Raw genomic sequence first — 55878 nt, 5'->3', positions numbered from 1 at the left:
CGTGCCCACACTCTGCGTCGTTTGACCAGCAGCGACACGAGCAGTCCGCCCATCATGAAGATCGCCGCGACCAGCACCCACTGCTGAGCCGGGTCGTGGGAGACCTGCAGGTTGACGAAGTCGGTGGCCTTGTCGAATCGCACCTCGGTGCCGTCGGCGAGCGTCACGCTCTCCCCCGGACGCAGGTTGACACGATCCTGCTTCACGAGGCGTCCCTGATTGATCAGTTCCTTGTTGAGCGAGAACAGCGACTGCGGGTTGCCGGTGTCGAGACCGGAGTCGCCCTTGTAGATGTCGATGGCGACAGCCGGGTCCGTCAGGGCGGGGAAGATCGATGTGAGCAGCGTGCCGTGGAAGGACGCCGTCGGCGCGAACAGTCCCTCGATCGCGATCTGGTTCTTCCGGCGCTCGTCGGCGTCGGGGTACATGCCACCGGGCGGGTCGAAGCGCATGGCGCCGCTGCTGAGGAAGGTCGTCGCGTCGTCGGGCGCCCACTGCATCGTTTCGGTGCGGGTCTCGCCGTTCGGCCAGGTGACCGTGAAGGTCGGGGCGTAACCGTGACCCTGTAGGTACACGCGGTCGCTGCCGACCCGCAGCGGATGGTTGACCTTCAATTGCGCGTCGCGCCAGGTGTTCGTGACGAGGTCGTCGCCGTACTGGTACTCGATGTCGGAGGTGAACATCTCGGCCTGGCCGTTGTCGAGATAGTCGGCGACGAAGGTGTTCACCCGCACGCACATGGGGTTCAGACCGGTGCCGTCGAGCGTGCTGCCGGCGCGGAACGAGTCGAAGGAGGCGGGCGAGGTGGTGCAGAACTCCTCACCGTTCGCGACCAGGATGCGCTGCCCCTCGTAACCGAAGAGCTTGCCGGCGGCGACGGCGACGAGCAGCCCGACGAGGGAGATGTGGAAGACCAGGTTGCCGGCCTCGCGCAGATAACCCTTCTCGGCGGACAGGGTCACCTCGCCGTCACGCCCGCGGGCACCGCCCTCGCGGCGCACGACCTTCCAACCGCGCAGCTCTTTCTGGATCCGGTCGAGGGCGTCGGCGGGGGCCTCGGCCACCATCGTCTGTGTGTGGTGCGGCAGGCGCTGCAGGTTGCGCGGCGCGGCGACCGGCGGGGTGCGCAGGGCGTGGAAGTGCTCGACGCAGCGCGGCAGGATGCAGCCGACCAGAGAGACGAACAGCAGCACGTAGACGGCGGTGAACCAGAAGCTTCCGAAGACGTCGAACAGCTCGAAGCGGTCCATGATCGGTCCGAGCGTCGGCCGGGCCGCGATGTACTCGTCGACCTTCTGGGTGTTGAGGCTGCGCTGCGGCAGGAGTGCGCCCGGGATCGCGGCGAGCGCGAGCAGGAACAGCAGGACCAGCGCGGTCCGCATCGACGTCAGGCCGCGCCAGGTGTTCCGCACGAAGGCCGTGGCACGTCCGAACGCGGCCTGTCGCGGCGGAGGCGACGGCTGCGGTGCGGGGGTCGGGGTGTGTGTCGCGGTCATACGGGCAGAGTCACTTCCGAGATGAACGAGTCACGGACCCAGGACACGAACAGGTCCCACGCACCGGTGACGAGAGCGATGCCGACGGCCATGAGCATCAGGCCACCGACGATTTGCACGGTCCGCGCGTGGGTGCGCAGCCAGCCCACCCCGCGCAGCGCCCGCGCCGAACCGAGCGCGAGCACGACGAACGGCAACCCGAGGCCGAGGCAGTAGGCGACGATCAGCGTCACCCCGCGTGCCGCGGTGGTGCCCTCGGTGCCCGCCGCGAGCGAGATGACGCCGGCGAGGGTGGGACCGAGGCACGGGGTCCACCCGAGCGCGAACACCGCGCCGAGCAGCGGGGCTCCCGCAAGGTTCGAGATGCGCCGGGGCGCCGGACGCGTGTCGCGCTGCAAGGCCGGGATGAGACCGATGAAGACCAGACCCATCACGATGGTGACGACCCCACCGATCCGCATGAGCAGTTCGCGGTTGACGGCGAGCGCGGAGATCGCCCCGAACACCGAGGCCGTCGCGAGGACGAACACCACGGTGAATCCGAGGACGAACAGCCCGGCGGCACCGGCCACCCGGAGGCGGCCGTCGCTGCGGACGGTCGTGGTGCGGGCACCGGCCTGCTCGGCGGTGACGGCGGGGGCTTCGGCTCCCACCACTCCGGCGAGGTAGGACAGATAGCCGGGAACGAGCGGCACGACACACGGCGATGCGAAGGAGACGAGACCGGCGAGCAGGCACGCGCCCATCGCCAGCAGCAGCGGACCCGACAGGGCCGCGTTCTGGAAGGTCTCCCCGACACCCGACGCAAGGATCACTGTTACTGCTCCGAATCCGGTTCCGCCGCGACCCGTTCGACGACCGGTTGCAGGTCCTCGGCGAGCAGTTCGGTCAGGTAGACCGCAGCCACGCGGTGCTCACGGTCGAGGACGACCGTCGTCGGCACGACCGAGGTCGGGTAGTTGCGGCCGAGGGCGAGCAGCGACCGCATCGGCGGGTCGTAGATCGACGGGTAGCCGATCCGCTGGTCGGTGACGAAGTCCTGGGCCTTGTCGCGCTGATTGTCGCGGACGTTGATGCCGAGGAACTGCACCCCGAGATCTTTGGTGGCCTCGTAGACCTCCTCGAGATCGTCGGCTTCGCTGCGGCACGGCGCGCACCACTGGCCCCACACGTTGAGCACGACGACCTGGCCCTCGTAGTCGTCGAGGGAGATGGTCTCGCCCTCGTTCATGAGGTCCTCGCCGGTGAGCTCACCGAGGGTGCCCCGGTCGGCCGGGGGGTCGTAGAAGATGCGGGTCTGCCCGCCGGGCGAGACGAAGTCGAACGTTCCCCCGGTGGCGACGGCGTCGTCCCCGGTGGCGCAGGAGGTGAGAAGGACGGCACCGCAGATCGCGGCGACCGTCGCCCGGAACACCTTTCTCATGCGCCGTGGACGTTCGGGTCGGAGGCGCCGGCCGGCTCGGAGTAGACCAGGTCGACGAGGGTGTCACCCTCGTAGACCAGGGAGGTCAGCGAGGCGAGGCTGCACTGGCGGCGACGCGGGTCGTGCCACAGTCGCTCGCCCTCGAGGAAGCGGCGCAGCGTCCACACCGGGAGTTGGTGGCTCACGCACACCGCTTCCCGCCCCACCGCGGCCACGCGGGCCGCGTGGACGGCGGCGAGCATGCGGTGGGCGATCTGCAGGTAGGGCTCGCCCCAGGAAGGGGTGAACGGATCGCGCAGCTTCCACCAGTGGCGCGGGCGGCTGAGCGCACCGTCGCCGACCGAGACCTTCAAGCCCTCGAAGTCGTTGGCCGCCTCGATGAGGTTCTCGTCGGTGCGGATCTGCAGTCCGTGCTTCTCCGCGATCGGGGCGGCGGTCTGCTGGGCCCGTTCGAGCGGGGACGCGACCACGTGTGCGATGTCGTGGTCGGCGAGCGACGCCGCGACCGCACGTGCCTGGGCCTCACCGGTCACCGACAGCTTGAAGCCGGACAGGCGGCCGTAGAGGATTCCGGAGGGGTTGTGGACCTCTCCGTGGCGGAGCACGTGCACGATCGTGCGGGTCTCGGACGGGGCGGCGTCGGTCACGTCGATGTTCCTCGAGGGGTGTGGGAGGGGCGGATCGGGCTGGGCAGGCAGGAGAGCGGTGCTACGGCGCGGTCGCCGCGGCGGCCGCGCGCGCGGCGTGCGGCAGCGCGTCGGCGACCCGCGAGAACGCGTCGTCGTCGAGCGCGGACGAGACGAACCACGTCTCGAAGGCACTCGGGGGTGCATAGACGCCGCGCTCGAGCAGCGCGTGGAAGAAGGCCGGGAAGCGCCAGGTCTGCGCGGCCTTGGCCTGCTCGTAGTTCGTCACCGGCTCATCGGTGAAGAAGACGCTCAGCAGCGTGCCGGCATTCTGGACGCGGTGCGGCACCCCTTCGGCGGCGAGTGCCTCCCCCAGCAGACGCCCGAGGGTCTCGGAGTTGCGGTCCAGGTTGGCGTAGACCTCGGCGTCGGCGGCACGCAGGCTCGCGAGGCCGGCGGCCACGGCGACGGGATTACCGGACAGGGTGCCGGCCTGGTAGACCGGTCCGCTCGGGGCGAGATGGGCCATGACGTCGGCGCGGCCACCGAAGGCCGCGGCGGGCAGACCTCCGCTCATGACCTTGCCGAAGGTCATCAGGTCGCCGGAGACACCGTCGATGCCGTGCCAGCCGGTCGGGCTCGCGCGGAAGCCGGTCATCACCTCGTCCATGATCAGCAGCGCGCCGTGCTCACGGGTGAGTTCGCGCAGGCCCTCGTTGAAGCCGGACACCGGCGGGACGGTGCCCATGTTGCCGGCGGCGGCCTCGGTGATGACCGCGGCGATCTCACCGGGGTTCGCCTCGAAGGCGGCGCGCACGGCGGCGAGGTCGTTGTAGGGGACGACGATGGTGTCGCCCGCCTGGGCGCCCGTGACGCCGGGCGAGGTGGGCAGACCGAAGGTGGCGAGGCCGGAACCGGCGTCGGCGAGCAGCGCGTCGACGTGACCGTGATAACAACCCGCGAACTTCACGATCTTCGACCGTCCGGTGAATCCGCGCGCGAGACGGACGGCGCTCATCGTCGCCTCGGTGCCGGAGTTGACGAGCCGGACCTGCTCGACGGGTGCGATGCGGGCGACGATCTCCTCGGCGAGTTCGACCTCACCCTCGGTGGGGGCACCGAACGACAGACCCGCCGGCGCGGTGGATCGGACGGCCTCGACGACCGCCGGATGCGCGTGCCCGAGAATCATCGGGCCCCAAGAACACACCAGGTCGACGTAGGTTTTTCCGTCGACGTCGGTGAGCAGCGGACCCGATCCCGATGCGAAGAAAGGAGGATTGCCGCCGACCGATCCGAACGCGCGGACCGGAGAGTTGACGCCCCCCGGTGTCACCTTCGATGCCCGGTGGAAGAGTGCGGCGGATCGAGTGTCGTGGGTGGACGAAGCATCGGGGGTCGCAGTCACGACTTCCAGTGTCCGTAGTTTCGCGGGATTTGCCAAAAACAGTGTTCCTCAAACCTCATGTGTTTTTTCTCCCTTACCAGGAAAAAGGGACACCGTGAGTGACTTGTCGCACCTATCGTTTGAGGCATGCCGACGACAGCCGAACACCTGCGCATCGCACTCGACGGTGCGTGGCACGAAGCACGCGAACGCGCACGCAAGGATCTCGCGCACGAGAAGTTTGCACCGCACTACACCCCCGAGACCGACAAGGCGCGCGCCATCACGCTCGAGCAGATGCGCATCCTCGCCGAACACGGCTATGCCGCGGCGGGCTTCTCCGTCGAGTCCGGCGGCACGGGCGACGCGGGCGGCGCGGTCGCATCCATCGAGATGCTCGCGATGTCCGACCTGTCGCTGATGGTCAAGGCGGGCGTGCAGTGGGGCCTGTTCGGCGGTGCCATCGAGAACCTCGGCACCGAGCGGCACCACGAGAAGTACGTCAAGCAGCTCATCGACCTCGACGTGCTCGGCTGCTTCGCGATGACCGAGACGGGCCACGGCAGCGACGTGCAGTCGCTCGAGACCACGGCGACCTATGATCCGGACACCCAGGAGTTCGTGATCCACTCCCCCACCCCGTCGTCCCGCAAGGACTACATCGGTGGCGCGGCGCAACACGCCCGGTTCGCGGCCGTCTTCGCGCAGCTCGTCACGCAGGGTGAGACGCACGGTGTGCACTGTTTCGTCGTCCCGATCCGCGACGAGGACGGCAACGACCTGCCGGGTGTGACGACCTCCGACTGCGGTTACAAGGGCGGCCTGCCGGGTGTCGACAACGGCCGCATCGTCTTCGACCAGGTGCGCATCCCCCGGGAGAACCTGCTCAACAAGTACGCGGACGTCGAACCGGACGGCACCTACGCCTCGGACATCGACAACCCGAGCCGACGGTTCTTCACGATGCTCGGCACGCTGGTCCGCGGGCGCATCACCGTCGGCGGCTCGGCGGGTGCGGCGGCGCGGGTCGCGCTGAGCATCGCCACCCGCTACGCCGAGAAGCGTCGCCAGTTCGACGCCCCCGGGCGCGACGGCGAGGTGCCGATCATGGACTATCTCGTCCACCAGCGGCGCCTGCTCCCGCTGATCGCCCGCTCGTACGCGCTCGGCTTCGCCCAGAACGAGCTGCTCACGACGATGCACCGGCTGCAGTCGACGTCGTTGCAGGAACTCGACGCGCAGGAACAGCGCGAACTCGAGGGTCGCGCGGCCGGCCTCAAGGCCGCCAACACCTGGCACGCGTCGCGGGCGATACAGGAGTGCCGCGAGGCGTGCGGTGGTGCCGGCTACATGGCCGAGAACCGGCTGACGGCGCTGCGCGCGGACGTGGACGTGTTCACGACCTTCGAGGGCGACAACCACGTCCTGACCCAGCTGGTCGCGAAGGAACTGCTCACGGCCTACGCCGACGAGGTGCAGGGCATGAGCCCGGTGGAGTGGATGCGCTTCGCCGCGACCACCATCTCCGACATCGTCAAGAAGCGCACCGCGGCGCAGCAGATCATCCAGACGATCGTCGACACCCGCCAGGACAACGAGGAGGACGGCAGCCTCTTCGACCGCGGCACCCAGGTGACGATGTTCGAGGACCGTGAGCAGTACCTGCTGTCCACTGCGGCCCGGCGCCTGCAGGCCGCGATGAAGCGTGAGGACAACCCGTTCGACGCCTTCAACTTCGTGCAGGACCACGTTCTGCACGCCGCCCGCGCGCACATCGACCGAGTCGTGCTCGAGGCGTTCGTCGCCGCGATCGAGGACTGCAAGGACGAGACCGCCCGCGACCTGCTGTCGGAGCTGTGCGATCTCTACGCGCTGACGATCATCGACGAGGACAAGGCGTGGTTCATGGAGCACCGCCTGCTGTCGGTCGAACGCGCCAAGGCCGTCACACGCGGGATCAACGAGCGGGGCCGCAGCCTGCGTCCGCACGCGTTGACGCTCGTGGACGGGTTGGGTGTGCCCGACTACCTGCTCGGCTCGGCCATGCTCGACCGTGAGGGAGCGGTCGTCCCACCTCAGGACGTCGCAGTCTGACCGGGTTCGCCGACGAGCTCGCCGAGCCGTGCTCGCAGCTCGTCGGCGTCCTTCGCCCACGCCCGCACGAACGTTCCTCCGATGAGCCGCAGTCCGACAGGCTTGCGGCCGCGCGGCACATCCGCCAGTTCGCCGAGGCTTCGGGCGGTCTCCCAGCGTTCCGGATCGCGCCGGTCGTCCGGTGGCGGCGGCAGCACCGCCTCGATCTCGGCGACCGGCAGTTCCTCGGTTCCCTGCCGCAGGACCGTGGAGGTGAGCTCGACGCTGACGTGCCGACGAGCAGCCACGACCATCACGTAGGAAAAGCCGGCGAGCACGATCGCGATGATCGGCAGCGCGACCCAGTGCACGACGGGGCCGGTGAACAGTTCGACGACGAGGGCCACGACGCAGACCAGCGGGCCGATGGCGACCGTGCGCCAGCGCGCTCCGGGTTCGTGGAACAGCGGCCCGGCCGGGTCGGTGCCCATCGGATCAGGGGTTGCCGGATCAGGGGTCGCCGGATCGGGGGCCGTCGGGTCGGTCAAGCGGCGAACGCGCCGGGGATCACCAGCAGCACGGTGGTCACCAGTCCGAGGAGGGCGATGAGAGCGATCAACACCAATTCGCGACGGCGCCCATAGGGCCGCGGTTCCACCTGCATGACGTCCTTTTCGCTCGACGGAAAGGGCCGTGCGGCCCACATGGTGAGCCCACCGTACTCTTCGGTCGCGCCGGACGAAACCGAGTGGTACGTCTATTCTTCCGGCAGTCGCAGGAAGAAGCGGTTGGCATCCCGCCGGTGCATCAGCACGATCGCTCCGACGGTCGCGACGGCTTGCAGAATGCCCACCACACCGAGTATCCACCCCGCGCCGCCCTCCCCGACGCCCACACCGAAGACGGTGGGCAGGGTCGACAGCGACATGAACACCCCGAGCAGGGTCAGCAGCATCCGGGCCCAGTTCTTGGCCTTCAACAGCTGCCTGACTACCAGATAGAGCAGTCCGACGATCACCAGGCCGATGCCGGCGGTCAGCGCGACCAGCAGCGGGACCGCCGACTCGAGCTGCTCCGTGGTGACGCCCTCGATGGCCTGCTCGGCGGCCATCGTGGTCATGAGGTCGAGCAGTTCCTCGCGTCGACTCAGCAGATCGGCGAGACTTGCCGCCAAACTCACGACGGCGAGAGCGAGTACCCCGCACCACAATTGGTGGGCCGTCGTGACGTCTCCGGGAACGGGACGATTCGCCGCGGGGCCGGGCCCGACAGGAGGTGCGGGGAAGCTCATGACAGACGACCCGCGACCTCGGCGGCCCAGTAGGTGAGGACGACGTCCGCACCGGCCCGCCGGATGCCGACCAGCGATTCGAGGATCGCCGCATCGCGATCGATCCAGCCCTTCTGCGCGGCCGCGGTGATCATCGAGTACTCCCCCGAGATCTGGTAGGCGGCCACCGGGACGGGCGAGCGGTCGGCCACCTCGCGCAGCACGTCGAGGTACGACATCGCCGGCTTGACCATCACCATGTCGGCGCCCTCGGCGAGGTCGAGGTCCACCTCGTGCAGCGACTCGCGACGGTTCGCCGGATCCTGCTGGTAGGTGCGGCGATCTCCCTCGAGGGACGAGCCGACGGCGTCGCGGAAGGGACCGTAGAACGCCGAGGCGTATTTCGCGGAGTAGGCGAGCTGACCGACCTCGGTGTGCCCGGCCTCGTCCAGCGCGGACCGGATGAAACCGATCTGGCCGTCCATCATGCCGCTCGGGCCGAGCAGGTGCGCCCCGGCGTCGGCCTGCGCGACGGCCATCTCGGCGTAACGCTCGAGGGTCGCGTCGTTGTCGACGACGCCGGTGTCGGTGAGCACACCGCAGTGGCCGTGATCGGTGAACTCGTCGAGGCAGGTGTCGGCCATGATCACCGTGGAGTCGCCGAGTTCGCTGCGCAGCGACCGCAGCGCGCGGTTGAGCACACCGCCGGGATCGCTCGCCGCGGAACCACGGGCGTCCTTGTCCTCGGGGCTGGGCACACCGAAGAGCATCAGGCCGCCGACACCGGCGGACACGGCCGCGGCCGCGGCCTTGCGCAGCGAATCGGCGGTGTGCTGGTACACCCCGGGCATCGACGCGATCTCGCGCGGCTCGTCGAGGCCGTCGGCCACGAACATCGGGAGCACGAGGTGGCGGGGTTCGAGGGAGGTTTCTGCCACGAGCCGTCGGATGGCGGGTGTGCTGCGCAGCCGGCGGGGACGGATGTCGGGAAACATGGGGAGAACACCTTCCATACGGGTCGTGCGCGGCCCCGGTAGTGGCGACTACCGGGACCGCGCACGGATCATCGGATCACCAGAGATCAGCGGCGGGCGCGGGACTTCTTCCGCGGCGGAGGCAGTGCGCCTTCCGCGCGGAGCCGGGCCGCGTGCTCGGCGAGCGCGTCGACCAGGGGCCCGATCTGCGCGGTCTCGGGCTGCACGTCCACCCGCAGGCCGAACTCGATCGCCGTCTCGGCCGTCTTCGGGCCGATACACGCGACGATCGTGCGGGCGTGCGGCTTGCCGGCGATACCCACGAGATTGCGGACCGTCGACGACGAGGTGAAGCACACCGCGTCGAAACCACCGGTCTTGATCATCTCGCGGGTCGCGGCCGGCGGCGGAGCGGCACGCACGGTGCGGTAGGCGGTGACGTCGTCGATCTCCCAGCCGCGCTCGCGCAGACCCTCGGCGAGGGTCTCGGTGGCGATGTCGGCGCGCGGCAGCAGCACCCGGTTGACCGGATCGAAGACGTCGTCGTACGGGGCGAACTCGGCGAGCAGGCCGAGGCTGGACTGTTCGCCGCTGGGCACGAGCTCGGGGATGATGCCGACCGAGCGCACCTTCGCAGCGGTGGCCTCACCGACGCACGCGATCTTGACGCCGGAGAACGCGCGCGCGTCGAGACCGAACGCCTCGAACTTCTCCCACACCGCACGCACCGCGTTGGTGGAAGTGAACACCACCCACTGGTAGCGACCGTCGACCAGGCCCTTGACCGCGCGTTCCATCTGCGCGGGACTGCGCGGCGGCTCGACCGCGATGGTCGGCACCTCCATCGGGATCGCGCCGTGCGTGACGAGCCGCTCGCTCATCTCGCCGGCCTGATCCTTGGTGCGGGGCACGAGCACGGTCCAGCCGTACAGGGCGCGCGACTCCCACCACGACATCTTGTTGCGGTGCGAGACGACCTTGCCGACGGTGACGACGAGCGGTCCGACGAGCTCGGAACCCGCGTCGTTCAGAGTCGCGAGGGTGGCCTCGACGGTGCGCTGCTGACGGGTGGTGCCGCGCACGGTGATCGCGGCGGGGGTCTGCGGCGCCAGGCCGTGTTCGACCAGCGCGCTGGCGGTCTCGGCGAGGTGGCCGGAGGTCGCATGGAGGACGAGGGGGCCGGGGGCGGCGGCGAGCGCGGCCCAGTCGACCTCTCCGCGCACGTCGACCTCGGTGTGGCACGAGCCGAGCGCCATACCGGCGTAGCTCGGCACGGACGATCCGGCGGGCAGGCCCGGCAGGACCTCGAAGACCACCTGGGTGCGGGCGACCGCGTTGACCTCGGCGATCACCGAGTCGGTGGTGAGCGGGTCGCCCGCGACGAGGCGCACCACGTCGCGACCGGCCTTCGCCTCGGCGACGAGCGTCTTGGCGACCTCGGCGGGCTCGCCGAGCGCGGGACGGACCTCGGCGACGGGCTCACCGGTCTCCGGGTCGGTGCCGTGGTCGACACCGACGAGGGCCACGACACCCTTGTCTACATCGGGGTCGGTGAAGGCGATCGTGGCGCCCGCCAGCACGTCACGCGCGCGCACGGTGAGCAGCGCAGGATCGCCCGGGCCCGATCCCACGAACAGGATGCGCCCGGGGTTGTGCTTACGGACTCGGCTCATCGGTCATTCTCCAGTGCGGTCAAATCAGCGGTAAGGGCAAATCGGGTGACGGTGACGGCTGTGTCAATCATCGGCAGGTCTCGTCTCGGGGAGGACCCCGTGCTCGACCATGAGCTCGCGCGCACCGAGGTCGAGCAGTTCGCGGGCGACACGGCGACCGAGTTCCTCGGCCTTCTCCGGCGCCCCCACCGCGCTCGCTCGCAGCACATCCGATCCGTCCATGGCGGCGGCGCATCCGCGCACCGACAGTTCCTCGATCACCCGGCCGTCGTCGTCGAGCGATTCGACGACCTCGGCGATCGCCCCCACCGGTGCGGTGCATCCGGCTTCGAGTTCGGCGAGCAGCGAGCGCTCCGCGACGACTGCGGCGCGGCTCGGCGCATGGTCGAGTCCGGCGAGCAGCTCGATCATCTCGGGATCGTCCGACCGGCACTCCACGGCGAGCGCACCCTGCGACGGCGCGGGCAGCATCTGCACCGGTTCGAGGGACTCGGTGACCCGGTCCAGGCGTCCGATCCGCGACAGTCCGGCACGCGCGATGACGATCGCGTCGAGTTCGCCGGAGTCGACCTTGCCGATGCGGGTGTCGATGTTGCCGCGCAGCGGTTCGATCTGCAGTCCCAGGCCGAGCGCAGCGAGTTGTGCCCGCCGGCGCGGCGCCGAGGTACCGACCTTGGAGCCGGGCGGCAGCTCGCCGAGGACGAGTCCGTCACGGGCGACGAGCGCGTCGCGCGGGTCCTCCCGCTCGGGGACGGCCGCGACGACGAGGCGCGGATCCTGGAAGGTCGGCAGGTCCTTGTAGGAGTGCACGGCGACGTCGACCTCACCTGCGAGCAGCGCCTCGCGCAGCTCGGCGGTGAACACGCCGACGCCGATGCGCTGCACCGGGCCGGGCGTCACATCGCCCTTGGTGGTGATGATGACGAGCTCTGCCGGGCGACCGGCGGCAATCAGTGCGTCGCGCACGGTACCGGCCTGGGTCGTGGCGAGCACGCTGCCGCGGGTACCGATACGCAGGGGACGATCCTGCCGAGCAACATCGTCGCGGGAAACCGATGCGGCTTCGGTGCTCATGCGGTGCCGTCCTTTCGTGAGGCCTGGAGTTCGGTGGTGACAGCGGGGTCGAGTGCGGCGGACAGATCCCCCGAGAGGGTGGGATCGGTCAGCGAGTTCAGATCCTTGGTGGGTGTCGCGACCGCCTCGACCGAGCCCGGGCGCAGCTCGAACAGCTCGCGCAGGGCCTCGGCGTACTGGTCGCCTCCCGGCGTCGACGCGAGCTGCTTGACGCGCACCGTCGGTGCGTGGAGGAGCTTGTCGACGACCCGGCGCACGGTGCGGGCGACCTCGCCGCGCTGGCCGTCGTCGAGATCGGGCAGTCGCGATTCGAGGCGCATCAGTTCGCCCTCGACCACTTCGGCGGCGCGCTGACGCAGTGCCGTCACGGTGGGGGTGACCTCGGCGAGTCGCTGCGCGGTGAGGTACTGCGACAGCTCGGCGGCGACGATCGTGCGGGCGGCCTCCGCGTCGGTCGCGGCGGCGCCGGCCGACGGGTCGCGCTGCAGCGACTCCATGTCGAAGACCTGCACACCGGGAAGACCGGCCACGGCGGTGTCGACGTCGCGCGGCAGACCGAGATCGCAGATCGCGAGGGGGCGTTCGCCGCGGCCGGGCTGCGCGAGTGCGCGGTGCGCGTCGGCGAGCGTGACGACGGCGCCCACGGCTCCGGTGCAGGTGACGGCGACGTCGGCGCGGCTCAGTGCGGTCGCGAGATCGTCGAATCCGACGACCTCGGCGTCGACACCGGCGGCCTGTGCGGTCTCGGCGAGTCGCTCGGCACGGTCGCGGGTGCGGTTGGCGACGACGATCGAGCCGACCTCGGCCCGGACGAGATGCGCGACGGCGAGACCACCCATGGCGCCGGCACCGATCACCGCGGCGGTGCGGCCCTTCAGGGCGCCTCCGAGGAAGTTCGAGGCCTTGTCGAGCGCGACCGACACGACGGATGCACCGGCGGCGTCGATGCCGGTCTCCGAGTGCACCCGCTTGCCGACGCGCAGCGCCTGCTGGGCGAGTTCGTGCAGGGTGCGGCCGGCGGCCTGCTGAGCGTCGGCGGCGGCGTAGGCGGTGCGGATCTGACCGAGGATCTGCTGCTCCCCCACGACCATCGAGTCGAGCCCGCTGGCGACGGAGAACAGGTGTTCGGCAGCGGCCTCGCTGTAGCGGACGTAGGCGTGCTTGTGCAGTTCGGTGACGGGCAGACCCGAGTGCTCGGCGAGCAGTTCGCTGACCGCGGCGAGCGCGCCGTGGAAGGCGTCGACCACCGCGTAGATCTCCACCCGGTTGCAGGTGGAGACGATCATCGCTTCGGAGATCTTGTCCGACGCCAGCATCTTGTCGGTGAGCTTGGGGCGGTCGGTGTCCGTGACCGCCACCTTCTCGAGCACCGGGACCGGTGCGCTCCTATGCGATATCCCGACGAGGAGAACACTCACGGTGCGATCACCGATCCGTTTCTGGTCGCGGCCGAGCCCATCGGACCCGCCTTTCCTGTTGTGGTACGCCGAGCAGAGCTTCGGGTGGACACCCGCGGTATGCCGGCGGGGCGTACGTCGCCGGCAGCAGGACGAACGTCAGCGGTCGCGGCCCGGGGGGTCTCCCCGTTGCGGGTGCTGTTGAAGGACAGGACCTGCATCTCGACGGACAGATCGACGCGTCGGATCTCGACGTGGTCGGGGACATCGAGTTCGACGGGAGCGAAGCTCAGGATGCTGCGCACTCCTGCGAGCACGAGCCGATCGCACACCTGCTGTGCTGCCTCGTCGGGGGTGGCGACGACACCGATGGTCGCGCCGAGTTCATGGGCTCCGTTCTCGAGATCGTCGACGTGACGCACGACGAGATCGCCCACACGTGTGCCCACCACGTCGGGATCGGAATCGAAGAGTCCGGCCATCGTGAAACCGCGGCGGTCGAAGCCCGGATACCGGGCGAGGGCGCGGCCGAGGCTGCCAACTCCGACGAGCACGACGCGATGGCCCCGGTCGAGTCCGAGAGCTGCTTCGATGCGGGACTGGAGGCGCAGGACGTCGTAGCCGACGCCGCGCACTCCGTTGGGTCCGAGGAAGGACAGATCCTTGCGCAGTTTGGCCGAACCGACCCCGGCGGCGGCCGCGAGTTCCTCACTGGAGACGATGAGAGTGCCCGCTTCGGCGAACGCACCGAGGACCCGGAGGTAGGTCGCGAGACGCGTCACAGTAGCCTGTGGGATATCGCGGACCGGAGGAGTGGGAGTGGCACCCTCGCCGGACTCGGCGGTGCCGCGAGCGTCCTCGCCCTGCGGTGGGTGCAACTGCGTCACGGTACGTGGCTCCTCGTCCGGCCGGTGGATACACGCCTGGCCTCACGGTGATCCGGGAATTCGTTCACACCACGGTAACCGCTTGTGAAGCCATGCACAAAGTTGCTCGAAGCACCCCGAATGTGCTTCCCACCTGCTGTACGACGAGGACCTGCCGACTCACCGAGCGAGATCTGCGCGCAGTCGCGGCTCGTCGACCTCCCAGTAGCTGTGCTCGCGTCCGTCGAGCAGAACGACGGGCAGACGGTCCCCGAATTCGGCCCTCAGATCGGGATCGGTTGCGGCAGCGACATCCACGTCGATGCAGGTGACCTCGACGCCGAGCTCCTCCGCGAGCGCCTCGAGCTGCTCGCGCGCAGGACCGCACGCACCGCACCCGGCGCGCACGAGAAGGGTCAGGTGATGACGGCTCGCGGAGCCGCTCGTTGCCGATGACGATTGCTCACTCATGCCTCCACTGTGCGGCACGACCTGTCGAGATGAACGTCACACCCCGTCACGGGGGCGACGGCCTCCCGGTGAGGGGCGGTGTCGCGGGCTAGGCTTGGCGCGGGTCGCCCGTGCATGCGGTCGCCATATGTGCGGCGCCCGGAAGTGCAGGGGTCACACGGGGCCCGCCCGTTTCGACAGCCCCGCCCGTTACGACACCGGAGGTGCGAGTGCCAGGACGTTCGTTTCCCTACGGATGGGGCATGGGTGAGACGTGGGCGAGCATCATCCGTCCCGGACGTCGGCTCTTCTCTCGCAAATTCGGACCCAGCGAGGAAGAGGTCCGCGCCAATCTCGCAGGTGAGGCGAGCGCCGATGCCGCCCTCGCGTTGCAGGAATCCCGCGTCGAACCCGAGCCCTCCCCCGATACCGCTCCCGTCCCGCGCGATCTGACCGCGGCGGCGTTCTTCGACGTCGACAACACGATGGTGCAGGGCGCGTCGATCATCCACTTCGCCCGCGGCCTCGTCGCCCGGAACTACTTCGACAAGTCCGACCTGTTCGAGTTCGCCTGGCAGCAGGTCAAGTTCCGCCTGACGGGCAAGGAGAACATGAACGACGTCGCGTCCGGTCGCGACAAGGCGCTGTCGTTCGTGCAGGGCCGCTCCACGGAGGAACTGCGCCGGCTCGGCGAGGAGATCTACGACGACATCATCGCCGACAAGATCTGGCCGGGCACCCGCGCGCTCGCGCAGATGCACCTGGACGCGGGCCAGCAGGTGTGGCTCGTGACCGCGACGCCGGTCGAACTGGCCGACGTCATCGCCGAACGCCTCGGCCTGACCGGTGCGCTCGGCACCGTCGCCGAGTCGAAGGACGGCGTCTTCACGGGCCGTCTCGTCGGCGACATCCTGCACGGTCTCGGCAAGGCGCACGCGGTGCGGGCCCTCGCGATCCGTGAGGGTCTGAATCTCAAGCGCTGCACGGCTTATTCGGACAGCCACAACGACGTGCCGATGCTCTCGGTGGTCGGCACGGCCGTCGCGATCAATCCCGATCCGGATCTACGGCAGGTCGCTCGCACACGCGGGTGGGAGATCCGCGACTTCCGGACGGCGCGCAAGGCCGCGAAGGTCGGGGTGCCGACGGCGCTCGGTCTCGGTGCCGCGGGTGGTGCTGTCGCGGTCCTCGTGGGTCGCCGCCGCGATCGAGCGGCCTGACAGTACAGCCGCGACCGAGCGGCTTGATTTTCGAGGTGCTCAGCCGAGGAAGACGTTCCGCCGGCGCGTGAGCAGTTTGTAGAGGGTCTGCTGGATCGTCTCGCGCACGTGGTCGGTGACCTCGAACAACACCATCGGATCCTCCGCCGAGGCCTCGTCGTACACGTCGGTGACGATGGGTGTGCCGAACTCGATGTACCACTTCGACGGCAGCGGCACGATCCCGAGCGGGCCGAGCGCCGGGAACAGCGGGGTGATCGGGAAGTAGGGCAGGCCGAGCAGGCGTGCGAGCGAGGTGAGGTCGGCGATGTTCGGGTAGATCTCCTCGGAGCCGACGATCGAGCACGGCACGATGGGCGCCTGGGTGCGCAGGGCCGCCGACACGAAACCTCCGCGGCCGAACCGCTGCAGTTTGTAACGCTCCTTGAACGGCTTGCCGAGTCCCTTGTACCCCTCGGGGAAGACCGCGACCACCTGGTCCTGCCGGAGGAGTCGTTCGGCGTCGGGATGGCACGCGAGGGTGTGGCCGGCCTTGCGCGTCACCGTCCCCACCACGGGCATACCGAAGGCGAGATCGGCGGCGAGCATCCGCAGGTGACGATCCGCGTGGTCGTGCACGGCGACGGAGGTCATCAGTGCGTCGACGGGGAGCGTGCCGGCGTGGTTGGCGACGACGAGTGCGCTGCCGTCGGCGGGGATGTTCTCGACGCCGCGGACCTCGACGCGGAACCACTTGTCGAACAGGGGTCGCAGCACCGGCAGGACGACGTTCTCGGTGAAGTGCGGGTCGAAGCCGAAGTCGTCGACTTCGTAGTCGCCGGTCATCCGGCGGCGCACGAACTCGGCGGTGGCGGTGACCTGTTGTGCGAGCGTGCCGCGCAGGTCGTCGAGGAATCGATCGGTGCGGTTCACCTGCTCGGGGGTGGGCGGTGGCCCCATCGACGGATGGGGTGTGCGTGTGACCCGTTCGCCGGGACGGCGGTTGCCGGCGTGCAACGGGATGACCTTCGCGACCTCCGTCATCGCGTCTCCCTCGTCTCTCCGAGCACGGAGAGCGCCATCGACTCGGCCTTGTCCACCCATTCGGTCTTCACGATGCGGGTGAGGGCGAGGCCCCGGGCGAAATCGTCGAGCGCTTCTCTCGTGGTCCAGCGTGGTTCGAATCCGAACTCGTTGCGCATGCGCGTGGTGTCGAGTCCGCATCCGAAATGGAAATAGTCGAGTTCTTCTTTGGTGAAGGAGTTCATCACGGAACCCATGAGTGCGTGCCCGACCGTGCGGAACAGCGCGTAGGGCATCGGCACGGTGACGCCACCGGCCCGGCGCACGGCCTGGGTCATCGTGACGATCCCCTCACCGGCGATGTTGTACGTCCCTGACGGTCCGGCGACGACCGCGTGTTCGAGCGCACCGAGTGCGTCCTCCTCGTGCAGCAACTGTAGTCGCGCGTCGCGGCCGAGCACGTTGGGGACGAGCGGGGAGGTGAGATAGCTCGACACCGAGCCGGGCAGCCGGTTCCCGACGGTGGGTGCGAACCGGAGGATGGTGGTCGCGATGTCGCTGCGCCGCCGGGCGACGCCGCGCAGATATCCCTCGACCTCTATCATGTCGCGGGCGAAGGCGCCCGTGGGCCGGCGGCGGGCGCTCATCTCCTCGGTGAACTTCGCGGGGTCCTTGGCACTCGATCCGTAGAGGACGGACGACGAGCGCAGCACGATCCTGCGCACCGAGGGTGCCTTCTGGCACACCGCGAACAGCTGCATCGCGCCGAGGACGTTCATGTCCTTCATCGCCGTGCGACTCCCGGACTTCGGGGCCTTCGTGACGGCGGACGCGTGGACGACGGTGTCGACGTCCATGTTGCGGATGATCTTGCCGATGAGTGGGTTGCGGATGTCGGCGAGCACGAACTCGGCCCGCCCCATGCGCCGGAGCATGTCCTTCGACGGCGACTGGGTGTCGACGCCGATCACCCGCTCGATGTCGGGATTCTGGGCGAGCCTGGTGACGAGGAAACCACCCAGGAACCGACTTGCTCCGGTGACTAGCACGACTCGTGGACGTGCCACTTCGTGCCCCTGCGAAACCACTCGTGAAACCCCCTGCTGCACCGCACGCGTCATCGGTCACATTCGCCCCGACGCGGTATGCCGTCCCACAATACGGCCACTTCGCCGCCATCGCACGACTCGTGGGTGAACTTTCGTGTACCGGGATGCACAGACGAACGATGCCCGCCACCATGGAAGGTGACGGGCATCGGATAGGCGCAGGGCTTACTTGCCGAGTTTACGACGCTGCACTCGGGTGCGGCGGAGCAGCTTGCGGTGCTTCTTCTTCGACATGCGCTTACGGCGCTTCTTGATCACAGATCCCATGTGGGCATCCCTCACGTTCCTTGTAGCGTTCCTGCGCACGCCGGTGACGTACGCCTGATGTATGTCGACGCTGGGCCTCGTGGCGACGAGTAACAGCGCCTCACGACACCGGCTGGCCGGTACGACGACAAGCAATCCTACCGGGGCGGCCCACCCGGCGTGAAACCGAGGTCCGTCCCGGAACGCGACTTCCCTCGCGCACCGGATCCGTTCGTCGTACCGTCGTCCCCGACGATGCGCCGATCGTCCCTGTCCGACCTCTATCCGACGTCGAAGTACGACGTCTCGAGGTAGTCGTGGACGGCCTTCGCATGCACGCGGAACGAGCGTCCCACACGCACTGCGGGTAGTTCGCCACTGTGCACCAGCCTGTACACGGTCATCTTCGACACCCGCATGAGAGCTGCCACTTCGGCAACCGTCAGGAACTGGGTACCGGCGAGAACCGACTGTCCGTCTTGAGGTTGACCCTTCGACGGCGTGTTTCCTGAAACCATTACACACCTCCGGCACGCCCGCGCCGCCGGCTTCCCCTCCGGCGGAACAGACACGCACGTGCTGATTCGAGCTTAGCGTGACGAATGGTTCCTGTGCGACGATGCAGCTGGGGAATTTCCGGCGGGCGGCTGTTCGTCGCCACGCTACGCCCTACGGTGACGTCTGTCAGCGTTCCGCAGTGACACCTGTCAGTGCCTCGGGTGGATGCCCTGTCAGGCCGTCCCGGAGAGCCCCTCGCGGGCCGCAGGCGACGGCTGATCCGATGCCGCCCCGAGTTGCGCGGAACGGCGCTTCGCAGCGTCGAGCGCCTCGTAGAAGGCCGTACGCAGGCCTCCACGCTCGAGTTCGCGGATCGCGGCCGCCGTGGTGCCACCCGGCGAGGTGACCGCGGCGCGCAGGTCGGCAGCGTTGTCCCCCGAGCGCGTGAGCATCGCGGCCGAGCCGGTCATCGTCTGCACCACCAGATCGGTGGCCACCGCCCGCGTCAGGCCGAGCGAGACACCGGCGTCGATCATCGCCTCCGCGACGAGAAAGAAATATGCGGGCCCGGATCCGGAAACCGCGGTGACCGCGTCGATCTGCGCCTCCGGGACCACCGAGACCGTTCCCACGCTCGCGAGGATCTCGCGGACCGTGTCGAGATGCTGCTGCTTGACGTACCGACCGGCGGACAGCACGCTCGCGCCCTCCCCGACGAGCATCGGGGTGTTCGGCATCACGCGCACGACGGGGAAGCCGGCCGGGAGCTTGGTCTCGTAGCGGACCGTCGGGATGCCCGCGGCAAGCGACACCAGGATCTGCTCGTCGTCGTTCCCGGCGTCGACCGCCGCGAGGGCGGTGACGACGACGTCCACGTCGTTGGGCTTGACGGCCACGACCACCACGTCGGCGCCTTCCGCGGCGTCGGAGGTGCTGTCGGTGACCCGGATCGAGTAGGCCCGGGACAGTTCCTCACGCCGTTCCTCGAACTTCTCGGCGACCACGAGATCCTTGGTCGCGAAGCCGTTCTTCAGCAGACCCGAGATCAGCGCCTCGCCGATCCTGCCGCCACCGATCACTGCGATTCTCGTCATGGGGACAGCCTGCCACGACCGTCCGTGCGGCCTACACCACGGTCACCCGCCTGTCGGGACCTACCGCGTTCGGGCCTATCAGCGCGGCATCATGGCCAGCTGACGCGATTGCACGACCACCTGGCCGGTCGAGTCGACGACAGTGTGGTCCTCCTCGAACCAGGTGCTGCCGAGCACGCTGCTCTCGGCGATGACCCGCAGCCATCCCGGAGCCGGGACCCGCCGCAGATAGGCGGTGAGTTGCACCGTCGGCGCCCAGCCGAAACGGCCGAGGTTCATCGCGACGGGAGCCGACACGTCGCCGCACATGAGCGCGAACAGCACCGAGGTGTCGACGTCGGCCTCGTCGCCCGGCGACGGCCGCGTCCACATCGACACGAGCGGTTCGCCCTGCTGCCCGTCGAGGAAACGCGCGGTGGCGGAGTCGATCCGGAGGTGGGAGGTGGCGGCGAACTTCACGATCTGCCCCATGGGGTGCTCGGGGGTGACGAGCACCGACTCGGCCGGCGGGTCGGCGGGCATGGTGGTCGCGCGGTGCGGCACCGTGTGGAGGGGCTCCTCGGTATCCGGCGTGCCGAGGGTGACACTCGCCCGCACCGCCACACGCCCGGCCTGGGACAGTTCGACGTCCACAAGGGCGATCTGCTTGCCCTGCTTGCGTAGGACGGTGGTGAGTTCGACGTCGCCGGGGTTGGGCGCGGCGACGAACGAGCCACTCACGGCGAGGGGCTGGGTGAGCGGGTCGACGCCGGCGTCGAGCACCGACCTGCGCGCCGCGGACGCGCAGACCGCGAGCATGCATCCGCCGTGCACCTTGGGCCCGATGGTCCACACCGGATCGATGTGCGCCTGCCAGGCCGCCGTGCCATCCGGGTGCTCTCCCGGCACCCGGGTGACCGAGGTCAGGTCGAGGAAGGGCTGGTCGGTGAGGGTCACTGCTGCTCCTGGTCGTCGTTCGGGGCCGGATCGGCGCCGGTCGTGGGGGGTCCACCGGACCCGAACATGCGGGCGGCGAGATGCTGGTGGGCCAACCGGCGCATGGCCGTGAGGACCGGTTCGTACAGGGCGGTCCCGAGCACGGCCGCTTCCACGGTGGCTTCCCGGGAGTGCGTCGGCAGCAGTTCGAGGTCGAGTTCGGCGATGGCGCGGACGTGACGGCCGTAGGCGTCGATCCGGCGGTCGTCCATCCGCAGGCCGGCGGCTTCGAGTGCCGCGAGCGCGTGTTCGAGTTGCGCCACGGCCGCGAACCGTGGGTCGTAGATCTGGCCGAGGCGTTCGAGCAGGTGGCGGGCGCGGGGATAGCCGGGACCGGCCGAGTCCTCGACGTAGGGTGGCAGCGCGGCGATGGCGTGGCCGAGTTCGACGAAGAGGTCGTCGCGGGGATTGTCGACGAGATCCACGACGGTCTTGATCTTCTCGAGGGGCAGACCCTGCGCGGCGAGTGACCGGACCAGACCCATGCGCCGCACGTGCCGGTCGTCGTAGGTCGCCGAGGTGACGCTCGTCGCCACGCCCGGCATGAGCAGCCCCTCGCGCAGGTAGTACTTCACCGTCGGCAGCGGTATGCCGCAACGCTCGGCGAGTTCCGAGATACGCACCGATCACCTCCGCTCCTCGACACCGGATACTACAACTATCCAGTATTGGATAGTTGTAGTATCCAGTCACGGAGTACCGGCCGAGGAGGCCCTCATGCATCCGCTCGTGACCATCGTTCTCGGGAGCACCGTGCTCACCGTCGCAGGCATCGCCTTCGGAGGCACCTTCCTGCTACGCGTCGCCGCGGGCGGCGTACCCACCAACGACCTGCAGAAGACGTTCTTCCGTGCCGGTCACGCCCACGCTGGAGTACTCGTCACCCTCGGGCTGCTCATCGCCGTTCTCACGCACGTCGTGGGCGCATCACCCGGTTGGTCGGCGGCCGGCGCCATCGCCGTGCTCGTCGCCGCGATCCTGATCCCGGCAGGCTTCTTCCTGTCGGTGCTCGGGCCCGATCCGACGCGGCCCGGCCGGATGTTCGCGGCGGTCCGGCTCGGCGCCGTCTCCCTCACCGCGGGCGTGCTGATCTCAGGCGTCGCCGTGCTCGCCGCCGGAATCGCTGCCCTCTGAGGCGGGGACGCGCGCGATGTCCGTGTGCCGGGGACTCTCGGGGCCGGCGGTGATCGCGCGCGTCGCCGAGCGATCCAGGTGCGTGCGCGCGAAGGCCAGCGAACGCGCCAGCATCCCGGCGCGCTCCGCACGCGTCCGTGCGCTCTGGGTGCTGATCTCGAGCACCACGTGCCCGCCGAAGTCGCTCGCGGCGAGCCGGCGGCACACGTCCGCACACGGCTGCGTGCCCGTTCCCGGGACGAGGTGTTCGTCGAGCGAGGAGCCCCGGCCGTCGGCGAGATGGAGGTGGGCGAGCCCCTCCCCCATCCGATCCGCGAGCGCGAGGGCGTCGGCCCCCGCGGTCGCGGTGTGCGACAGGTCGAGCGTGTAGTGCGCGAAACCGGTGTCGGTGGGGTCGAGCGACGGGCTGTAGGCCGAGACCGCGCGGCCGGGACCGCGCCGGCGCAGACGTTCGGCGCCGCGATCACGACCGCCGAAGACGACGTCGGCCCTCATCGGGTACATGTTCTCGACCGCGAGCACCACGTGGCTGTCGGCCTCGAGCGCCGCGACCTGGTCGGAGAATCCCTCCGCATAGCGACGCTGCCACCGGAAGGGCGGATGGACCACGACGGTCTCCGCACCGAGGATCTCGGCGACACGCACCGAACGGTCGAGCTTGGCGGCGGGATCGGATCCCCACACGCGCTGCGAGATCAGCAGACACGGCACGTGCACGGCGAGCACCGGCACGCCGTACTCGCGGACCAGACGCTCCACCGAGGTGGGGTCCTGGCTCACCGGTTCGGCCCACACCATCAGCTCGACCCCGTCGAAACCGAGATCGGCCGCGAAGCGGAACGCCGCTTCGGTGTTCTCCGGATAGACCGAAGCGGTGGACAGCCCTACCCGGATTCCCTGCGCGGTCGGCATCGGCTCACCCGGGCAGCAGGAACAACAGCGGCCCGAAGGCCACGAATGCTCCCACCGCGAGCGCGATGAGCTGACTCGTGATGTCGTCGGTGCGCCGCAGGACACGCACCAGCGCGACCAGGCCCACGATCACCAGCAGCGCGAGCGCGAAGGCGACCCACGGCATGAGGTCCCACAACCGCTCGAAGCCCTTGAAGAGCAATCCGCCCGCGACGATCGCGGCGACGCTCTCGCCGATCAGCAACGCCCATTGCTTGAGGCCACTGCCCTGCTCCGCGTCGGTGGACTCGTCGTCCGCACTCTTCCGTGCCGAGTCGTCGGCGGCGTCGGACGTCGCCTTCCCACCCTTGCCGCGGGACTTCCGCGACCGCGACGATGCCACTCCCTCCGAAGCGTCGGGCGCGGCACCCGCAGCACCGATGGTGTCGGTCGAGTCGTCGGCGTCGGAACCGGTGCCCTGCAGGTCGCTGGCGGGGCCGGACAGTAGTCGCGGTTCGGCGACGTCGGCCTTGCGCACCGACACCGCCGGGGCGCTCGCCTTCTCGGATTTCTTGTCCGCCTTCTTGTCGGCGACCGCTGCTCCTTCACCGGACTGCGAGCCGGGCGCTGCCGCTCCGAGATGCGCCCGCGCGCGCCGGGGAAGCGCCTCGGGACGGATGACCTCGGTCGGCGACTCGATCTTGGGCGGCGCCGCCTTGGACGCTGCCTTCGTCGATGCGGCCGTCTTCGAGACTGCATCCGTCTTCGACACCGTGTCCGTCTTCGACACTTCATCCGCGGCTGCAGGCACCTTCGCCGCCGGGCCGGACGGCGTCTTCGCAGTGGGTGGTGTTTTCGCGGCAGGCGTCGTCTTCGTGACGGCAGGCGTGCTCGTTCCGGTCTTCACCGGCGGCGTCTTCGTCTCGACGGCAACCCGCGGGGTCACGGTGGTCTTCTCGATGTCGGACAGCGCGAAGGTCGCCGCCTTCGGCGTCTCTAGCTTCGGGGTCTCGACCTTGCGTGGCGCCGGGACGGCCTTCGGCGGGGTATCCGCCTCGGCAGCAGCCGTCGAGGACGACGAATCCGCCTGCCCGGCAGCGCTTTCCGCATCGGTCGGGGTGTGCCGCTCGACCTTGCTGTCTGCGCGGGTGATCGGGATCTCGCCCGTCAGCTCGGCGACGGAGATGCCGCCGCTCGCACCTCGTCGGCGTCGTCCCCCGGCCCGTGTTCCCACCTTCTGGCCGTTACGCGCCAACAGCTCGGCCACGGAGATCTGCCCCGTGTCGTTGCTGCGATTCTCGCTCATCCGGTTGCCACCACCAGTTCGCCACCCATATCCGTATCGAGCTTCCGAAGAATCAGGCCTTCGCGCAACGCCCACGGGCAGATCTGCAGCGTCTCCACTCCGAGGGCACGCATGCTCGCCTCCGCGACGAGGGCGCCGGCGACGAGTTGCTCGGACCGGTCCGAGCTGACGCCTTCGAGTTCTGCGCGGTCGGCCGTGGTCATCCGGGAGATGAAGGCGATGAGCTGGCGCAGTCCGCTGGCCGTCAGGGTCCGTTGTACCCGCAGGCCGGCGGACGAGGGGGCCGCGCCGGTCAGGCGGGCGAGGGTCCGGAAGGTCTTGGAGGTGCCCACACACAGGTCGGGGTCGCCCGCGTTGCGTATGGCCTTCGCCGGCTCGGCGAGTTCGGCGTCGAGCCAGTCGCGCAGCGCCGAGATCCGGCGCTTGCCGGGCGGGTCCTCACGGAACCAGTCGCGGGTGAGCCGTCCCGCACCGAGCTGGAGCGAGTAGGCGATCTCGGGGTCCTCGTCGCCACCGAAGGTGAGCTCGAGCGAACCACCGCCGATGTCGAGGTCGAGGATGTTTCCGGCGCTCCAGCCGTACCAGCGGCGCACCGCGAGGAAGGTCAGCCGCGCCTCGTCCTCGCCGGAGAGCACGTCCAGCGACACCCCGGCCTCCCGGCGCACCCGCTCGAGGACGGCCTCGGAGTTGCCGGCGTCGCGCACCGCGGACGTCGCGAACGCCATGAGCTCGCCGCATCCCGAGGTGCGGGCGATGCTGGCGAATTCGGCGGTGGTCTCGACGAGCTGATCGGCGCCGTTGGAGGTGATGTCGCCGTTGTCGTCCATGTTCTCGGACAGCCGCAGCGTGGCCTTCGTCGAACTCATCGGCGTGGGGTGCCCACCACGATGGGCGTCCACCACCAACAGGTGAACGGTGTTGCTTCCGACGTCGAGTACCCCTAAGCGCACATCAATACGGTACTGGGTCTACCGTCGGGACCTGTGACAGCAGGTATGTCCCATGCCCCACACAAACTCGACCCGGCCCCGGAAGTCCCTCTCGACTTTCCTCGGGAATGGGTGGAGTTCACCGACCCCGACAACGACGAACACGTCATCGCCGCAGACATGACATGGCTGCTCTCGCGGTGGACCTGCGTGTTCGGCACTCCGGCGTGCCAGGGCATCATCGCCGAGCGACCCGACGACGGGTGCTGCTCGCACGGTGCGTTCCTGTCCGACGACGACGATCGCCAGAAGCTGGCGAAGGCAGTGAAACACCTCACGCCGGCCGATTGGCAGTTCATGGACAAGGGCCTGGGCAAGAAGGGCTACCTCGAAGAGGACGAGATCGACGACGAGCCCGCCCTGCGCACCCGCCGCTACAAGGGTGCGTGCATCTTCCTGAACCGTCCCGGATTCGAGGGCGGCCAGGGCTGTGCTCTCCACACCATGGCGTTGCGACGCGGCATCGAACCGCTCGAGATGAAGCCGGACGTGTGCTGGCAGCTCCCGATCCGCCGCACCCAGGACTGGGTCGAGCGCCCCGACGGCACCGAGATCCTGCGCACGGTCATCACCGAGTACGACCGACGCGGCTGGGGTGAGGGTGGGCACGACCTCGACTGGTACTGCTCGGGCTCTCCCGACGCGCACGTCGGCGAGCGTCCGGTCTGGCAGTCGTACGCCCCCGAGCTCACCGAACTCCTCGGTGCGGCGGCCTACGACGAGCTCGCGCGCCTGTGCCGGCGACGCCAGGGACTGGGTCTGATCGCGATCCATCCCGCGACGTCGGCAGCACAGGCGGGCTCCGATGCCGGCTCCGATCAGGCCTCGAGCTTGTAACCCAGACCGCGCACCGTCACGAGGTGACGCGGCTTGGCCGGATCCTCCTCGATCTTCGAGCGCAGACGCTTGACGTGGACGTCGAGGGTCTTGGTGTCGCCGACGTAGTCGGCGCCCCACACCCGGTCGATGAGCTGTCCGCGGGTGAGCACCCGCCCGGAGTTCCGCAGGAGATATTCGAGCAGGTCGAATTCCTTGAGCGGCATGGCAACCGGCTCACCGTTGACGTGCACGACGTGACGGTCGACGTCCATCCGCACGGGTCCGGCCTCGAGCAGTCCGTCGTCCGCCGCTACCTCGCTCTCGGTGTCGGCCCCGCGCCGCAGGACCGCACGGATCCGGGCGATGAGTTCACGCGCCGAGTACGGCTTGGTGACGTAGTCGTCGGCGCCGAGTTCGAGCCCGACGACCTTGTCGATCTCACTGTCGCGAGCGGTGACCATGATGACCGGCACACCCGAGCGGGTCCGCAACTGCTTGCACACGTCGGTGCCGCTCATCCCGGGGAGCATCAGGTCGAGCAGGACGATGTCGGCGCCCTCCCGGTCGAACTCGGCGAGGGCCGAGGGGCCGTCGCCGGCGATGGTCGTCTCGAACCCCTCCTTCCGCAGCAGGAAGGCGAGCGGATCCGCCAACGATTCCTCGTCCTCGACGATCAGCACACGCGTCACGAGCTGGTCCTCCGTCTGTTTCTCGATATCCGTCCGCCCGGGAACCCGGGTGGGGTCTGCGTCACGATCCGACCACCTTCTCGGTGCGGTCGGCGGTGTGGTTCTCGTCGTCCTCGGCGTCCTCGACGTGGGCCGGGACGAGGAGGGTGAAGGTGGAGCCGGTACCGGGCTTGCTCCACAGGGTGATCTCGCCGTGATGGTTCGCAGCGACGTGCTTGACGATGGCCAGCCCGAGGCCGGTGCCTCCGGTGGCCCGCGACCGGGCCTTGTCGACGCGGAAGAAGCGCTCGAAGACCCGCTCCTGGTCCTCCTTGGCGATACCGATCCCCCGGTCGGTGACGGCCATAGCGACCTTGCCGTCGCGCAGCGACCTGCTGATGGTCACCGGTGAGCCGGCCGGGGAGTAGGCGATCGCGTTCTCGATGAGGTTGGTGAGGGCGCTGACGAGCAGCGTTCGGTCACCGAGGATCTCGAGACCGCTCGGCCGGTCGGTGCTGATGGTGATCGAGGCGTTCTCGGCGGTCAGGCGCGTGCGGTCGAGAGCCTCGTCGACGACGTCGTCGACGTCCACGACCTCGAGATCGGGCAGTTTCTCGGCACCCTGGAGCTTCGAGAGGGCGATCAGTTCGGTCACCATGTTGCCGAGGCGCGTCGCCTCGCGTTGGACCCGTTCGCCGAAGTGGCGGACGGTCTCGGGATCGTCGACGGATTCGAGCAGCGCCTCCGCGAGCAACGCCATCGCGCCGACGGGGGTCTTCAGTTCGTGGCTGATGTTGGCCACGAAATCGCGCCGGGTGGCCTCCATGCGGACGTGCTCGGAGTCGTCGAAGGCGTAGAGCACGACGAAGCGCGGATCCTGGTCGAGCAGCAGCCGGACGGTGCAGCGCACCGCGACGGGCTCGCGGCCGAGCAATGCCTTCGCGCCCAGGTCGAGTTCGATCGGCTTCCTCTTCTCGAGCACCTGGCAGGCGGCCGCCCAGGCCCGGTCGTCGATCTGCCGGTTGCGGACGAGGCCGAGTTCCTCGGCGCGCGGGTTCGACAGGACGACGTCGTGGAACTTGTCGACCACCGCGATACCGGTCGACGCCCCGTGCACGACCCGGTCGAGCACGTCGAACATCGTGAGGTCGGCTTGGTCGCTACCGTGGGCCCGGCGCTGCACCAGCCTCCCGGCGGCGACGGTGACGATCCCGCCGAGGACCGCTGCGACCACGGCCAGCAACACGGCCTGCGTAACACTCACACTTCGAATCGTAATGACACCGGTACCCCACCGGACAGCGGGTCAACGGCATTTCCCGCACGTCACACCCCATTTTTCGGATGTTGGAGTGTTGTTCACCCTTTGTTCGCCCAGAACGGACCACTCTGCGACGGACCTGCACGAACGAACCGACCCCGTCACCGAACGGCAACGGGGTCGGATCTCGCTTCCGTGAGGCTGCTACTTGGCGCCCTGGTTCGCGACCGCCGCCGCACCGGCAGCTGCGGCCTCGGGGTCGAGATAGGTGCCACCCGGGTTCAGCGGGCGCAGGTTCTCATCGAGGTCGTAGCGCAGCGGGATGCCCGTCGGAATGTTCAGGCCCGCGATGTCGTCGTCGGAGATCCCGTCGAGGTGCTTGACGAGCGCGCGCAACGAGTTGCCGTGCGCGGTGACGAGCACGGTCTTGCCCGCGAGCAGGTCCCGGGAGATCGTCGACTCCCAGTACGGGATCAAACGGGCGACGACGTCCTTCAGGCACTCCGTGAGGGGAACCTCGTCGACGTCGGCGTAGCGCGGGTCGGCGTCCTGGCTGTACTTCGAACCCGGCTCGATCGGCGGCGGCGGGGTGTCGTAGCTGCGACGCCACAGCATGAACTGCTCCTCGCCGAACTCGTCCTTGATCTCGGACTTGTTCTTGCCCTGGAGCGCGCCGTAGTGGCGTTCGTTGAGACGCCAGTCGCGGATGACGGGGATCCAGTGCCGGTCGGCGGCGTCGAGCGCGAAGTTGGCGGTGCTGATCGCGCGGCGCAGCAGGGAGGTGTAGGAGACGTCGGGAAGCACATTGTGCTCGGCGAGGAGGGCACCGGCCCGCTTGCCCTCGGCGATCCCCTTGTCGGTCAGATGCACGTCCACCCAGCCGGTGAACAGGTTCATCGCATTCCATTCGCTCTCGCCGTGGCGGAGCAGAACAAGTGTTCCGATAGTCATGACCCAATCCTGACATGCACGGATGGGGATTTCGCCACGGGCGCCCCCGATCGTGGGCCATATCTGACAATGTACGTTGCCAGGAACGCGGGAGTCGGCGCCGCGCACCACAGTTCGTCATCACCGACACACACGGGATTCGATGTCACACCGGGGTCCGCAGCCACACCGGGGTCCGCAGCCCGACGGACGCATGTCCCGCCGCACCGTCCTCACCGCCCTCGGCGCGCTCGGGGCCGCAGCCCTGCCGGTCACGGCGGGCGCACAGCCGAGCCGCCGCGCACCGGCGGTGCACTCCGGCGGACGCCGGGTCGCGATCCTCGGCGGCGGGATGGCCGGACCGGCCGCCGCGCACGAGTTGATCGAACGCGGCTTCGAGGTCACCGTCTTCGAGCCGACCGCGCTCGGCGGCAAGGCGCGCAGCATCCCCTCCCCCGGCACCGCGGCAGGCGGCCGCCTCGATCTGCCCGGTGAACACGGCTTCCGCTTCTTCCCTGGCTTCAACCAGCACATCCCGCGGGGTCGCTCGCGAACCGGCCCGAGGCACACACCGCGATCCCGAACCTGTTCCTCGCGGGCGACTACGTCCGCAACGACATCGACCTCGCGACGATGGGGAGCGCGAACGAATCGGCGCGGGCGGCGGTGGGTGCGTTGCTCCAGACTGCGGACTCCCCCGCCGCACCGCCGGCACTGTACAAGTTGCACGAACCGCCCGAACTGGAACCCTTGCGGCGCATCAACGCCGACCGGTACCGAGCGGGACAACCACACATGCTCGCCTGATCGGGCAGGGTCCTCCACGGCCCGAGAGGTCGAGGCCCGGCGGTTCCGTAGCAGGGGCCGGACAGCGGCATCCCCGGGAGACACACGATCTCCCGGGGATCCACACGTCGCCGGTGCGCCCGTCAGGCGTTCAGGGCGCGCAGATCCTTCCGAAGAATCTTGCCCGCAGAGGATTTCGGCACCGTGTCGATGAACTCGACCTGGCGGACCTTCTTGTGCGGCGCGACCCGCGCGGCCACGAAGTCGATGACCTCGTCCTCGTCGATCGTCGAATCCGGCTGCCGGACGACGAAGGCCTTCGGGACCTCCTCGCCCTCGTCGTCGCGGACGCCGATCACCGCGGCGTCGGCGATCTGCGGGTGCGTGAGCAGCAGAGCCTCGAGCTCGGCCGGCGGCACCTGGTAGCCCTTGTACTTGATGAGTTCCTTGAGCCTGTCGACGATCCGGACGGCACCTTTCCCGTCGACCGTGGCGATGTCGCCGGTGTGGAGGAAGCCGTCATCGTCGAGGGTGTCGGCCGTGGCCTCGGGATTGCCGAGATAACCGACCATGACGTTCGGCCCCTTGCACCACAGTTCGCCGGGCGCCGAAACGCCGTCGCCGGTGGGATATTCGACTTCCTCGCCGGTCGCGGGATCGACGATCTTACATTCCATGTTCGCGATCGTCGGACCCACCGAATCGAGTTCGGTCTCGTTGTCCTCGAAGGGAATTGCGTGCGACACGGGCGACATCTCCGACATGCCGTATCCCTGCCGGACGTTGCAGCCCAGGCGCTTCACGACGGATCCGGCGAGTTCCTTGTCGAGCGGTGCGGCACCGGAGAAGACCGTGTGCACGCTCGACAGGTCGTACTGGTCGACGAGGGGGTGCTTGGCGAGCGCGACCGCGACCGGCGGCGCGATGAACACGTACGTGCACTTGTGTTCCGAGATGTAGGTGAGGAAGTCGACGAGGTCGAACTTCGGCATCGTCACCAGCGACGCGCGGTTGTACAGCGCGGCGTTCAGCAGCACCGTCATGCCGTAGATGTGGAAGAACGGCAGCAGTGCGAGCACGCGGTCGTCGGCGGCGATACCCATCCGCGGGATGATCTGGCAGACGTTCGCGACGAGATTACGGTGCGTGAGCATCACGCCCTTGGGCCGGCCGGTCGTGCCCGAGGAATACGGCAGTACCGCGAGGTGGGTGGCCGGATCGAACTCGACCGCGGGAGCCGGTGACCCCTCGGTGAGCACGTCGCGCAGGGACGGATGGCCCTCGGCCCCGTCGAGCACGAAGAGCAGCTCATCGGGGATCCCGGCGGCCGCGGCGGCCTCCTTCGCCTGCGGCAGGAACGGGGACACCGTGAACAGTGCCACGGCCCCCGAGTCGTCGAGCTGCTTCGAGATCTCCCCGGCCGTGTAGAGAGCGTTGATCGTGGTCGCGGTGGCGCCGGACCTCAGGATGCCGTGGAAGACCGAGGCGAAGGCCGGCACGTTGGGTGCGAGCAGCCCGACGACCTTCCCCACACCGATGCCCCGGGCGGCCAGCGCTCCGGCGACGGCGTCGATGTGGGCCACGAGCGTGCGGTAGTCCGTCACCGTGCCGGACGCGCCGTCGATCAGCGCGGGTCGATCGAGCTCGGACTCGTCGAGCGAACCGAACAGGAAGTCGTAGACACTCGATGCCGGGATGTCCACGTCGGGAAAGGGACTGCGGAAACTCATTACTCATCCTCCGAGCATTCTGCTGGCACGCCGTGCCGACTTTCGGTCGAGTTCACACTACCGCAGCGGCTATGAAGCCCGTCACACACGCTGTGTGGGGATTGCGAGGCTACCGTCCCCGGCGCGATTCCCCTGCCGGAAAGCACGAACCCCGCGTGCGACGGATCGCACGCGGGGTTTGTGAAGCTGCTGGAGCTGCACTCACGATGGCGTGTGAGCTGCGCTCGCCACCCCGGAGGGCGCTGCGGTCAGAGGTACTGACCGCAGACCGGCCATGCACCGACGCCCTGTCCGGCGAGGACGTTCTCGGCGACGCGGATCTGTTCCTCGCGCGACGCGTTGTTCGCGGTTCCCGAGCCACCGTAGGCCTCCCAGGTGCTCTGCGAGAACTGCAGACCGCCGTAGTAGCCGTTACCGGTGTTGATCGCCCAGTTACCACCGCTCTCGCACTGTGCGACGGCATCCCAGTTACCGGATGCGGCATTGGCGGTACCGGCACCCAGAGCGAACGGGGTCGCAACGAGTGCAGTGGAGGCAGCGAGGGTGCCCAGGGCGCGCTTGATCGTGAACTTTGCCATGTGGATGAATCCTTTCCGGCTGCTTGCGAGGCCCCCGACGCAACGGGTCCGCCACATGTGGGCTGGACGGTCGGTGCCGGCAACACGGTGCGGTGCTGGCGCACGCCCGGTCGCTCTCTCGCTCCACCCCTCGGCAGATTGTGGATCCGACAATCCCGCGGGGGTGGAACGAGCGGCTGCGGGGCCGGTGTGTAAAGCCCGTCGGTATCGGGCCTACATCGACGGTAAGGGTTCATCACGGCGAGGTCACGGTTCGATTTTCCGGTACGGCTGTGCGAGAAACCGGACCGGCGATCGACAAAACCCCAGGTCGCTTCGTGGGAACGCACCGTTTCCCGGACGTTTTCAGCGGATTTCGATTGTGGGAATGGTCACACCATACGGCCGTGCAGACCTCTCCAACCGGACATGTTCACGGGGAGATAACGGTGTCCGGCAACGCCGTCACCCGTTCGCTTCGCGCCGATCCCCGGGTTCGTCGTCGTCCACATCGGGCTCGAACGGCGTGCCGGCCTCCTCCTCGATGAGGTGACGGAACGGCTCGAGATTGCGCAACGGTTCGCCCCGCGAGACCCGCCACTCCCATTCGCGCTTGATGGACGTGATGAACCCGATACCGAGGATGATGTTGAAGTCGTGGTCCGCCGCCTCGAGGACCTGCCCGAGGACCGCGTCGATCTCCTCGGGGGTCAACGCGTGCGCGGCGATGCGTCCCACCAGATAGATGTCGCCGACCTTGTCGAGCGTGTACGCCACGCCGTACAGGCGACGGTTGCGACGCAGCAGGTAGCGGTACACCGATTCGAAGTTCTCGTCCGGCTTGCGGCACACGAACGCCTCGACCCGCACACCGTGCTGTCCGACGCTGAGCAGCGTGGTCGTCTTGAGCTTCTTCTCGCCCGGAAGCTCGACGACGAAGTGCCCGCCCTCCTTGACGGAGAACTCGAGCTCGCGATCGCGCAGCGTGGATTCGATCAGTTCGATGAGCCGGTCGCTCATGCCGTGACTCCCCTCGTCCGTCGCAACTTCCACACTCCACGCTGCCGTCGCAGCGAATGCTCACCGGTACCGAAGGCGCGGTTGCGGCGCATCCCGGCCCGCCGATAGCTGTCGAGCAGTCCTTCCGCGGTGTGTTCCCACGAGAAGGACTCCGCATGCACGGGCGCGGTCGCCGCGAATCGGGCGAGACGATCCGGATCGCCGACGAGCGAACGCAACGCCGTCGCCCAGTCGTCGATGCGGTGCCCGTCGACGAGCATGCCGGTCTCCCCGTCGCGCACGGCGACGCCGAGACCCCCGACGTTCGCGGCCAGCACGGGCGTGCCGCAAGCCTGCGCCTCGATTGCGACGAGACCGAAGGACTCCGAATAGCTCGGCACCGCAACGAGATCCGAAGCCCGGTAGACCTGGACGAGACGGTCCGGCGGCTGCGGCGGGAGGAAGGTGACCCGCGACGCGATACCCAGCGCGGACGCGAGTTCGATGAGCGCGTCGGGGCGCTCGAGACCCGTTCCCGAGGGACCTCCCACCACGAGCACCCGCAGTGGCATGCCGGGATCGTCGGCGAGTGCCCGCGCAGCGGCCTCGAGCAGCACGTCGGGGGCCTTGAGCGGCTGGATGCGGCCCACGAACGCCACGACGGTCTCGCGCGGATCGAGTCCGAGCTCGGCGCGGGCGGCCGCGCGGTCGCCGGGCCGGTAGCGGTTCAGGTCGGCGCCCGGTGCGACGACGTCGATCTTCGCGGGATCGGCCCCGTAGATGCGTTCGAGCTGCCCCGCTTCGTCGGCGGTGTTGGCCACCAGGCGGTCGGACTCCGCGACGACCTGCTGTTCCCCGATCTGCCGGGCTGCGGGTTCGGGGGTGTCGCCCTCGGCGAGCGAGGCGTTCTTCACCGCGGCGAGCGTGTGGGCGGTGTGCACGAGCGGCACACCCCAGCGGTCGCGGGCGAGCCAGCCGACCTGCCCCGACAACCAGTAGTGCGAGTGCACCAGGTCGTAGTAGCCCTGCGGGTGCCGTGCCTCCTCGCGCAGCACGCCGGCAGCGAAAGCGCACAGCTGCGTCGGCAGGTCGTGTTTGTCGAGGCCTTCGAAGGGGCCGGCCTCGATGTTGCGGACGAGCACCCCGGGCGCGGCCTGCTGGACGGCCGGATCGGCCGACGAGGTCGCGCGGGTGAAGATCTCGACTTCGACGCCGCGACGCGCGAGCTCGACGGCGGTCTGCAGGACGTACACGTTCATACCGCCTGCGTCCCCGGTTCCGGGCTGCGCCAGCGGCGAGGTGTGGACCGATATCACGGCCACGCGGTGCGGGCGGCTGGGCTGGGACGTCACCCCTCCATACTGCCCTGCTGCCGATCTTCGCGTGTCGCCGCCTCCGCCGTCGCGGCGCGAGCGAACTCTCCGACCTCCGACACGAACCGGTGGGGATCCTCGACGAACGGACCGTGGTCGACGCCCTCCCAGATCGAGGTCGTGGCGCGTCGCAGCAGCGACGCCGCGTGGTGCGCCGCGGCGACGTCGACGACCGAGTCGGCGTCGCCGTGCAGGAGGAGAACCGGCACATCCAGGTCGGCGAGCAGGTCGTCGTTGCCCACCGCCCGGTCGAACAGCGCCGCACGGACGCGGGGCGGGGTGCACAGGCTCGCACCGAACAAGGCCTGCGACACCGCGCCCTTGCCTTCGAGGAGAGCGCTGCCCTCGACGACGGGACCGGTGAGGGCGTTACCGAAGGAGCCGAGCGCGCGCACCGCTTCCTTCGGGTCCTCCGACATCGCGGCGGGGATCGCGGCACGCATCGAGGCACCGACGCGTCCGCCCTTCTCGCCACGGCCGATGCTCGTGATGGCACCCACGAGGACCAGGCCGGCGACGGCTCCCGCGCCGTGTTCGGCGAGATAGTCGCAGATCACCAGGCCGCCGTACGACCAACCGAGCAGCACCGCCGGGTTCGTCTCGGAGACGTTCTCGGCGGCGAGCACCGCGGCGAGGTCGCCGGCCCACAGACTGCGATCGGCGTATCCGGTCTCGGGAGCCTGCGAATAACCGTGTCCGCGCAGGTCGACGGCGACGACACGGAAGTCGCGGGCGAGTGCGTCGAGGACCCCGTCGCCCCAGCACCGCGACGACTGCGCCCACCCGTGGAGCAGCACCAGAACCGGTGCCGTCTCGGAGCCGAATGTGCGATAAACGAGGGAGGTGCCGTCGATACCGGCCACTTCACGAACTGCCATGCGCGTCACTCTAACCGTGCTCGCACATGGATCCCGCCGGCACAGGTGACCGCGAGGATGCCCGCGGCGACCGCCACGAGATATCCGGTGCCGGCATCGGTCCGGTCGATGACCTGTCCCACCAGCGCCGAACCTGCGGCGACGCCGACGCCGAGACCCGCGACCGTCCACGTGATGCTCTCGGTGAGCCGGTCGGGCGGCACGATCTGCTGCGTCAGCGACGTCGCCACGATCATGATGGGCGAGATCGCGCATCCGGCAACGAAGTACAGCACCGTGAGCATCGGCACCGAACCGGCGAGCAGCAACGGGCACAGCAGGACGGCGAGAGTGCCGGTGGCGACGAACAACTGGCGGGTCGGAGCACTCGATCCCACCCGGCTACCGAAGATCAGGCCGCTCATCGCCGAACCCGTCGCGAACAGTGCGAGCGCGAAGGTGGCCGAGCCCGGAGAGTTCTGTTCGGCCGTGAACGCGACGGCTGCGACATCGATCACGCCGAAGACCACACCCATCGCGACCATAACCACGACGATCGACAGGAGGACGGGCATGCGCAGGATGTTCGTCCGCGCACGGTCGTCGGTGTGCGGTTGCACGGGAGGCTCCGTGCTGCGCAGCGCCGCAAGGGCAAGGGTGCCGACGAGCAGCAGGACCGCGCCGAGCAACGGGCCGGCCTCGGGGAAGACCGCCACGCTCAGGCCCACCGACAGGACGGGGCCGACGATGAAGCACACCTCGTCGACCACCGCTTCGAGCGCGAAGGCGGTGCGCAGTCGCGGGGTGCCGCCGTAGAGCTGTGTCCACCGCGCCCGCACCATCGCGCCGATCGTGGGCATGAGTCCCGCCGGGATCCCGCAGACGAACAGCCACACCGTGGGCACCTCGAACCGGACGCCCGCGAGCATCGCGAGGGTGGCGACCGCACTGACGGCCGCCGCCGTGGGCAGGACCCGTCGCTGGCCGTACCGGTCGACCGCGCGGGAGACGAGCGGGGTGAGCACGGCGTACGACAGCGCGAACACCGCGGACAGTGCGCCGCCGACCGCGTAGTTACCCTCGAGCTGGGAGAACATCGTGACGATGCCGATCCCGACCATCGCGATCGGCAGTCGCGCCACCAATCCCGCCAGGCAGAACGCGGCTGCACCCGGCGCTGCGAACAACTCGCGGTACGAGCCGCCCTTCTCTCCTGTCACGTACTTCTCGCGTTCTCTTCGGTCCGATCCGGTCCGGTCAACGTTATGGCCGACCGACCACGCGAGGTGAAGGTACCTCCCCCGCGTCCGCACATCGCTGCCCGATTCCGCACGTTCCGTGACGGGAACGGCCATGCCGGGTACATCCGGAGAACGGACAGGACGGATCCACGGAACGGAGCGGGCATGGCGGTGCACGAACGACACGGACGGCTCTCACCGAAGGATCTCTCTCCGAGGAGCCTGTGGACCCGCTACCGCGCGTCGGGAGCGGATCTGCCCTTCGGGAATCCGCTCGCCGCGCACGGCGTCGCGATGGAGGGTTACTTCTGGCGCTTCACCCAGCCCGGAACCGGCCGCGTCGTCATCGCTCTGTGCGGGGTAAACCGTGCGGACGACTCGGGAGGGCCCGGCTCGCACTGGGCGACGCTCGGTCTGGCCGCCCATCCCGGGGGTTTCCTGCGCACCGCCGCGCATCCGGTGGCCGCGTCCGATCCCGATCGGCTCGGCGCATCGGCCGGCGACGTCTTCTGCGGCGACAGAGAACGCGTGTGGATGGATCTCGGCGACGACGCCCGTCTCGACATCCGGTTGTCGGATCTGTGGCTCTGGCCGCGACGCCGCTTCGGCGCGTCGAGCGTGTTCCATTCCGTCCCCGGTCTCAACCAGTACTGGCATTCCTGGCTGCTCGGCGGCCGGGTGGAAGGGCACGCGATCCTCGGCGACGAGAAGTGGGATCTGACCGGCGCCCAGGTCTACGGCGAGAAGAACTGGGGCAAGGGCGGTTTCCCCGAGTCGTGGTGGTGGGGTCAGGCGCAGGGATTCGCCGACCCGCAGGCGTGTGTGGCGTTCGCAGGCGGGCAGGTGCATTCGGGTCCGCTGCACACGGAGGTCACGGCGGTCGTCGTCGCACTACCCGACGGGCGCATCGTGCGGCTGGGCAATCCCGTCACATCCCCGGTCCGGGCGACGGTCACCGACGAGAGCTGGCACCTGCGCGGCCGCAATGCCCGCTGGAGCGTGGAGATCTCGGGAAGTTCACCCCTCGGAGCGGCACACGTCCTGCCGGTCCCCGTGCCCGCGGAACGACGGAACGTCGCCGGTTCGATCGAACATCTCGGCGGTCGCATGACCGTGACGGTCCACGAACGGGGGAAACTGGTGTGGGCCGACGAATCGCACTCGGCCGCACTCGAACACGGCGGGCTGGAGCGGGCCCGAGCGGAACTCGACCGGCGGGGCGCCGCTGCGGACGCGACGGACGCCCCACCGAGCGTGTGAATCCGACGGGATCGCTCAGAGTTCGGTGCGCTTCATCGCCGCGATCGGATCCGAGAACAACGAGCTGAGCGAGACGACACCCGCGGCGTGGGCCTGCACCCGGTTGCCGAAGCCGGTGATGCGGATGTCCTTGCGCGGCAGGGTGGTCGACGCGGCGAACGCGCGGGCGACGTGCGGAACCGCGGCCGGGTACTCGGTGAAGGCCTGTCCGCCGAGAATCACACGGTCGGGATTGAACAGGTCGCGCAGCATTCCGACGGTGCGGCCGAGCACGGTGGCCCGATCGACGAGCAGACCGTGGGCGGCCTCGGAACCGCCGCGCGCGAGGCGGTAGAGCGACTGAATGGTGTTGTCGCCGTCGGCGAGGATGCCCTCGGCCACCGCGCGCTGCACGACCGCCCGATCGCTCACCGTCGCCTCGAGGCAACCCGTGCCGCCGCACGAGCACCGGGTCGACGAACCGGTGGGGAAATGCGTCACCGAACCCGGACCGCCGGCAGGGGTGTGCACCTTGCCCTCGAAAGTGATTGCCACACCGGCCGTCTCACGAACGTAGAAGTACAGGCCGGTGCCCTTGGCCTCGGGGGCGTCGCGATCAGGGGTGAGGAGCAGTTCGGAGGCGGCCATCGCCTCGACGTGCGCGGCCACCGAGACCGGAAGCCCCATACCGCCACCGACGATCGCGCCGACCCGGGCGTCGACCCAGCCGAGTCGCGGGTGCGTGACGACGGCGGTGTTCGAGTCCACCCGCCCGCCGAGTGCGACGCCGACCCACAACGGGGCGCGGCGGTGCCACCGCCCGACGAAGGCCTTGGCGCTCGCGGTGATCGACGCGAGCGCGGCGTCCTGGTCGCCGGTCGGCGTGGGGACCTCGACGGCGCCGATGATGCGACCGCGCAGGTCGCTGGCGACGATGCCGGTGGTGACGGCACCGATGTGAATGCCGACCGTCAGGTACCGCTCGTGGTCGACCTCGACGGGAACACGCGGCCGGCCGACCGCGCCGGGTTCGGTCAGGTCGGCGCGCTCACGCAGCAGACCTGCCGAGAGCAGGGCCGACACCTGACGATTGACGGTGGCGATGCTCGCACCGGTGACCTTGGCGATCACGTCGCGCGAGACGGGGCCACGGTTGGCGGCGACACGGAAGACCGACGCCCCGGTGCCGTCGGCGATACGCAGGTCCGGCGGAACGATCCTGACGGGGCTCGACACACGGGAGGTGCGGGGACGGACGACCGTCGCACGCGTGGATCCACGGACGGCGGAACCGGCGGCGCGACGGGGCGCGGACGACCGCGAGGGAAGGGAAACGGACGGCGAGAGAGTGGGAACCGACACGGCGCTGATCCTTGGCTGCTGATCCGGACGTGATGACCGGAGAACGGGCGGGAGACGATCGACGCACCGAGACCCCGACGTGGAGAACATGATCGGAGACGGACCCGCACAACGAGGGCGGGATCGGTGCGGAGTTACTTTCCGCAGCAGCGACAACAGAGTTCGCGCGCCAGAGGCAGCCGTGATCCCAGCGCGGCGGTCACATAGGTGACCCGCAGTGCGGAGGCGTGGCCGACTGACATGTCGCTCAAACTATCGCCCGAACCGCGTCGTGTCCAATCCTCACCGATCCGGTGGGAAATCTTCCTGCACGTCCCCGCGTGCGTGCGCGGTCTCCGCCGACACCGGGGCGAGCAGCAACGCCTCCCACGCGTCGACGAGTGCGGCGAGTTCTGCCGTGGTGGGTGATTCGCCTGCACGGTGACACCGCGCCAGCGCACCGACGGTGCCGGAGTAGACCAGCCGCAGACGCTGCCCGGCGATATCGTCGGGCAACGGCCCGAGCAGGGTCCGTAGCGCGGTGTCGGACCGGCGGCCGCTCTCGGTTCCCGTCGGTCCGGTGACGCGGAAGCACTCGGCGAACCGGTCGTGGTTCGACAGCCGGTCGAGGAAGGCGACGTAGTGGTTGTTGCGGCCGAGCGTGCCGGCCAGGGGGCGGATGATCACCCACAGCAGGTCGCGGACCGAGAGGGTCTCCCGCGTCCGCAGCATCTCGGCGAGGAGCGATTCCCGCTGGGAGTTCAGGGCGGGCAACCGGTGGGAGAAGACCGCCTCGAGCAACCCCTCCTTGGTGCCGAAGTAATAACCGACCACCGACGAGTTGTGCTGTCCGGCGGCCTTGCGGATGTCGGCGAGGGTGACCCCGTCGTATCCACTGCGGGCGAAGAGCCGCTCGGCAGCTTCGACGAGCCGGATCCGGGTCTGTTCGCCCGAACTGTATCGACCGCGGGTGGTGGTCATACGCCGCAGGGTAGCCGCACGGAAAGGACTTCGCAGGCCGGGACGTGCGGCGGCATCCGGTGCCCGACACTACGATTGCCCCCATGAGCATCTCTCCCGATTCCCGCGTCGCCGTCGTCACCGGAGCCTCCTCCGGAATCGGCGAGGCGACCGCCCGCACGCTCGCCGCACAGGGCTTCCACGTCGTGGTGGGCGCACGCCGCCTCGACCGCCTGCAGAAGCTCGCCGACGAGATCGGCGGTACCGCGCTCGAGCTCGACGTCACCGACGAGGATTCGGTCGACGCTTTCACCACGGTGCTACCGCGGGTCGACGTGCTGGTCAACAACGCCGGTGGCGCCAAGGGACTCGCACCGGTGGCCGAGGCCGTCGAGGACGACTGGCGCTGGATGTGGGAGACCAACGTCATCGGCACCATGCGCATCACCAAGGCGCTGATCCCCAAGCTCATCGCCTCGGGCGACGGCCTGATCGTCACCATCACCTCGGTCGCGGCCTTCGAGGCCTACGACAACGGCGCCGGCTACACCTCGGCGAAGCACGCGCAGGCCGTGCTGCACCGCACGCTGCGCGGCGAACTGCTCGGACAGCCCGTCCGCCTCACCGAAGTCGCGCCGGGCGCGGTCGAGACCGAGTTCTCGCTGGTGCGCTTCGAGGGCGACAAGGATCGGGCCGACAAGGTGTACGAGGGCATCACCCCGCTCGTCGCCCAGGACATCGCCGACATCATCGGCTTCGTCGCGTCGCGGCCGTCGCATGTCAACCTCGACCAGATCATCGTCAAGCCGCGCGACCAGGCCAATGCCGGCCGGTTCCACCGCGTCACCGACTGACCCACCGCGGTGGTGGGCGCGGCGAGGCGGTCGCGCCCACCCCCGTCGGTACTGTCACGGTCACCGTGGGTGGGCGGGAGCTGGTCTTCGATCCCGCCACCGCCTTCGGGGTGTTCGACCGGGGGCGACGGGCGGGCCGTCCGTCAGATCACGCAGTTCACGGTGACGGGTTCGGGATGCAGACGGACCCCGAAGGCGTCCTCGACGCCGTCGCGCACCGTCCGCGCCAGCGCCACGAGGTCCGCGGCCGATGCCGCTCCCCTGTTGGTGAGCGCCAGCGTGTGCTTCGTCGACAACCGCGCCGGTGCGTCGGCGCCGGGGAAACCCTTCACGAAACCGGCCCGCTCGATGAGCCATCCGGCCGACAGTTTGGTGCCGCCGTCCGCGGGGAACTGCGGGATGCGCACGTCCTCCCCCACCTTCGCCGCGATGGCCGCGAGCACCTGCGGCAGGCGGTCGTCGGGGACGACGGGATTCGTGAAGAACGATCCGGCGCTCCAGGTGTCATGGTCGTCGGCGTCGAGCACCATGCCCTTGCTGCGGCGCAACGCGAGCACGTGCTGGCGTACCTGCGCCGCCGGCCGGCGCTCGCCCTCCTCCGCACCCAGCGCGACAGCGAGCTCCCGGTATGCGAGGGGTGCGGACGAACCGTCGCTCCGCACGTCCAGTTCCACCTCGAGGACGACCGCTGCGTCGGTGTGCTTGAGGATGCTGGTCCGGTAGCCGAGACCGAGTGCCTCGGGGCCGGCCCACGAGTCCTGGCCGGTGGCGCGGTCGAACAGGCGGACGCGACGCAGGATCGAGCCCACCTCGACGCCGTACGCGCCGACGTTCTGCACCGGCGTCGCTCCCGTGGAGCCGGGGATGCCCGACAGGCATTCGAGGCCGCCGAGGCCGGCCTCCACGGTGACCGCGACGACGGCGTCCCATTCGGCTCCCGCGTCCACCCGGACATGGTCGTCGCGGAGGTCGACACCGGTGGTCGCGACACGCACCACCACGCCGTCGAAGCCGTCGTCGCCGATCACGAGGTTGGAGCCACCCGCGAGGAGCAGCAGATGCACTTCCTGCTCGTCGAGCAGGCGCACGACCTCGATCAACGACGCGGTGGACGTGCATTCGACGAGATACCGGGCGGGGCCACCGAGCCGGAGGGTCGTGAATTCCGACAGCGACACCTGCTCGGACACCGTGGCTCCCGTTTCGACGAGCCGGGCCCTGGTACGTGGATCAAGCACCAGCAAACGGTAGCGTGCCCCGTATGGGCAGCCCTATCGACCACACTGCGAACTACTCGTCCCCGCCTGCTGCGGTCCACGCGGCGTTCGTCGATCCGCAGTACTGGCAGACCCGGCTGAGTGAGGTCGGGGGCCCGGGTGCGGCGGTCGAACGCGCCGACTCCGGTGACGGCACGATCGAGCTCGACCTCCATCAGGCCATCCCGGCCGAGCACCTGCCGAGCATGGTGACGAGCCTCCGCCCGGGCGATCTCGTCATCCGGCGTCACGAGGCATGGGGCGCGTTCGCAGGCGGTCGCGCCGAGGGCAGGTTCTCGGCGCACGTCGACGGCATGCCCGGCGAGGTCACCGGTGGGATGACCCTCATCACCGACGGGGCGGGTTCGTCCGTCGTCATCGGTGGGACCGTCGAGGTGAAGATCCCGTTCCTCGGTTCCAAGATCGAGGGCATGATCGTCGAGCAGCTCGTCGAGCTGTTCGACGCGGAGCGCACCTTCACCGAGCAGTGGTTGAACGGGGACCACTCGGCCTGATCGCACCCCCGCTGAGCTCTCCGTGGCCGGTCGCGATTTCCGGGCAGGCCGTCCGGCGCGGTAACCTGGCCGGTCGTGGCACGGCGTATCGACTACTCCGCCCGCTTCCCTCATCCACCGGAGCGGGTGTACGAGGCTCTCGCCGACCCCGCCCACTGGGAAGCGCGGATGACCGAGATGCGCAAGTACTCGGAGAACCACGTCCGCGGGTTCACGGTCTCCGAATCGGGCATCGCGCTGGTGTTGCACCACGTCCTGCCGCGTTCCGACCTGCCGGAGATCGCCCGCACGGTGATCAAGAAGGACATGGTCATCACGCGCAAGGAGAACTACGGGCCGTTCACCGACGGCGCGACCGGCACCTACCAGGCCTCGATCCCCGGCGGTCCGGGTAGCCTCACGGGCACGATGGAGCTCTTCGGCGACGACCATGGCGCCACGCTCCGCACCACCTCCGAGGCCAAGGTGCACATTCCGTTCGTCGGCGGCAAACTCGAAGAACTCATCCTCACCAATCTCGTCGACGTGTTCCGCACCGAATCGGCCATCACCGCCGACTGGCTCGCCGGTCGGTAGCGCGTGCGCAATCGAGGACCCGTCGGTGTCGTCACGCGCGGCACCACCGGCATCAACAGGCTGCGCCGCAGTGACCGCTGGGCGATGCACGACCCCCACATCATGAGGGCGTTGACGCACGCCACCGACCCGCTGGTGGTCGATCTGGGTTACGGCGCCATGCCGGTGACGACCCTCGAACTCGCCGCGCGCCTGCGTCGGGTCCGCAGCGATCTGCGCGTGGTCGGTCTCGAGATCGATCCGGACCGTGTGGTCCCGGGCCGCGACGGTGTCGCGTTCGCCCGGGGCGGCTTCGAGCTCGCGGGCCTGCGTCCGACCCTGGTCCGGGCCTTCAACGTGCTCCGGCAGTATCCGGAGGAGGCGGTCGAACCGGCGTGGGCGCACCTGCGTTCCGGCCTCGCTTCCGGCGGCCTGCTCATCGACGGCACGTGCGACGAGCTGGGCCGGCGCTGCGCCTGGGTGCTCCTCGACGAGCACGGTCCCCGTTCGCTGACCCTGGCGTGGAGCCCGTTCCACGTGGAGAGACCGTCCGACGTCGCCGAACGGCTGCCGAAGGCGCTGATCCACCGGAACGTCCCGGGCGAGCCGATCCACGCGCTGCTCCGCGCGGCCGACCGGGCGTGGGCGACGAGCGCTCCGCACGCGGCGTTCGGGCCGCGGATCCGATGGAAGGCGACGCTCGAGCTGCTGCGGGATCAGGGCTTCCCGGTGTCTCCGCCCCGCCGCCGTCTGCGTGACTGCGTGCTGACGGTGCCATGGGACGCGGTCGCGCCCGCCGGCACATCCGTCGCATCCGAGCTGGTCGCGGTCTGAGACCGTCTGTCCGAGTTCGTCCTCGCTCCGGTCGGTCAGCCCGCGGCGAGGAGCGCGAGCTCGATCCGGTCGGCCACCGCGGCCGGCTGGTTCGCCACGGCGGCGTGCAGCTGGTCGGAGTCGACCCGGCCGAGCGCGATCGCGTCGCCGACGAGTTCGTCGAGCACTTCCTGGGACACGCCGCCGGCCGCGAGGTCGACCGCGGTGCGGGCGGGTGTGGTGATCCGGAAGGCCCCGACGACCTCGCAGTCCTCCTCTGCCAGCGTCCGGTGATGCAGCGCGAGCCGGTTGCTCGGCACGGTGCGCTGGTCGGGTGTGGACAGGTGCAGGAAGCGGGGCTGCAGGTGGCCCATGCCGTGCAGGTCGGCGGCGCTCTGGTGCGAGACGACCGCTTCCCCCTCGTACCAGGTGCACCATTGGGCGAACTCGTCGAACTTCGTCCGTGGGCTGTCGCTGAGGCGGAACAGTTCGGTCTCGACGCGGATCCACAGTCCCGCCTCGATGCGTTCCGCGAAGTCGTGAGCTGCTATTCCGTGACCGACGGCCTGGCGTGCGGTGAAGAACCCGGCTTGTGTGGCGGCGAGGCGCCGCAGCGAGTCGTCGGCATCGGCCCGCCCGGTTGCGTCGTAACCTGAATCCGTCCACCCTGTCATGGCGCCCAGCGTAGCCGAAGAATGTGGTACACCTCACATATTTTCCTCATCCTGTGGCCGTGTGCTCAGTCGATCCTCAGCGTCGTCCGGGAGAATCGGCGACCATGACGCAACGGAAGCGCAACCGCACCGTCACGATCGCCGTCGTTCTCGTCGCGGCGCTGGTCGCAGTCCTGGTGGGCGCGGAGGTCTACGTCCGCAACCGCGCGACGGCCTGCCTCGCCCAGTCCTTCGAGAGCGAGCTCGGCACGGGAGTCGACGTCGACCTGAGCTGGAAGCCGGTGTTGCTCCAGCTGCTCGACCGGCAGGTTCCCTCGGTTGCTCTCGACAGCGACGACACCGCCTTCGGTCCGGCCCAGCAGATGCAGGTGCACGCCGAGGTCAACGACGTCGACCTGCGCGACTCCGCCGAGGGCGCCGGCACCATCGGCAGCTCGAGTGCTGACGTCTCGTGGCCCACCTCCGGGATCCTCGCGACCGTGCAGAGCCAGTCGGTCGGCGGCCTCGTCACCGATGTCATGGCCGACGAGAACGCGGGCACCCTGACGTTCACGGTCGGCGGCCAGGGTCTCGCGGAGTTCACCGCGCGACCGGTGGTGAACGGCGGTGTGGTGACGGTCGAGACGACCGACGCGACGATCCTCGGCATCGGGCTCCCGACGGCCCTCGTCGACGGCGTCGTGGAGATCCTGACCTCGGGTCTGCAGCAGTACCCGCTAGGTATGCAGGCCACCGAGGTGAACGTCACCGACAGCGGTATCGATCTCCGCCTCGAGGGTGGCCGCTTCGTGCTGCCGGAGGCCCCGCAGGGACAGCAGCAGCAACAACAGGAGGGCAGCTGCGGCCTCCTGTCGTGAGCGAGGAGGCCGGTCCGGCAGACCGTCGAGAGCTGTCGTCAGCTCTGGAGCCCGTCCAGCACCGCGCGGCTGCCGGACAGTCCGAGTCGCGTCGCTCCGGCCTCGATCATTGCGACCGCGTCCTCGGCGGTGCGGATGCCGCCGCTCGCCTTGATGCCGAGCTTGCCGCCCACCGTCTCCGCCATGAGCGCGACCGCGTGGGTGGTGGCGCCACCCGCGGGATGGAAACCGGTGGAGGTCTTCACGAAGTTCGCCCCGGCCTTCTCCGCGGCGCGGCACACCTCGACGATCGCCTCGTCGGAGAGCACCGCGGATTCGATGATGACCTTGAGGACAGGGTCGAAACCGATCGCTTCACGCACGGTGAGGATGTCGGCGAGGACGGCGTTGTAGTCGCCGGCCACCGCTGCGCCCACGTCGATCACCATGTCGATCTCGCGTGCGCCCTCGTCGACGGCGAGTCGCGCCTCGGCGCCCTTGATGAGGGAATGGTGCTTGCCGGAAGGGAAACCGACGACCGTCGCGACCGTGACCCCCTCGGCCCGCAGGGGCAGCATCGACGGCGACACGCACACCGCGTACACGCCGAGTTCGACGGCTTCGTCGACGAGGGCCCGCACGTCCTGCGAGGACGCTTCGGGCTTGAGGAGGGTGTGGTCGATCATCGACGCGACCTGCGCGCGGGTCAACGTAGTTCCGGACATGACTGCAGCTTTCCACACGGCGAGATCCGACGGCCGTGCTCAGCAGGCTTCGCCCCGTGCCGGGTAGTCGATTCCCATGGAAATCCTGGTGATCGCGCTTCTCGTCGCAGTTGTGGCCGTCGTGGTGGTCCGGAGGAACAGCAGACGGCGATAATTCGATACCGCCGCACCGCTTCGGCCACGACAATGATCGCGTGCTGATCCGTCGAGAACTCCCCGCCGACGTCCGTGCGACCGCCGACGTGCATCGCGCCGCGTTCGCGCCGTTCGCCCCGGAAGGTCGCGAGCCGGTCGAGCCCGGTCTGGTCGCGTCGTTGCGGGCGAGCGACGCATGGCTGCCGCCGTTGTCGCTCGTGGCCGAGGACGCCTCGGGCGCGATCGTCGGCCAGGTCGTCGCCACCCGGGGTCACGTCGGCGCCACCCCTGCCCTGGGCCTCGGTCCACTCGGTGTCCGTCCCGATTTCCAGCGCTCCGGCGTGGGCGCCGCTCTCATGCACGCCGTGCTCGGTGCGGCGGATGCCCTGGACGAGTCGATCGTGCTCCTGCTCGGACATCCCGACTACTACCCCCGCTTCGGTTTCGTGCCCGCCGCCGAACTCGGGATCTCCCCCGACGTCGAGGAGTGGGCGTCCCACTTCCAGGCACGGGCGCTCACGGCACACGACCCCGAGCTGCGGGGCACCTTCCGGTACGCCGAGCCGTTCTACGCCCTCGAGGAGCAGGCATGAACGACGATCCCGAGAACCCCTGGGCCGATTCCGCCGAGACCGCACGCACCTTCGACGCGGCGAGCGGGGATTTCGACGAGCTGACCCCGACGGTGTGGGGACCGGCCGGGCAGGCACTGGTCTTCCAGCTCGGCGTCGCCCCCGACGAGGCGGTGCTCGACGCGTGTTGCGGAACGGGATCGTCCGCGCTTCCCGCCGCCGCCGCCGTCGGACCCGAAGGTCTCGTCCACGGCGTCGACGTCGCCGACGAGATGCTCGAACACGGCCGCCTGACCGCGGAACGCCGCGGCCTGAAGAACATCGAATTCGTCTGTGCGGACGCCTCGCAGTGGGAGGCACCGTCGGACGTACCCGACGCCGGCTACGACGTGCTGTCGATCTCCTACGGGGTGTTCTTCCTCCCGGACATGGACCGAACCTTCTGGCGTCTGGTCTCGCTCGTGAGGCAGGGCGGACGCGCCGGCGTGACGGTCTGGCGACGCGGCGCGATGGAGGAGTTCTCGTCGATCGTGTTCGATGTCGCGTCGCGCTACTCCCCCGGGCTGCGCGAGCGCGGCGTCCTGCGCGACCGCACACCCCTGCACCGGATCGACACTCCGGACACACTCGAGGCGTGGCTCGCGGACGCCGGAACCGATTCCGTGGAGGTCCGCACCCTGTCGAATCTCCTTCCGGCGACGGAGGAGTTGTGCTGGTCGCTCGTAACGGGCACCGGTTTGCGCGCGGTGCTGACCGGGCTCGACTCCGGGCAGGTGGCGTCGGTGCGGCAGCAGATCGCCGAGGAGGTCACCGCACGCGGACTGCGCACGATCGATGCGACCACTCTCGTCGCCACGGGTACGGTTCGACGTCCTCCGGTCTCGGGCTGACGACCGGAGAGAGGGTCTACCGGGAGCAGGGCCGACCGGAAGTAGGACGCCGTGTGTCACCTGAGAGAATCGGGGCATGACGCTCGCCTCATCCGCCGACGATCGACGTTACGTTCTGACCCTGGGCTGCCCGGACACCACCGGGATCGTCGCCCGCATCGCGACCTTCCTCGCGGAGGTCGGTGGTTCGATCGTCGAGGCGGCCTACCACGCCGATCAAGACACCGGTTGGTTCTTCACCCGGCAGGCCGTCCGGGCGTCGTCGATCCCGTTCGGACTCGACGAGCTGCGCGAGAAGTTCGCGAGCGTCGCCGCCGACATCGGCCCGCAGACCGAATGGACGCTCTCCGACACCGGCAAGCGCAAGCGCGTCGTGCTGCTCGTCAGCAAGGAAGGGCACTGCCTGCACGACATCCTCGGACGGGTCGCCGCAGGGGAACTCGACGCCGAGATCTGCGCGGTCATCGGCAACCATCGCGATCTCGAACCGGTCGCGCAGCGACACGGCATCACCTTCCACTACGTGTCGTTCCCGAAGGATCCCGCCGAGCGCGGACCGGCTTTCGAGCAGGTCCGCAAGCTCGTCGACGCCCACGACCCGCACGCGGTGGTCCTCGCCCGGTTCATGCAGGTGCTCCCGGAGGAACTGTGCGAGCACTGGGCCGGCCGCGCGATCAACATCCACCACAGTTTCCTGCCGTCGTTCATCGGCGCACGGCCCTACCACCAGGCCTTCACGCGCGGCGTGAAGCTCATCGGCGCGACCTGCCACTACGTCACCGCCGAACTCGACGCGGGCCCGATCATCGAGCAGGACGTCATCCGCGTCAGTCACAGCGACAGCGTCAGCGACATGGTCCGTCAGGGCCGCGACGTCGAGAAGCTGGTCCTCTCGCGCGGTCTGCGCTGGCACCTCGAGGATCGGGTGCTGGTGCACGACAGTAAGACCGTCGTCTTCCGGTAGATCCCCCGAGCCGAAACCGGTCCACCCGCGAGCGGATGGACCGGTCTTTCGTGCGTGGGTGATCGGCTCAGCCGACGGGCACACCGGCTCGTTCGACAAGGTGCGCGAGCTCCTCGTCGAACCGGTCGATCGCTTCGACCGAGCTCATGTGGCCGATGCCGTCGAGCACCACGAAACGTTCGAGGTTGCCCGCACGGTCGAGTTCCTCGGCGAGACGCCGGGCGTGGACAGGCGGGGTGAGACGGTCGGCGGTTCCGACCAGCACCGTCGTCGGCACGGTGAGATTGCGCAGACCCTCACGGATGTCGAGGGCACTCAGGGCCCTGCCCCAGCCGCCCCGCGTGCGCGGCGGGCAGCCGAGCACGATCTTCTCGCAGAACTGCACCTCGGCGGCGCTCGCACCGGGCGACAGGGCCACGTAGCGCAGGGCCCGCGTCGTCACCGGGGACGCCGCCAACGGGACGGTCGCACCCATGAGCCGGCTCGCGACGGGCACCGGCACCCGCGGGAAGCGTTGCGGCAGCGGCACGATCGCCGAGTCCGCGACCAGCCGGTCGGTGCCGGTGCTCGCGAGCAGCACGCCTGCGACCGTGCGGCCGACGTTCTCCGGGTACTTCTCGGCCCACGCGATGATGCTCATCCCGCCCATGCTGTGACCTGTGAGCACGGCCTTCGAACCGGGCCGGACCACAGCGTCGAGGACCGTCTGGAGATCGTCGGCGAGCACGTCTGCTCCCAGCGTCCGCGCCCCGGCCTCGCTGTCGCCGTGCCCGCGCTGGTCGTAGACCACCACCCGGTAGTTCTCCGCGAAGGCGTTGATCTGCGGGGTCCAGTACGCGGCGTTGCACGTCCAGCCGTGACAGAACACCAGCACGGGAGCGTCCGCGTCGCCATAGGCGAGCACGTTCAGCCGGGCACCGTCGTCGGCGCGGACGTCGAGGATCTCGGGTTCGAGTTCCGGTTCGCGCAGCAGCTCGTGCGGGGCGACGTCCTCGGTACGGACGACCGTCCGACGACGCCGGCGGACGAGCACGGCGGTGGTCGCCGCGGCAGCGAGGACGATCGAGCCCGCGGCGATCGACGCGGTCGGGGACGGCTTTCTCACGGGTGGAATTCTCCTGTCGGTTCGGTGGAGCAGCGCGACGTCACAGGACGTGCGCGCGACGCAGAAGCAGAGTGGACGGACCGCCGATCAGTCCCACCTCGTCGAGGAACTCGACCGTGCGGCGAGTGCCCTGACGGAGCTTGTCGTGGTAGTGCCTGTTCTCCTGCGCGGCCTTCTTCGCTTCGGCGACGTCGAGTCCGGCCGCGGCGTAGACCTGGTCGTTCACGAGGCTGGTGACGACGAAGTACGCGCTCACCCCGAGGTGGATCCGGATCCATGCCCGCTCGAGACGTCCGAGCCGGGCCGAGCGCCTGCGTGTCTCCTCGCGGGCGTAGCGGATGTGCCGCGACTCCTCCACGACGTGGACGTGACTCACCGTCCGGGTGATGGGCTGCACCCGCTCGTCGCGCATGAAATCGCGCTGCATCATGTCGAGGATCTCCTCGGCGAACAGGGTGCCGCCGTAGGCGAGGGCGCCGCGCGCGACAGCCTTGAACAGCCGGCCGGTCTCGCGGATCCAACGCTTGGGCCGGTAGGAGGGGATGCCGTATCGCTGCGCCGACCGCGCGAACATGATCGAGTGCCGGCATTCGTCGGCGATCTCGGTGAGCCCGAACTGCACGTAGGGGGTTGCCGGATCGTGCCGGTAGAGATCGCGGACGAGCATCTGCATGAGGATCATCTCGAACCAGATCCCGGTGCCGGCGATGCTCGCGGCCTCGTGCTCGGTGAGGGTGATGCGCTGATCCTCCGACATGCGTTCCCACAGGTCGGTGCCGTAGAGACTGCACCACTCCGGGGTCATGCCGTACTTGCCGTCCACGAGCGGCGCGTCCCAGTCGATCTCGAGCTCGGGATCGTAGGAGAGCCGCGCCGACGAATCGAGCAGGCGTTGCGCGGTCTCCTGCCGGTGATCCGTGGAGTGTTCACCCGGCAGGCTGTCGTGCTTTCGCAAGAGCGTCATCGCCGATCACCTCGTCTCGGAAAATTATCCGTTACCCGAAGTGTCATTATCTGGATCACACTTGTCAAGCGAAAGGGAGGCCCGACCCCCTACCACCGAGGGCGCTGGACCTCCTCGACCCGCGGACGGACGTCCACGAGGTACACGCACACGGCGACGACCGCGATGATCCCGAGCAGACCCACCGCGCCGAAGACGACGAGGACGAGCAACGCGGCCACGAGGATGCCGAGCCAGACGGGCTTGGTCAGCTTGTCGACGGCCGGAAACGCCTCGGCGGGCTGACGCACGACGTGGAACAGCGCGAATCCCGCCCCGGCGATGGCGATGATCTGCAGCGCGAGGATGATCAGACCGGCAAGTGAATCGACATTGGTCACCACACCAGTCTACGAGAATCGGCCCTCGTGCGAGTTCGCACGAGGGCCGATCGATCACTGCAGGTCAGGAACCGCTGGTCTTGCGCGGAGCCGCCTTCTTGGCAGGGGTCTTCTTCGCCGGGGTCTTGGCGGCGGTCTTGGCCGGAGCCTTGGCGGCGGGCGTCTTGGCAACCGTCTTGGCCGGGGCCTTCGCCGGAGCCTTGGCGGGAGTCTTCTTGGCCGGAGCCTTGGCCGGGGTGACCTCGACCGGCTCGACCGGGGTGGCCACCGACTCGACCTTCTCCGCAGCCTTGTCGGCCGCTTCGCGGACCTCGCCGCGGGCCGACTCGACCCGTCCGGCGGTCTCGGAGCCCGTCTCTTCGGCACGCTCACCGAGCTCGACGACGCGCTCGGCGGCCTTGTCGCCGGCGTCGGACACGGCCTCGCTCACCTCGCCGCTCGTCTCGGAGATGCGGCCGGCCGCGCGACCCGCGAGCTTAGCGGCCTGCTCGCCGACCTCGCGGGTCCGGCGGGCCACCGTCCCGAGGGCTTCCTCGGTGAGGTCGGCGGCGTCGCCGAGCACGGCTTCGGCGCGACCGAGGCCGTCCTCGAGGGCCGGCTGGGAGCGCAGACGCTCGATGGTCTCCTCACCGCGCTCGGCAAGTGCGGTGTAGAGGTCGGAGGCGACCTTCAGGTACGCCTCGGCGACCTTGCGCAGCTCCTCGGTGCTGAAGCGCTCGCGCAGCTCCGCGATCTCCTCGGGCAGCTCGGCCGGGAGTTCGGCGAGACGCTCGCGGAGGGACTCGACGGTCTCGGTGAGATCGGCGGGCAGGGTCGCGAAGCGGTCGCGGGCGGTCTCGACCCGCTCGGCCACCTCGGTGCGGTTGGTCTCCGCACGTCGGCGCGCCTGGGCCACGAGGTCGGCGACGGCCTGGACGACGGCGTCGCCGGCACCGACCGCGGCGTAGAGGGAGGTACGGATGTTGGTGGGATCGGTCATGGAGTTTTCTCCTCGTCGAAGTCTGTCGGATGGTCGGGCCGGGCCTCGCCGGTGTTCTGCTGGTTCTCTCGGCAGAACGAGTCGTAGATGTCGAGCAGGACCTGCTTCTGCCGCTCGGTGAGAACGGTGTCGACGAGCACCGCGTCGCGCACGGCGCTCTCCGCTCGATGCTCGAGGATCCCCGCTCGCACGTAGAGAACCTCGGCCGAGAGCCGCAACCCCTTGGCGATCTGGGCGAGCACTTCCGCGGACGGCTTGCGCAGGCCCCGTTCGATCTGGCTCAGGTACGGGTTGCTGACACCGGCCAGTTGCGACAACTGGCGGAGCGACACCTGTGCAGCCTCGCGCTGCGACCGAATGAAGGCACCGATGTCCTGGGCGGCGTTGTTGACCACCCGAACGGCGATATCCCCCGGTCCGGCGCTGTCGTCCGGCGTGTCCGAGCCCTCGATCGGATCTGGTTCCGTGGACACACCGACCAGTCTACGGACAAGTGCTAGCTACAGCAAGCACCTTGCTAGCACGTGACCGTCGTCACGCGAACAGCAACTCCGAGACCGTGTAGATCGTCAACCCGGCGAGTGAGCCGACCACCGTGCCGTTGATGCGAATGAACTGCAGGTCGCGACCCACGGCGAGTTCGATCTTGCGGCTGGCCTCCTCGGCGTCCCAGCGCTCGACCGTCTCGCGGATGACGGAGGTGATCTCGTCGGCGTAGTTGGACGCGACGAAACGCACCGCGTCGAGCAACCAACCGTCGATCTTGGTGCGCAGCTCGGCGTCCTCACGCACTCGGATGCCGAACGCCATGACGTTCTCCGCGATCTTCGTGCGCAGGGTGCTGTTCGGGTCGTCCACCGAGTCGAGGATCATCCGCTTGGCCGTCCGCCAGGTCGCCGCGGCGAGCCCGGTGATCTCGTCGCGGCCCATGATCTCGGCCTTGACCTTCTCCGCCTTGGCGATGGTCACGGGATCGCTTTGCAGGTCGCGGGCGTAGTCGGCGAGGAACTTGTTGACCGCGAGCCGCACCTCGTGGTCGGGATTCGACCGCACCTTCCACGTGAACTCCACGAGTTCGCGGTGGATCTTCTCGCCGAGCAGCAGGTCGACGAACTTCGGCGACCACGACGGCGAGTCGCGGCTGATCACGCGGTCGATGGTCTCCTGGCTCCCGAGCGCCCACTGGTGCGCGCGTTCGGCGAGCATGTCGACGAGCGGCAGGTGGCGGTTCTCGGCGAGGAGTTCGGTGAGGACACGCCCGATGGGCGGTCCCCATTCCGGTTCGGCGATCCGCTTGACGATGGTGTGGTCGATGATCTGCTGGATGTCGTCCTCGCGCAGGATTCCGACCACGCCGCGCAGGACCGTCGACGTCTCCTTGGCCACACGCTGGGCGTTCTCGGGTTCGGCGAGCCAGGTACCGACCCGCAGCGGGATCTGCGCCGACTCGACCTTGGCCGACACCACCTCGGGTGCGAGGAAGTTGTTGCCGACGAACGAGCTCAGGTTGGCGCCGAGCTGGTCCTTCTTCCGCTTGATGATCGCCGTGTGCGGGATGGGTATCCGTAGTGGGTGCCGGAACAGGGCGGTCACGGCGAACCAGTCGGCGAGCGCGCCGACCATGCCGGCCTCGGAAGCCGCGCGCACGTAACCCACCCATGCGCCGGCGCCGCGGGTTTCCTGCCAGCGGCAGAAGAGATAGATGATCGCGGCGGCGACGAGGAAGCCGGTCGCGACCGCCTTCATACGGCGGAGTTCTCGGCGTTTGATCTCGTCGTCGGTCGTCAGGAGCTGCACCCGATCGATTGTGCCGAAAGTCGGCACTCGGCGGACGGATCGCCCTCGAGTTCTGAAGGACGGGGGGCCGGATCGTAGACTGAGCCGACGATCGAAACCGAACGGATGTGCCACACAGTGTCCAGCAGACCGCAGACGACTTCGACCACGACCTCGAGCGAGGCCGCCCCGCCCGTGAAGCAGGACGGCCGCAAACGGCGCTGGCACGAGCACAAGATCGCCCGCCGGGAAGAGCTCGTGGACGGCACCATCAACGCGATCCGCTCCCGCGGCCACGAGATCGGCATGGACGAGATCGCCGCCGAGATCGGCGTGTCGAAGACGGTGCTCTACCGCTACTTCACCGACAAGAGCGACCTGACGACCGCGACGATGCTGCGGTACGTCGAGACGGTCCTCGCTCCCCGGATTTACGCGGCGGTCGCGGAGGATCTCGACGAGTACGAGCTCACCCGGGAGGCGATCACCGCCTACGTCGAGACCGTCGCCGACGATCCCGAGGTCTATCTGTACGTGATGAGCAACAGCGCGTCGGCGGGGCGCGACGTGGTGGCCGATTCGGAGCGGATGATCGCCGAGCTCGTCGCTACCGTCCTCGGGGAACGGCTGCGGCTGCTCGAGATGGATTCGGGTGGTGCCGTGCCGTGGGCGTACGGAATCGTCGGCGGCATCCAGCTCGCGACGCACTGGTGGATCTCGAACAAGTCGATGACCGCCGAGGACCTGATCGATTATCTGACGATGATGATCTGGGGCGGCATGAACGGCATCGCCGGAGTCGCCGGATCTCCGGTGCGCTTCAAGTCGCAACCGCATCCACTCCTGCCGGAGTCGTCGACCACTCCCTGATCGACACCTTTATTGTTACTCGAAGTTGCATGTATAGTGCGGACATGAGCGACCACGCCGACGACCTGCACGACGAGGACGATCCCGGCTACCGCGGTCCCGCCGAGGTCACCGTGGGCAACCGCACGGTCGCCGTCGACGTCGAGATCTCCGGACGGTTCGACCCCCTGCTCGGCCGGCACGTGTGGCGCGGCCGGCTCCGCAGGCTCACCGAGACCCTCGGAGCAGACGCCTCGCCCGCCCCCGGCACCACCGTGACGATTACGGTGCCCGACGCCCCCGAGACCGCGACCGCCCGCATCTCGGAGGTCGACCTGTGGGGCAGCCACATGGTCGACGGCATCTCGCGACCGCCTTACCCTCTGCCAACCGAGACCGACGGTGTCGATCCCGCCTGATCACGACTGCGTGTGGCACACGCCCGATGACCACTGCGTGTGGCACACGCCCGATGACGCCTGCGTGTGACACGCTGGCGGGATGACGAAGGACGACGTCTTCCGGCCCGCATCGATCGTCGAAGCCCTCCGGGCGACGCCCGAGACCCGCGTCGCCGACATCGACACGAACGGCACCCCGGGATTCGACGGCGACAAGGCGCTCGGCGAACGTCTGTTCGCCGAACGTGGTGCCGTCCTCTCCGATCTGCAGGAGATGCTGTTCGCCGAGGGGCGGACCGGCGGCACCCGCTCGGTGCTGCTGATCCTGCAGGGCATGGACACCGCCGGGAAGGGCGGCATGGTGCGTCACGTCGTCGGCCAAATCGACCCGCAGGGCGTCGACCATAAGGCCTTCGGGGTGCCGACGGAGGAGGAGAAGCGGCACCACTTCCTGTGGCGGATCGCGAAGGCCCTCCCCCGCAACGGTCAGCTCGGCGTCTTCGACCGGTCGCACTACGAGGATGTGCTGGTCGCGCGGGTGAGATCACTGGTGCCGGAGAATGTCTGGCGCGGACGCTACGACGAGATCAACCGGTTCGAGAGCGAAGTCGTCCGGGAGGGCACGACCATCGTGAAGGTCGCGATGTTCGTCTCGTTGGACGAGCAGAAGAAGCGCCTCGCCGAGCGCCTCGAGCGCCGCG

Annotated in this window: 60 protein-coding genes and 1 pseudogene (2 of these 61 running past the window's edge); 18 read left to right on the top strand and 43 right to left on the bottom strand. The window is 69.0% G+C overall.

What is annotated here, in order from left to right; genetic code table 11:
- The 5 genes from resB to hemL form a co-directional block, all read right to left on the bottom strand.
- Positions 1-1496, bottom strand: partial view of a cytochrome c biogenesis protein ResB gene (gene resB, locus BLV31_RS08460; protein ID WP_019291208.1) — the 5' portion only. 172 nt of this gene lie to the left of the window's left edge; the window shows 1496 of its 1668 coding nt (coding positions 1-1496); it begins with the start codon at positions 1494-1496; the stop codon falls past the left edge of the window.
- Complete coding sequence (locus BLV31_RS08455) at positions 1493-2311, bottom strand: cytochrome c biogenesis CcdA family protein (RefSeq protein WP_060650691.1); 819 nt, start codon at positions 2309-2311, stop codon at positions 1493-1495. Before BLV31_RS08455 ends, resB begins: the two co-directional genes overlap by 4 nt.
- Before the next feature lie 2 nt (positions 2312-2313).
- Positions 2314-2919 carry a TlpA disulfide reductase family protein gene (locus BLV31_RS08450; protein ID WP_006552330.1) on the bottom strand — a complete coding sequence of 202 codons (606 nt, stop codon included), beginning with the start codon at positions 2917-2919 and terminating at the stop codon, positions 2314-2316.
- A complete protein-coding gene (locus tag BLV31_RS08445; RefSeq protein ID WP_006552331.1) occupies positions 2916-3566 on the bottom strand; it encodes a histidine phosphatase family protein in 651 nt (216 codons plus the stop codon). The genes BLV31_RS08450 and BLV31_RS08445 overlap by 4 nt, the downstream gene beginning before the upstream one ends.
- Before the next feature lie 61 nt (positions 3567-3627).
- The gene (gene hemL / locus BLV31_RS08440; protein WP_006552332.1) at positions 3628-4953 is read right to left on the bottom strand and encodes a glutamate-1-semialdehyde 2,1-aminomutase; all 1326 of its coding nucleotides are present in this window, start codon (positions 4951-4953) and stop codon (positions 3628-3630) included.
- 126 nt (positions 4954-5079) lie between these two features.
- Between hemL and BLV31_RS08435 the strand changes: the two genes are divergently transcribed.
- Entirely contained in the window at positions 5080-7026 is a 1947-nt protein-coding gene (locus BLV31_RS08435; protein WP_064061976.1) for an acyl-CoA dehydrogenase family protein, read from the top strand.
- On the opposite strand, the gene mce1N is transcribed toward BLV31_RS08435, so the two are convergent.
- From mce1N to BLV31_RS08395, 8 genes are all read right to left on the bottom strand, one after another.
- Entirely contained in the window at positions 7008-7496 is a 489-nt protein-coding gene (gene mce1N / locus BLV31_RS08430; RefSeq protein WP_006552334.1) for a transport-regulating membrane protein Mce1N, read from the bottom strand. The two genes, BLV31_RS08435 and mce1N, sit on opposite strands and share 19 nt — an antisense overlap.
- Before the next feature lie 266 nt (positions 7497-7762).
- Positions 7763-8185: a hypothetical protein gene (locus BLV31_RS08425; protein ID WP_228044622.1), complete on the bottom strand. Its 423-nt coding sequence runs from the start codon at positions 8183-8185 to the stop codon at positions 7763-7765.
- Between the two features lie 107 nt (positions 8186-8292).
- On the bottom strand, positions 8293-9270 hold the full coding sequence (hemB, locus tag BLV31_RS08420) for a porphobilinogen synthase (RefSeq protein WP_064061977.1): 978 nt from the start codon (positions 9268-9270) through the stop codon (positions 8293-8295).
- Positions 9271-9356: 86 nt separating this feature from the next.
- Positions 9357-10922 (bottom strand): bifunctional uroporphyrinogen-III C-methyltransferase/uroporphyrinogen-III synthase, encoded by a 1566-nt coding sequence (locus BLV31_RS08415; protein ID WP_033096113.1) that lies wholly within the window; start codon positions 10920-10922, stop codon positions 9357-9359.
- 63 nt (positions 10923-10985) lie between these two features.
- Complete coding sequence (hemC, locus tag BLV31_RS08410; RefSeq protein WP_006552338.1) at positions 10986-11996, bottom strand: hydroxymethylbilane synthase; 1011 nt, start codon at positions 11994-11996, stop codon at positions 10986-10988.
- Positions 11993-13414, bottom strand: coding sequence for a glutamyl-tRNA reductase (locus tag BLV31_RS08405; protein WP_024101721.1), 1422 nt, complete (start codon positions 13412-13414; stop codon positions 11993-11995). The genes hemC and BLV31_RS08405 overlap by 4 nt, the downstream gene beginning before the upstream one ends.
- On the bottom strand, positions 13411-14280 hold the full coding sequence (locus BLV31_RS08400; protein WP_019291201.1) for a redox-sensing transcriptional repressor Rex: 870 nt from the start codon (positions 14278-14280) through the stop codon (positions 13411-13413). The genes BLV31_RS08405 and BLV31_RS08400 overlap by 4 nt, the downstream gene beginning before the upstream one ends.
- A gap of 159 nt (positions 14281-14439) precedes the next feature.
- Positions 14440-14730 (bottom strand): glutaredoxin family protein, encoded by a 291-nt coding sequence (locus BLV31_RS08395; RefSeq protein WP_006552340.1) that lies wholly within the window; start codon positions 14728-14730, stop codon positions 14440-14442.
- 242 nt (positions 14731-14972) lie between these two features.
- Between BLV31_RS08395 and BLV31_RS08390 the strand changes: the two genes are divergently transcribed.
- Positions 14973-15929 carry an HAD family hydrolase gene (locus BLV31_RS08390; RefSeq protein ID WP_006552341.1) on the top strand — a complete coding sequence of 319 codons (957 nt, stop codon included), beginning with the start codon at positions 14973-14975 and terminating at the stop codon, positions 15927-15929.
- A gap of 39 nt (positions 15930-15968) precedes the next feature.
- Here the strand turns inward: BLV31_RS08390 and BLV31_RS08385 are convergent, their stop codons facing one another.
- The 7 genes from BLV31_RS08385 to BLV31_RS08355 all read right to left on the bottom strand — a co-directional run bounded on the left by BLV31_RS08385 (position 15969) and on the right by BLV31_RS08355 (position 21476).
- Positions 15969-16952, bottom strand: coding sequence for a lysophospholipid acyltransferase family protein (locus BLV31_RS08385; RefSeq protein ID WP_064061978.1), 984 nt, complete (start codon positions 16950-16952; stop codon positions 15969-15971).
- The gene (locus BLV31_RS08380; protein WP_121208889.1) at positions 16949-17980 is read right to left on the bottom strand and encodes an NAD-dependent epimerase/dehydratase family protein; all 1032 of its coding nucleotides are present in this window, start codon (positions 17978-17980) and stop codon (positions 16949-16951) included. Before BLV31_RS08380 ends, BLV31_RS08385 begins: the two co-directional genes overlap by 4 nt.
- Positions 17981-18205: 225 nt before the next feature.
- Positions 18206-18307, bottom strand: a complete 102-nt coding sequence (locus tag BLV31_RS08375) for a 30S ribosomal protein bS22 (protein ID WP_003402602.1) — start codon at positions 18305-18307, stop codon at positions 18206-18208.
- Positions 18308-18567: 260 nt separating this feature from the next.
- Positions 18568-18804: a helix-turn-helix domain-containing protein gene (locus BLV31_RS08370; protein WP_006552345.1), complete on the bottom strand. Its 237-nt coding sequence runs from the start codon at positions 18802-18804 to the stop codon at positions 18568-18570.
- Positions 18805-19017: 213 nt separating this feature from the next.
- Positions 19018-19878 carry a pyrroline-5-carboxylate reductase gene (gene proC, locus BLV31_RS08365; protein ID WP_024101725.1) on the bottom strand — a complete coding sequence of 287 codons (861 nt, stop codon included), beginning with the start codon at positions 19876-19878 and terminating at the stop codon, positions 19018-19020.
- A 78-nt stretch (positions 19879-19956) separates the two neighbouring features.
- A complete protein-coding gene (locus tag BLV31_RS08360; RefSeq protein WP_064061980.1) occupies positions 19957-20814 on the bottom strand; it encodes a thioesterase family protein in 858 nt (285 codons plus the stop codon).
- Positions 20811-21476, bottom strand: coding sequence for a MerR family transcriptional regulator (locus BLV31_RS08355; RefSeq protein WP_019291197.1), 666 nt, complete (start codon positions 21474-21476; stop codon positions 20811-20813). Before BLV31_RS08355 ends, BLV31_RS08360 begins: the two co-directional genes overlap by 4 nt.
- Before the next feature lie 94 nt (positions 21477-21570).
- Here BLV31_RS08355 and BLV31_RS08350 point away from each other — a divergent pair, with 94 nt between their 5' ends.
- Entirely contained in the window at positions 21571-21987 is a 417-nt protein-coding gene (locus BLV31_RS08350; RefSeq protein WP_019291196.1) for a hypothetical protein, read from the top strand.
- Here the strand turns inward: BLV31_RS08350 and BLV31_RS08345 are convergent.
- Genes BLV31_RS08345 through BLV31_RS08335 form a run of 3 tightly spaced genes read right to left on the bottom strand, consistent with a single transcriptional unit; the run spans position 21946 to position 25134 of the window.
- Complete coding sequence (locus BLV31_RS08345) at positions 21946-22899, bottom strand: sugar phosphate isomerase/epimerase family protein (RefSeq protein WP_019291195.1); 954 nt, start codon at positions 22897-22899, stop codon at positions 21946-21948. The genes BLV31_RS08350 and BLV31_RS08345 overlap by 42 nt on opposite strands.
- Before the next feature lie 4 nt (positions 22900-22903).
- Positions 22904-24184, bottom strand: a complete 1281-nt coding sequence (locus tag BLV31_RS08340) for an Rv0497 family membrane protein (protein ID WP_064061981.1) — start codon at positions 24182-24184, stop codon at positions 22904-22906.
- Positions 24181-25134, bottom strand: coding sequence for a Ppx/GppA family phosphatase (locus BLV31_RS08335; RefSeq protein ID WP_072740475.1), 954 nt, complete (start codon positions 25132-25134; stop codon positions 24181-24183). Before BLV31_RS08335 ends, BLV31_RS08340 begins: the two co-directional genes overlap by 4 nt.
- 45 nt (positions 25135-25179) lie before the next feature.
- On the opposite strand from BLV31_RS08335, the gene BLV31_RS08330 reads away from it, so the two are divergent.
- A complete protein-coding gene (locus BLV31_RS08330; protein ID WP_024101732.1) occupies positions 25180-26010 on the top strand; it encodes a DUF3109 family protein in 831 nt (276 codons plus the stop codon).
- Here BLV31_RS08330 and BLV31_RS08325 read toward each other — a convergent pair.
- From BLV31_RS08325 to BLV31_RS08315, 3 genes are all read right to left on the bottom strand, one after another.
- Positions 25992-26681: a winged helix-turn-helix domain-containing protein gene (locus tag BLV31_RS08325; protein ID WP_006552355.1), complete on the bottom strand. Its 690-nt coding sequence runs from the start codon at positions 26679-26681 to the stop codon at positions 25992-25994. The two genes, BLV31_RS08330 and BLV31_RS08325, sit on opposite strands and share 19 nt — an antisense overlap.
- 61 nt (positions 26682-26742) lie before the next feature.
- Positions 26743-27924: a sensor histidine kinase gene (locus BLV31_RS08320; protein WP_024101733.1), complete on the bottom strand. Its 1182-nt coding sequence runs from the start codon at positions 27922-27924 to the stop codon at positions 26743-26745.
- A gap of 201 nt (positions 27925-28125) precedes the next feature.
- Positions 28126-28872 (bottom strand): phosphoglyceromutase, encoded by a 747-nt coding sequence (locus BLV31_RS08315; RefSeq protein WP_064061790.1) that lies wholly within the window; start codon positions 28870-28872, stop codon positions 28126-28128.
- Between the two features lie 193 nt (positions 28873-29065).
- On the opposite strand from BLV31_RS08315, the pseudogene BLV31_RS08310 reads away from it, so the two are divergent.
- Positions 29066-29389, top strand: a pseudogene (locus BLV31_RS08310) (FAD-dependent oxidoreductase); the annotation flags it as partial.
- Positions 29390-29484: 95 nt separating this feature from the next.
- Complete coding sequence (locus tag BLV31_RS24990) at positions 29485-29658, top strand: type II toxin-antitoxin system RelE/ParE family toxin (protein ID WP_169847081.1); 174 nt, start codon at positions 29485-29487, stop codon at positions 29656-29658.
- A gap of 122 nt (positions 29659-29780) precedes the next feature.
- On the opposite strand, the gene BLV31_RS08305 is transcribed toward BLV31_RS24990, so the two are convergent.
- The 6 genes from BLV31_RS08305 to BLV31_RS08280 form a co-directional block, all read right to left on the bottom strand.
- Complete coding sequence (locus tag BLV31_RS08305; protein ID WP_064061792.1) at positions 29781-31367, bottom strand: AMP-binding protein; 1587 nt, start codon at positions 31365-31367, stop codon at positions 29781-29783.
- Positions 31368-31615: 248 nt separating this feature from the next.
- Positions 31616-31945, bottom strand: coding sequence for a transglycosylase family protein (locus tag BLV31_RS08300; RefSeq protein WP_006552360.1), 330 nt, complete (start codon positions 31943-31945; stop codon positions 31616-31618).
- 444 nt (positions 31946-32389) lie between these two features.
- Complete coding sequence (locus BLV31_RS08295) at positions 32390-32944, bottom strand: type III secretion system chaperone family protein (RefSeq protein WP_064061793.1); 555 nt, start codon at positions 32942-32944, stop codon at positions 32390-32392.
- The gene (mshA, locus tag BLV31_RS08290) at positions 32941-34275 is read right to left on the bottom strand and encodes a D-inositol-3-phosphate glycosyltransferase (RefSeq protein WP_064061794.1); all 1335 of its coding nucleotides are present in this window, start codon (positions 34273-34275) and stop codon (positions 32941-32943) included. The genes BLV31_RS08295 and mshA overlap by 4 nt, the downstream gene beginning before the upstream one ends.
- Entirely contained in the window at positions 34272-35174 is a 903-nt protein-coding gene (locus tag BLV31_RS08285; protein ID WP_064061795.1) for an alpha/beta fold hydrolase, read from the bottom strand. Before BLV31_RS08285 ends, mshA begins: the two co-directional genes overlap by 4 nt.
- Before the next feature lie 5 nt (positions 35175-35179).
- On the bottom strand, positions 35180-36508 hold the full coding sequence (locus BLV31_RS08280) for an MFS transporter (protein ID WP_231413340.1): 1329 nt from the start codon (positions 36506-36508) through the stop codon (positions 35180-35182).
- A gap of 51 nt (positions 36509-36559) precedes the next feature.
- Here BLV31_RS08280 and BLV31_RS08275 point away from each other — a divergent pair, with 51 nt between their 5' ends.
- The gene (locus BLV31_RS08275) at positions 36560-37654 is read left to right on the top strand and encodes a tocopherol cyclase family protein (RefSeq protein WP_064061797.1); all 1095 of its coding nucleotides are present in this window, start codon (positions 36560-36562) and stop codon (positions 37652-37654) included.
- A 15-nt stretch (positions 37655-37669) separates the two neighbouring features.
- On the opposite strand, the gene BLV31_RS08270 is transcribed toward BLV31_RS08275, so the two are convergent.
- Both BLV31_RS08270 and BLV31_RS08265 read right to left on the bottom strand, forming a co-directional pair.
- Complete coding sequence (locus BLV31_RS08270; RefSeq protein ID WP_064061798.1) at positions 37670-38995, bottom strand: ROK family transcriptional regulator; 1326 nt, start codon at positions 38993-38995, stop codon at positions 37670-37672.
- Between the two features lie 282 nt (positions 38996-39277).
- Positions 39278-39955 carry a TetR/AcrR family transcriptional regulator gene (locus BLV31_RS08265; RefSeq protein WP_006552367.1) on the bottom strand — a complete coding sequence of 226 codons (678 nt, stop codon included), beginning with the start codon at positions 39953-39955 and terminating at the stop codon, positions 39278-39280.
- Between the two features lie 83 nt (positions 39956-40038).
- Here BLV31_RS08265 and BLV31_RS08260 point away from each other — a divergent pair, with 83 nt between their 5' ends.
- Complete coding sequence (locus tag BLV31_RS08260) at positions 40039-40788, top strand: SDR family NAD(P)-dependent oxidoreductase (RefSeq protein ID WP_006552368.1); 750 nt, start codon at positions 40039-40041, stop codon at positions 40786-40788.
- Between the two features lie 143 nt (positions 40789-40931).
- On the opposite strand, the gene BLV31_RS08255 is transcribed toward BLV31_RS08260, so the two are convergent.
- Positions 40932-42026, bottom strand: a complete 1095-nt coding sequence (locus BLV31_RS08255; RefSeq protein ID WP_072740494.1) for a UDP-N-acetylmuramate dehydrogenase — start codon at positions 42024-42026, stop codon at positions 40932-40934.
- Positions 42027-42049: 23 nt separating this feature from the next.
- Here BLV31_RS08255 and BLV31_RS08250 point away from each other — a divergent pair, with 23 nt between their 5' ends.
- The 3 genes from BLV31_RS08250 to BLV31_RS08240 all read left to right on the top strand — a co-directional run bounded on the left by BLV31_RS08250 (position 42050) and on the right by BLV31_RS08240 (position 43948).
- The gene (locus tag BLV31_RS08250) at positions 42050-42559 is read left to right on the top strand and encodes a DUF2505 domain-containing protein (protein WP_064061799.1); all 510 of its coding nucleotides are present in this window, start codon (positions 42050-42052) and stop codon (positions 42557-42559) included.
- 75 nt (positions 42560-42634) lie between these two features.
- The gene (locus BLV31_RS08245; protein WP_064061800.1) at positions 42635-43135 is read left to right on the top strand and encodes a DUF2505 domain-containing protein; all 501 of its coding nucleotides are present in this window, start codon (positions 42635-42637) and stop codon (positions 43133-43135) included.
- Between the two features lie 3 nt (positions 43136-43138).
- On the top strand, positions 43139-43948 hold the full coding sequence (locus BLV31_RS08240; RefSeq protein ID WP_064061801.1) for a hypothetical protein: 810 nt from the start codon (positions 43139-43141) through the stop codon (positions 43946-43948).
- 35 nt (positions 43949-43983) lie between these two features.
- Here the strand turns inward: BLV31_RS08240 and BLV31_RS08235 are convergent, their stop codons facing one another.
- Entirely contained in the window at positions 43984-44601 is a 618-nt protein-coding gene (locus BLV31_RS08235) for a type IV toxin-antitoxin system AbiEi family antitoxin domain-containing protein (protein WP_006552373.1), read from the bottom strand.
- 104 nt (positions 44602-44705) lie between these two features.
- On the opposite strand from BLV31_RS08235, the gene BLV31_RS08230 reads away from it, so the two are divergent.
- The gene (locus tag BLV31_RS08230; protein WP_006552374.1) at positions 44706-45458 is read left to right on the top strand and encodes an LmeA family phospholipid-binding protein; all 753 of its coding nucleotides are present in this window, start codon (positions 44706-44708) and stop codon (positions 45456-45458) included.
- A gap of 38 nt (positions 45459-45496) precedes the next feature.
- Here BLV31_RS08230 and deoC read toward each other — a convergent pair whose 3' ends face one another.
- Positions 45497-46162 (bottom strand): deoxyribose-phosphate aldolase, encoded by a 666-nt coding sequence (gene deoC / locus BLV31_RS08225; RefSeq protein WP_019291175.1) that lies wholly within the window; start codon positions 46160-46162, stop codon positions 45497-45499.
- A 194-nt stretch (positions 46163-46356) separates the two neighbouring features.
- On the opposite strand from deoC, the gene BLV31_RS08220 reads away from it, so the two are divergent.
- The 3 genes from BLV31_RS08220 to purU all read left to right on the top strand — a co-directional run bounded on the left by BLV31_RS08220 (position 46357) and on the right by purU (position 48723).
- The gene (locus BLV31_RS08220; protein WP_064061802.1) at positions 46357-46890 is read left to right on the top strand and encodes a GNAT family N-acetyltransferase; all 534 of its coding nucleotides are present in this window, start codon (positions 46357-46359) and stop codon (positions 46888-46890) included.
- Positions 46887-47759 carry a class I SAM-dependent methyltransferase gene (locus BLV31_RS08215; protein ID WP_024101749.1) on the top strand — a complete coding sequence of 291 codons (873 nt, stop codon included), beginning with the start codon at positions 46887-46889 and terminating at the stop codon, positions 47757-47759. Before BLV31_RS08220 ends, BLV31_RS08215 begins: the two co-directional genes overlap by 4 nt.
- Before the next feature lie 76 nt (positions 47760-47835).
- Entirely contained in the window at positions 47836-48723 is an 888-nt protein-coding gene (gene purU / locus BLV31_RS08210) for a formyltetrahydrofolate deformylase (protein ID WP_006552379.1), read from the top strand.
- Between the two features lie 67 nt (positions 48724-48790).
- Here the strand turns inward: purU and BLV31_RS08205 are convergent, their stop codons facing one another.
- The 6 genes from BLV31_RS08205 to BLV31_RS08180 form a co-directional block, all read right to left on the bottom strand.
- Positions 48791-49828 (bottom strand): alpha/beta fold hydrolase, encoded by a 1038-nt coding sequence (locus tag BLV31_RS08205; protein WP_064061803.1) that lies wholly within the window; start codon positions 49826-49828, stop codon positions 48791-48793.
- 40 nt (positions 49829-49868) lie between these two features.
- Entirely contained in the window at positions 49869-50792 is a 924-nt protein-coding gene (locus BLV31_RS08200) for an AurF N-oxygenase family protein (protein WP_006552381.1), read from the bottom strand.
- An 89-nt stretch (positions 50793-50881) separates the two neighbouring features.
- Complete coding sequence (locus BLV31_RS08195) at positions 50882-51172, bottom strand: DUF2516 family protein (RefSeq protein ID WP_024101750.1); 291 nt, start codon at positions 51170-51172, stop codon at positions 50882-50884.
- Between the two features lie 64 nt (positions 51173-51236).
- Positions 51237-52151 carry a hypothetical protein gene (locus BLV31_RS08190; protein WP_064061804.1) on the bottom strand — a complete coding sequence of 305 codons (915 nt, stop codon included), beginning with the start codon at positions 52149-52151 and terminating at the stop codon, positions 51237-51239.
- Positions 52148-52624 (bottom strand): helix-turn-helix domain-containing protein, encoded by a 477-nt coding sequence (locus BLV31_RS08185; protein ID WP_006552384.1) that lies wholly within the window; start codon positions 52622-52624, stop codon positions 52148-52150. The genes BLV31_RS08190 and BLV31_RS08185 overlap by 4 nt, the downstream gene beginning before the upstream one ends.
- A 61-nt stretch (positions 52625-52685) precedes the next feature.
- Positions 52686-53897 carry a DUF445 domain-containing protein gene (locus BLV31_RS08180; protein WP_259443923.1) on the bottom strand — a complete coding sequence of 404 codons (1212 nt, stop codon included), beginning with the start codon at positions 53895-53897 and terminating at the stop codon, positions 52686-52688.
- 156 nt (positions 53898-54053) lie between these two features.
- Here BLV31_RS08180 and BLV31_RS08175 point away from each other — a divergent pair, with 156 nt between their 5' ends.
- From BLV31_RS08175 to BLV31_RS08165, 3 genes are all read left to right on the top strand, one after another.
- Positions 54054-54797 carry a TetR/AcrR family transcriptional regulator gene (locus BLV31_RS08175; RefSeq protein ID WP_024101752.1) on the top strand — a complete coding sequence of 248 codons (744 nt, stop codon included), beginning with the start codon at positions 54054-54056 and terminating at the stop codon, positions 54795-54797.
- 44 nt (positions 54798-54841) lie between these two features.
- Positions 54842-55195: a DUF4873 domain-containing protein gene (locus BLV31_RS08170; protein WP_064061805.1), complete on the top strand. Its 354-nt coding sequence runs from the start codon at positions 54842-54844 to the stop codon at positions 55193-55195.
- An 82-nt stretch (positions 55196-55277) separates the two neighbouring features.
- Positions 55278-55878, top strand: the 5' portion of a protein-coding gene (locus BLV31_RS08165; RefSeq protein WP_064061806.1) for a polyphosphate kinase 2 family protein. It continues 257 nt past the right edge of the window; 601 of the gene's 858 nt are visible here — the first part of the coding sequence; its start codon is at positions 55278-55280; its stop codon lies off the right edge, out of view.

This window comes from Rhodococcus pyridinivorans (assembly GCF_900105195.1).
Lineage (GTDB): Bacteria > Actinomycetota > Actinomycetes > Mycobacteriales > Mycobacteriaceae > Rhodococcus > Rhodococcus pyridinivorans.
This window is presented reverse-complemented; position numbering and strand designations above follow the sequence as displayed.

Coding starts and splice junctions, on each gene's coding strand:
- mce1N (WP_006552334.1), bottom strand. CDS start 7,496: ATGGGCACCGACCCGGCCGGGCCGCTGTTCCACGAACCCGGAGCGCGC.
- hemC (WP_006552338.1), bottom strand. CDS start 11,996: ATGAGCACCGAAGCCGCATCGGTTTCCCGCGACGATGTTGCTCGGCAG.
- BLV31_RS08395 (WP_006552340.1), bottom strand. CDS start 14,730: ATGAGTGAGCAATCGTCATCGGCAACGAGCGGCTCCGCGAGCCGTCAT.
- BLV31_RS24990 (WP_169847081.1), top strand. CDS start 29,485: ATGGGGAGCGCGAACGAATCGGCGCGGGCGGCGGTGGGTGCGTTGCTC.
- BLV31_RS08250 (WP_064061799.1), top strand. CDS start 42,050: ATGGGCAGCCCTATCGACCACACTGCGAACTACTCGTCCCCGCCTGCT.
- BLV31_RS08450 (WP_006552330.1), bottom strand. CDS start 2,919: ATGAGAAAGGTGTTCCGGGCGACGGTCGCCGCGATCTGCGGTGCCGTC.
- BLV31_RS08305 (WP_064061792.1), bottom strand. CDS start 31,367: ATGAGTTTCCGCAGTCCCTTTCCCGACGTGGACATCCCGGCATCGAGT.
- BLV31_RS08300 (WP_006552360.1), bottom strand. CDS start 31,945: ATGGCAAAGTTCACGATCAAGCGCGCCCTGGGCACCCTCGCTGCCTCC.
- BLV31_RS08370 (WP_006552345.1), bottom strand. CDS start 18,804: ATGGTTTCAGGAAACACGCCGTCGAAGGGTCAACCTCAAGACGGACAG.
- BLV31_RS08340 (WP_064061981.1), bottom strand. CDS start 24,184: ATGAGCGAGAATCGCAGCAACGACACGGGGCAGATCTCCGTGGCCGAG.
- BLV31_RS08345 (WP_019291195.1), bottom strand. CDS start 22,899: ATGCCGACCGCGCAGGGAATCCGGGTAGGGCTGTCCACCGCTTCGGTC.
- BLV31_RS08215 (WP_024101749.1), top strand. CDS start 46,887: ATGAACGACGATCCCGAGAACCCCTGGGCCGATTCCGCCGAGACCGCA.
- hemB (WP_064061977.1), bottom strand. CDS start 9,270: ATGTTTCCCGACATCCGTCCCCGCCGGCTGCGCAGCACACCCGCCATC.
- BLV31_RS08295 (WP_064061793.1), bottom strand. CDS start 32,944: ATGAGCGACCGGCTCATCGAACTGATCGAATCCACGCTGCGCGATCGC.
- BLV31_RS08315 (WP_064061790.1), bottom strand. CDS start 28,872: ATGACTATCGGAACACTTGTTCTGCTCCGCCACGGCGAGAGCGAATGG.
- BLV31_RS08235 (WP_006552373.1), bottom strand. CDS start 44,601: ATGACAGGGTGGACGGATTCAGGTTACGACGCAACCGGGCGGGCCGAT.
- BLV31_RS08435 (WP_064061976.1), top strand. CDS start 5,080: ATGCCGACGACAGCCGAACACCTGCGCATCGCACTCGACGGTGCGTGG.
- BLV31_RS08175 (WP_024101752.1), top strand. CDS start 54,054: ATGTGCCACACAGTGTCCAGCAGACCGCAGACGACTTCGACCACGACC.
- BLV31_RS08260 (WP_006552368.1), top strand. CDS start 40,039: ATGAGCATCTCTCCCGATTCCCGCGTCGCCGTCGTCACCGGAGCCTCC.
- BLV31_RS08280 (WP_231413340.1), bottom strand. CDS start 36,508: ATGGCCGTTCCCGTCACGGAACGTGCGGAATCGGGCAGCGATGTGCGG.
- BLV31_RS08375 (WP_003402602.1), bottom strand. CDS start 18,307: ATGGGATCTGTGATCAAGAAGCGCCGTAAGCGCATGTCGAAGAAGAAG.
- BLV31_RS08330 (WP_024101732.1), top strand. CDS start 25,180: ATGTCCCATGCCCCACACAAACTCGACCCGGCCCCGGAAGTCCCTCTC.
- BLV31_RS08230 (WP_006552374.1), top strand. CDS start 44,706: ATGACGCAACGGAAGCGCAACCGCACCGTCACGATCGCCGTCGTTCTC.
- BLV31_RS08275 (WP_064061797.1), top strand. CDS start 36,560: ATGGCGGTGCACGAACGACACGGACGGCTCTCACCGAAGGATCTCTCT.
- BLV31_RS08285 (WP_064061795.1), bottom strand. CDS start 35,174: ATGGCAGTTCGTGAAGTGGCCGGTATCGACGGCACCTCCCTCGTTTAT.
- BLV31_RS08190 (WP_064061804.1), bottom strand. CDS start 52,151: ATGACCGATCCCACCAACATCCGTACCTCCCTCTACGCCGCGGTCGGT.
- BLV31_RS08265 (WP_006552367.1), bottom strand. CDS start 39,955: ATGACCACCACCCGCGGTCGATACAGTTCGGGCGAACAGACCCGGATC.
- BLV31_RS08180 (WP_259443923.1), bottom strand. CDS start 53,897: ATGAAGGCGGTCGCGACCGGCTTCCTCGTCGCCGCCGCGATCATCTAT.
- BLV31_RS08390 (WP_006552341.1), top strand. CDS start 14,973: ATGGGTGAGACGTGGGCGAGCATCATCCGTCCCGGACGTCGGCTCTTC.
- BLV31_RS08350 (WP_019291196.1), top strand. CDS start 21,571: ATGCATCCGCTCGTGACCATCGTTCTCGGGAGCACCGTGCTCACCGTC.
- BLV31_RS08200 (WP_006552381.1), bottom strand. CDS start 50,792: ATGACGCTCTTGCGAAAGCACGACAGCCTGCCGGGTGAACACTCCACG.
- proC (WP_024101725.1), bottom strand. CDS start 19,878: ATGACGAGAATCGCAGTGATCGGTGGCGGCAGGATCGGCGAGGCGCTG.
- BLV31_RS08385 (WP_064061978.1), bottom strand. CDS start 16,952: ATGACGGAGGTCGCGAAGGTCATCCCGTTGCACGCCGGCAACCGCCGT.
- deoC (WP_019291175.1), bottom strand. CDS start 46,162: ATGTCCGGAACTACGTTGACCCGCGCGCAGGTCGCGTCGATGATCGAC.
- BLV31_RS08415 (WP_033096113.1), bottom strand. CDS start 10,922: ATGAGCCGAGTCCGTAAGCACAACCCCGGGCGCATCCTGTTCGTGGGA.
- BLV31_RS08170 (WP_064061805.1), top strand. CDS start 54,842: ATGAGCGACCACGCCGACGACCTGCACGACGAGGACGATCCCGGCTAC.
- purU (WP_006552379.1), top strand. CDS start 47,836: ATGACGCTCGCCTCATCCGCCGACGATCGACGTTACGTTCTGACCCTG.